The sequence below is a fragment of the Verrucosispora sp. CNZ293 genome, assembly GCF_002754655.1.
This window is the reverse complement of record NZ_PEFR01000001.1, coordinates 6367445-6423111: the sequence shown is the minus strand read 5'-3', so window position 1 is coordinate 6423111 and position 55667 is coordinate 6367445. Positions and strand designations below refer to the sequence as shown.

General features: G+C 71.8%; 56 protein-coding genes, 1 tRNA gene, 1 other RNA gene and 2 pseudogenes (2 of these 60 running past the window's edge). 30 read left to right on the top strand and 30 right to left on the bottom strand.

All coding sequences use genetic code 11. From position 1 onward, the window contains the following. The 3 genes from panB to CLT74_RS29365 form a co-directional block, all read left to right on the top strand. On the top strand, positions 1-570 hold the 3' portion of the coding sequence (gene panB / locus CLT74_RS29375; RefSeq protein WP_099853371.1) for a 3-methyl-2-oxobutanoate hydroxymethyltransferase. The gene continues 276 nt to the left of window position 1, outside the view; 570 of the gene's 846 nt are visible here — the last part of the coding sequence; its start codon lies beyond the left edge, outside the window; it ends in the stop codon at positions 568-570. Positions 571-837: 267 nt separating this feature from the next. Then, positions 838-1599, top strand: coding sequence for a hypothetical protein (locus tag CLT74_RS29370; RefSeq protein WP_099853367.1), 762 nt, complete (start codon positions 838-840; stop codon positions 1597-1599). Between the two features lie 223 nt (positions 1600-1822). Continuing rightward, positions 1823-2152: a hypothetical protein gene (locus CLT74_RS29365; RefSeq protein WP_099850785.1), complete on the top strand. Its 330-nt coding sequence runs from the start codon at positions 1823-1825 to the stop codon at positions 2150-2152. Between the two features lie 101 nt (positions 2153-2253). Here the strand turns inward: CLT74_RS29365 and CLT74_RS29360 are convergent, their stop codons facing one another. The 4 genes from CLT74_RS29360 to CLT74_RS29345 all read right to left on the bottom strand — a co-directional run bounded on the left by CLT74_RS29360 (position 2254) and on the right by CLT74_RS29345 (position 6024). Beyond that, positions 2254-3081: a hypothetical protein gene (locus CLT74_RS29360; RefSeq protein WP_099850783.1), complete on the bottom strand. Its 828-nt coding sequence runs from the start codon at positions 3079-3081 to the stop codon at positions 2254-2256. Continuing rightward, positions 3078-3653, bottom strand: coding sequence for an RNA polymerase sigma factor (locus tag CLT74_RS29355; RefSeq protein WP_099850781.1), 576 nt, complete (start codon positions 3651-3653; stop codon positions 3078-3080). The genes CLT74_RS29360 and CLT74_RS29355 overlap by 4 nt, the downstream gene beginning before the upstream one ends. Positions 3654-3716: 63 nt before the next feature. Beyond that, positions 3717-4415 (bottom strand): NADPH-dependent F420 reductase, encoded by a 699-nt coding sequence (gene npdG / locus CLT74_RS29350; protein ID WP_099853361.1) that lies wholly within the window; start codon positions 4413-4415, stop codon positions 3717-3719. Positions 4416-4590: 175 nt separating this feature from the next. Next, positions 4591-6024 carry an RNB domain-containing ribonuclease gene (locus CLT74_RS29345; protein WP_099850779.1) on the bottom strand — a complete coding sequence of 478 codons (1434 nt, stop codon included), beginning with the start codon at positions 6022-6024 and terminating at the stop codon, positions 4591-4593. An 82-nt stretch (positions 6025-6106) separates the two neighbouring features. Here CLT74_RS29345 and CLT74_RS30960 point away from each other — a divergent pair, with 82 nt between their 5' ends. The 5 genes from CLT74_RS30960 to CLT74_RS29315 all read left to right on the top strand — a co-directional run bounded on the left by CLT74_RS30960 (position 6107) and on the right by CLT74_RS29315 (position 9998). Continuing rightward, positions 6107-7435, top strand: coding sequence for a hypothetical protein (locus CLT74_RS30960; protein ID WP_199172283.1), 1329 nt, complete (start codon positions 6107-6109; stop codon positions 7433-7435). A gap of 190 nt (positions 7436-7625) precedes the next feature. Next, positions 7626-8135 (top strand): NUDIX hydrolase, encoded by a 510-nt coding sequence (locus tag CLT74_RS29330; protein WP_099850772.1) that lies wholly within the window; start codon positions 7626-7628, stop codon positions 8133-8135. Beyond that, complete coding sequence (locus CLT74_RS29325) at positions 8116-8955, top strand: nucleotidyltransferase (protein ID WP_099850770.1); 840 nt, start codon at positions 8116-8118, stop codon at positions 8953-8955. The genes CLT74_RS29330 and CLT74_RS29325 overlap by 20 nt, the downstream gene beginning before the upstream one ends. Positions 8956-9159: 204 nt before the next feature. Then, positions 9160-9531 carry a roadblock/LC7 domain-containing protein gene (locus CLT74_RS29320; protein ID WP_099850768.1) on the top strand — a complete coding sequence of 124 codons (372 nt, stop codon included), beginning with the start codon at positions 9160-9162 and terminating at the stop codon, positions 9529-9531. Next, the gene (locus CLT74_RS29315) at positions 9528-9998 is read left to right on the top strand and encodes a roadblock/LC7 domain-containing protein (RefSeq protein ID WP_099850766.1); all 471 of its coding nucleotides are present in this window, start codon (positions 9528-9530) and stop codon (positions 9996-9998) included. Before CLT74_RS29320 ends, CLT74_RS29315 begins: the two co-directional genes overlap by 4 nt. 34 nt (positions 9999-10032) lie before the next feature. On the opposite strand, the gene CLT74_RS29310 is transcribed toward CLT74_RS29315, so the two are convergent. Next, a complete protein-coding gene (locus tag CLT74_RS29310) occupies positions 10033-10518 on the bottom strand; it encodes a DinB family protein (protein ID WP_099853358.1) in 486 nt (161 codons plus the stop codon). 178 nt (positions 10519-10696) lie between these two features. On the opposite strand from CLT74_RS29310, the gene CLT74_RS29305 reads away from it, so the two are divergent. Continuing rightward, positions 10697-11068, top strand: a complete 372-nt coding sequence (locus tag CLT74_RS29305; RefSeq protein ID WP_143697220.1) for a hypothetical protein — start codon at positions 10697-10699, stop codon at positions 11066-11068. A gap of 100 nt (positions 11069-11168) precedes the next feature. Here CLT74_RS29305 and CLT74_RS29300 read toward each other — a convergent pair whose 3' ends face one another. From CLT74_RS29300 to rnpB, 3 genes are all read right to left on the bottom strand, one after another. Then, positions 11169-11753, bottom strand: coding sequence for a hypothetical protein (locus CLT74_RS29300; RefSeq protein WP_099850762.1), 585 nt, complete (start codon positions 11751-11753; stop codon positions 11169-11171). A 139-nt stretch (positions 11754-11892) separates the two neighbouring features. Beyond that, positions 11893-12231, bottom strand: coding sequence for an immunity 51 family protein (locus CLT74_RS29295; RefSeq protein WP_099850760.1), 339 nt, complete (start codon positions 12229-12231; stop codon positions 11893-11895). Positions 12232-12423: 192 nt separating this feature from the next. Beyond that, positions 12424-12833, bottom strand: an RNA gene (gene rnpB / locus CLT74_RS29290) — RNase P RNA component class A. Positions 12834-13082: 249 nt separating this feature from the next. Here rnpB and CLT74_RS29285 point away from each other — a divergent pair. Further along, the gene (locus CLT74_RS29285; protein ID WP_486582781.1) at positions 13083-13589 is read left to right on the top strand and encodes a DinB family protein; all 507 of its coding nucleotides are present in this window, start codon (positions 13083-13085) and stop codon (positions 13587-13589) included. 77 nt (positions 13590-13666) lie between these two features. Continuing rightward, a complete protein-coding gene (locus tag CLT74_RS29280) occupies positions 13667-14428 on the top strand; it encodes a sulfite exporter TauE/SafE family protein (RefSeq protein ID WP_099850756.1) in 762 nt (253 codons plus the stop codon). Positions 14429-14544: 116 nt separating this feature from the next. Here CLT74_RS29280 and CLT74_RS29275 read toward each other — a convergent pair whose 3' ends face one another. From CLT74_RS29275 to CLT74_RS29255, 5 genes are all read right to left on the bottom strand, one after another. Further along, entirely contained in the window at positions 14545-15753 is a 1209-nt protein-coding gene (locus CLT74_RS29275) for a bifunctional RNase H/acid phosphatase (protein WP_099850753.1), read from the bottom strand. Positions 15754-15756: 3 nt separating this feature from the next. After that, the gene (locus tag CLT74_RS29270) at positions 15757-16494 is read right to left on the bottom strand and encodes a CT398-like coiled coil hairpin domain-containing protein (protein WP_099850751.1); all 738 of its coding nucleotides are present in this window, start codon (positions 16492-16494) and stop codon (positions 15757-15759) included. Beyond that, complete coding sequence (locus tag CLT74_RS29265) at positions 16491-17387, bottom strand: Nif3-like dinuclear metal center hexameric protein (RefSeq protein WP_099850748.1); 897 nt, start codon at positions 17385-17387, stop codon at positions 16491-16493. The genes CLT74_RS29270 and CLT74_RS29265 overlap by 4 nt, the downstream gene beginning before the upstream one ends. A 231-nt stretch (positions 17388-17618) precedes the next feature. Beyond that, a complete protein-coding gene (locus CLT74_RS29260; RefSeq protein WP_099850746.1) occupies positions 17619-18191 on the bottom strand; it encodes a flavoprotein in 573 nt (190 codons plus the stop codon). A 13-nt stretch (positions 18192-18204) separates the two neighbouring features. After that, on the bottom strand, positions 18205-19434 hold the full coding sequence (locus tag CLT74_RS29255; RefSeq protein ID WP_099850745.1) for a helix-turn-helix domain-containing protein: 1230 nt from the start codon (positions 19432-19434) through the stop codon (positions 18205-18207). 250 nt (positions 19435-19684) lie between these two features. Between CLT74_RS29255 and CLT74_RS29250 the strand changes: the two genes are divergently transcribed. Then, a complete protein-coding gene (locus CLT74_RS29250) occupies positions 19685-20356 on the top strand; it encodes a bifunctional DNA primase/polymerase (RefSeq protein ID WP_099850743.1) in 672 nt (223 codons plus the stop codon). Positions 20357-20788: 432 nt separating this feature from the next. Here the strand turns inward: CLT74_RS29250 and CLT74_RS29245 are convergent, their stop codons facing one another. From CLT74_RS29245 to CLT74_RS29235, 3 genes are read right to left on the bottom strand one after another with little or no spacing between them, the layout of a single operon-like run. Then, on the bottom strand, positions 20789-21523 hold the full coding sequence (locus tag CLT74_RS29245; RefSeq protein WP_099853353.1) for an FAD:protein FMN transferase: 735 nt from the start codon (positions 21521-21523) through the stop codon (positions 20789-20791). Between the two features lie 47 nt (positions 21524-21570). Beyond that, a complete protein-coding gene (locus tag CLT74_RS29240; protein ID WP_099850741.1) occupies positions 21571-22116 on the bottom strand; it encodes an FMN-binding protein in 546 nt (181 codons plus the stop codon). Between the two features lie 12 nt (positions 22117-22128). After that, on the bottom strand, positions 22129-23454 hold the full coding sequence (locus tag CLT74_RS29235) for a ferredoxin reductase family protein (protein ID WP_486582675.1): 1326 nt from the start codon (positions 23452-23454) through the stop codon (positions 22129-22131). Between the two features lie 545 nt (positions 23455-23999). Here CLT74_RS29235 and CLT74_RS29230 point away from each other — a divergent pair. Next, the gene (locus CLT74_RS29230; RefSeq protein WP_099850737.1) at positions 24000-24257 is read left to right on the top strand and encodes a DUF3040 domain-containing protein; all 258 of its coding nucleotides are present in this window, start codon (positions 24000-24002) and stop codon (positions 24255-24257) included. Positions 24258-24356: 99 nt separating this feature from the next. On the opposite strand, the gene CLT74_RS29225 is transcribed toward CLT74_RS29230, so the two are convergent. From CLT74_RS29225 to CLT74_RS31645, 3 genes and pseudogenes are all read right to left on the bottom strand, one after another. Continuing rightward, positions 24357-25355 (bottom strand): SWIM zinc finger family protein, encoded by a 999-nt coding sequence (locus CLT74_RS29225; RefSeq protein WP_099850735.1) that lies wholly within the window; start codon positions 25353-25355, stop codon positions 24357-24359. Next, a pseudogene (locus CLT74_RS29220) lies at positions 25352-28009 on the bottom strand (SNF2-related protein); the annotation flags it as partial. The gene CLT74_RS29225 and the pseudogene CLT74_RS29220, both read right to left, overlap by 4 nt. Before the next feature lie 53 nt (positions 28010-28062). Next, positions 28063-28519: pseudogene (locus CLT74_RS31645) on the bottom strand (ATP-dependent helicase); the annotation flags it as partial. A 94-nt stretch (positions 28520-28613) separates the two neighbouring features. Here CLT74_RS31645 and CLT74_RS29215 point away from each other — a divergent pair. From CLT74_RS29215 to CLT74_RS29200, 4 genes are all read left to right on the top strand, one after another. Further along, positions 28614-29483 (top strand): PfkB family carbohydrate kinase, encoded by an 870-nt coding sequence (locus CLT74_RS29215; RefSeq protein WP_099850732.1) that lies wholly within the window; start codon positions 28614-28616, stop codon positions 29481-29483. Between the two features lie 80 nt (positions 29484-29563). After that, positions 29564-29887, top strand: a complete 324-nt coding sequence (locus CLT74_RS29210; protein WP_099850730.1) for a metalloregulator ArsR/SmtB family transcription factor — start codon at positions 29564-29566, stop codon at positions 29885-29887. After that, complete coding sequence (locus tag CLT74_RS29205) at positions 29884-30366, top strand: SRPBCC family protein (protein WP_099850728.1); 483 nt, start codon at positions 29884-29886, stop codon at positions 30364-30366. The genes CLT74_RS29210 and CLT74_RS29205 overlap by 4 nt, the downstream gene beginning before the upstream one ends. 57 nt (positions 30367-30423) lie before the next feature. After that, on the top strand, positions 30424-30630 hold the full coding sequence (locus CLT74_RS29200; protein WP_099850726.1) for a hypothetical protein: 207 nt from the start codon (positions 30424-30426) through the stop codon (positions 30628-30630). A gap of 19 nt (positions 30631-30649) precedes the next feature. On the opposite strand, the gene CLT74_RS29195 is transcribed toward CLT74_RS29200, so the two are convergent. After that, the gene (locus tag CLT74_RS29195) at positions 30650-31795 is read right to left on the bottom strand and encodes a polysaccharide pyruvyl transferase family protein (RefSeq protein ID WP_099850724.1); all 1146 of its coding nucleotides are present in this window, start codon (positions 31793-31795) and stop codon (positions 30650-30652) included. A 391-nt stretch (positions 31796-32186) separates the two neighbouring features. Between CLT74_RS29195 and CLT74_RS29190 the strand changes: the two genes are divergently transcribed. From CLT74_RS29190 to CLT74_RS29180, 3 genes are all read left to right on the top strand, one after another. After that, entirely contained in the window at positions 32187-32372 is a 186-nt protein-coding gene (locus tag CLT74_RS29190; RefSeq protein ID WP_099850723.1) for a hypothetical protein, read from the top strand. Further along, positions 32369-33715: a glycosyltransferase gene (locus CLT74_RS29185; RefSeq protein ID WP_099850720.1), complete on the top strand. Its 1347-nt coding sequence runs from the start codon at positions 32369-32371 to the stop codon at positions 33713-33715. Before CLT74_RS29190 ends, CLT74_RS29185 begins: the two co-directional genes overlap by 4 nt. Before the next feature lie 132 nt (positions 33716-33847). Further along, a complete protein-coding gene (locus tag CLT74_RS29180) occupies positions 33848-34846 on the top strand; it encodes a phosphotransferase (protein WP_099850719.1) in 999 nt (332 codons plus the stop codon). Here the strand turns inward: CLT74_RS29180 and CLT74_RS29175 are convergent. Further along, the gene (locus CLT74_RS29175; protein ID WP_099850717.1) at positions 34784-35581 is read right to left on the bottom strand and encodes an alpha/beta hydrolase; all 798 of its coding nucleotides are present in this window, start codon (positions 35579-35581) and stop codon (positions 34784-34786) included. The two genes, CLT74_RS29180 and CLT74_RS29175, sit on opposite strands and share 63 nt — an antisense overlap. A 143-nt stretch (positions 35582-35724) precedes the next feature. On the opposite strand from CLT74_RS29175, the gene CLT74_RS29170 reads away from it, so the two are divergent. Continuing rightward, the gene (locus CLT74_RS29170; RefSeq protein ID WP_099850715.1) at positions 35725-36081 is read left to right on the top strand and encodes a hypothetical protein; all 357 of its coding nucleotides are present in this window, start codon (positions 35725-35727) and stop codon (positions 36079-36081) included. A 103-nt stretch (positions 36082-36184) separates the two neighbouring features. On the opposite strand, the gene CLT74_RS29165 is transcribed toward CLT74_RS29170, so the two are convergent. The 6 genes from CLT74_RS29165 to CLT74_RS29140 all read right to left on the bottom strand — a co-directional run bounded on the left by CLT74_RS29165 (position 36185) and on the right by CLT74_RS29140 (position 41429). Next, a tRNA-Val gene (locus CLT74_RS29165) sits at positions 36185-36259 on the bottom strand. A gap of 84 nt (positions 36260-36343) precedes the next feature. Beyond that, the gene (locus CLT74_RS29160) at positions 36344-36808 is read right to left on the bottom strand and encodes a peroxiredoxin (RefSeq protein WP_099850713.1); all 465 of its coding nucleotides are present in this window, start codon (positions 36806-36808) and stop codon (positions 36344-36346) included. A gap of 54 nt (positions 36809-36862) precedes the next feature. Beyond that, positions 36863-37300: a DUF3052 domain-containing protein gene (locus CLT74_RS29155; protein ID WP_099850711.1), complete on the bottom strand. Its 438-nt coding sequence runs from the start codon at positions 37298-37300 to the stop codon at positions 36863-36865. A gap of 109 nt (positions 37301-37409) precedes the next feature. Continuing rightward, entirely contained in the window at positions 37410-40289 is a 2880-nt protein-coding gene (locus CLT74_RS29150) for a transketolase C-terminal domain-containing protein (protein ID WP_099850709.1), read from the bottom strand. Between the two features lie 37 nt (positions 40290-40326). Further along, the gene (locus tag CLT74_RS29145) at positions 40327-40818 is read right to left on the bottom strand and encodes a MarR family winged helix-turn-helix transcriptional regulator (protein ID WP_099853350.1); all 492 of its coding nucleotides are present in this window, start codon (positions 40816-40818) and stop codon (positions 40327-40329) included. Between the two features lie 206 nt (positions 40819-41024). Then, positions 41025-41429, bottom strand: a complete 405-nt coding sequence (locus CLT74_RS29140; protein WP_099853347.1) for a YjbQ family protein — start codon at positions 41427-41429, stop codon at positions 41025-41027. Positions 41430-41604: 175 nt separating this feature from the next. On the opposite strand from CLT74_RS29140, the gene aceE reads away from it, so the two are divergent. The 3 genes from aceE (at position 41605) to CLT74_RS29125 (ending at position 46848) form a co-directional block, all read left to right on the top strand. Continuing rightward, the gene (aceE, locus tag CLT74_RS29135) at positions 41605-44349 is read left to right on the top strand and encodes a pyruvate dehydrogenase (acetyl-transferring), homodimeric type (protein WP_099850707.1); all 2745 of its coding nucleotides are present in this window, start codon (positions 41605-41607) and stop codon (positions 44347-44349) included. Positions 44350-44626: 277 nt separating this feature from the next. Beyond that, entirely contained in the window at positions 44627-45916 is a 1290-nt protein-coding gene (locus CLT74_RS29130) for a choice-of-anchor B family protein (RefSeq protein WP_099850705.1), read from the top strand. Continuing rightward, positions 45913-46848 carry a hypothetical protein gene (locus tag CLT74_RS29125; RefSeq protein ID WP_099850703.1) on the top strand — a complete coding sequence of 312 codons (936 nt, stop codon included), beginning with the start codon at positions 45913-45915 and terminating at the stop codon, positions 46846-46848. Before CLT74_RS29130 ends, CLT74_RS29125 begins: the two co-directional genes overlap by 4 nt. A 102-nt stretch (positions 46849-46950) precedes the next feature. On the opposite strand, the gene CLT74_RS29120 is transcribed toward CLT74_RS29125, so the two are convergent. Next, positions 46951-47397 (bottom strand): SRPBCC family protein, encoded by a 447-nt coding sequence (locus tag CLT74_RS29120; RefSeq protein WP_093401307.1) that lies wholly within the window; start codon positions 47395-47397, stop codon positions 46951-46953. A 185-nt stretch (positions 47398-47582) separates the two neighbouring features. Here CLT74_RS29120 and CLT74_RS29115 point away from each other — a divergent pair, with 185 nt between their 5' ends. Genes CLT74_RS29115 through gltX form a run of 3 tightly spaced genes read left to right on the top strand, consistent with a single transcriptional unit; the run spans position 47583 to position 51660 of the window. Continuing rightward, complete coding sequence (locus tag CLT74_RS29115; RefSeq protein ID WP_486582674.1) at positions 47583-48932, top strand: beta-glucosidase; 1350 nt, start codon at positions 47583-47585, stop codon at positions 48930-48932. Then, positions 48929-50200, top strand: coding sequence for an MFS transporter (locus tag CLT74_RS29110; RefSeq protein WP_099850701.1), 1272 nt, complete (start codon positions 48929-48931; stop codon positions 50198-50200). The genes CLT74_RS29115 and CLT74_RS29110 overlap by 4 nt, the downstream gene beginning before the upstream one ends. Before the next feature lie 50 nt (positions 50201-50250). Then, positions 50251-51660 (top strand): glutamate--tRNA ligase, encoded by a 1410-nt coding sequence (gltX, locus tag CLT74_RS29105; RefSeq protein WP_099850699.1) that lies wholly within the window; start codon positions 50251-50253, stop codon positions 51658-51660. A gap of 114 nt (positions 51661-51774) precedes the next feature. Here the strand turns inward: gltX and CLT74_RS29100 are convergent, their stop codons facing one another. Continuing rightward, positions 51775-52368 (bottom strand): copper resistance CopC family protein, encoded by a 594-nt coding sequence (locus tag CLT74_RS29100; protein WP_486582673.1) that lies wholly within the window; start codon positions 52366-52368, stop codon positions 51775-51777. A 245-nt stretch (positions 52369-52613) separates the two neighbouring features. On the opposite strand from CLT74_RS29100, the gene CLT74_RS29095 reads away from it, so the two are divergent. After that, positions 52614-53261 (top strand): hypothetical protein, encoded by a 648-nt coding sequence (locus CLT74_RS29095; RefSeq protein WP_099850697.1) that lies wholly within the window; start codon positions 52614-52616, stop codon positions 53259-53261. Between the two features lie 90 nt (positions 53262-53351). Here the strand turns inward: CLT74_RS29095 and CLT74_RS31640 are convergent, their stop codons facing one another. Further along, positions 53352-53717, bottom strand: coding sequence for a hypothetical protein (locus CLT74_RS31640; protein WP_099853336.1), 366 nt, complete (start codon positions 53715-53717; stop codon positions 53352-53354). A gap of 115 nt (positions 53718-53832) precedes the next feature. Here CLT74_RS31640 and CLT74_RS29085 point away from each other — a divergent pair, with 115 nt between their 5' ends. Beyond that, positions 53833-55131: a PucR family transcriptional regulator gene (locus CLT74_RS29085; protein WP_486582672.1), complete on the top strand. Its 1299-nt coding sequence runs from the start codon at positions 53833-53835 to the stop codon at positions 55129-55131. 78 nt (positions 55132-55209) lie between these two features. Continuing rightward, positions 55210-55667 carry the 5' portion of an ACP S-malonyltransferase gene (locus tag CLT74_RS29080; RefSeq protein ID WP_099850693.1) on the top strand. Its footprint extends 538 nt past the window's final position, so 458 of the gene's 996 nt are visible here — the first part of the coding sequence; its start codon is at positions 55210-55212; its stop codon lies off the right edge, out of view.

Sequence of the window (55667 nt, the reverse complement as noted above, 5' to 3'; positions counted from 1 at the left end):
ACCCGGCAGACCCTTGTCGTCGGTGACCTGCCCTTCGGGTCGTACGAGGAGGGTCCGACCCAGGCGCTGCGGACGGCCGTCCGGTTCATGAAGGAGGGCGGTTGCCACGCGGTGAAACTGGAGGGTGGCCAGCGCTATGCCGCGCAGATCGAGGCGATCGTCGGTGCCGGCATCCCGGTGATGGCGCACATCGGTTTCACCCCGCAGCGTGAGCACACGATCGGTGGCTACCGGGTGCAGGGCCGTGGGGAGACCGCCGACGAGGTACTTGCCGACGCGCGGGCGGTCGCCGCGGCGGGTGCCTTCGCGGTGGTGCTCGAAATGGTGCCCGGCGACGTCGCCAAGCGGGTCACCGCCGAGCTGCCGATCCCCACCGTGGGCATCGGCGCCGGCCCGGAAACCGACGCCCAGGTGCTCGTCTGGCAGGACATGGCGGGCCTGCGCACCGGCAAGGCACCACGCTTCGTGAAGCGCTACGCCGCCCTGGCCGACACCCTCGGCGAGGCCACCCGCCGCTTCGCCGACGAGGTCCGCTCCGGCCAGTTCCCCGCCCCCGAACACACCTTCTGACCCTCCCGCCGGTCTGTGGCAGCCCGGCCGTCGGTGACGGCTGGGCTGCCCATCGCCCGCCACGCCCGGCCGACCGTCAGCAGCCGGTCAGCGACAACGCCACAGCGGCAGCAACGAGCTCCCGTACGGCAGGAACCACTACAGCTGGTCACCAACAAACGGCTGGACGGTCAGGGCGGGCGGGTCGACCGCACGGCTCCGACCGGCGATCCCCACGGTGGTCATCGGCTCCGGTCGGGCCTGGACGCCCGCTGCAATGATGCGACCATGATCGATGACACCTCGGCTGGTCGGCGGTGGCGCTGGTGGGCGGCGCTCCGGCTCGGCCTCGTCGCACTGTGGCTGCTCGCGGCGGGGACGGCCTGGTGGACGGCGCCTCGGCAGCAGAGTTACGACCAGGCGCAGGCGGATCTGGTTGCCGGCCGGATCGTGGCCTACCAGTGGGGTGACCGGTGGGACACCAACCGGCGAACCCCGTGGTTCGGCGCGGCTGACCTGGAGTCCGCCGGCGCTCTCGGTCCGCTATTCGGGTGGCGTACGCCCGACGGTCGGGTCTGGTGGACCGACACCGTCAACTTCGAGCAGGTCGCGACCACCGGCACCGTCCACGAGGGGTCCTACGCCGGGCCGGGGGCGGTCGGCATCGCAGAGCAGTTGCGGGCCGCGGGTCTGGAGGGTCGCCGCGGCGTTCTCCAGCCGCTCGGGAAGGTAATCGCTGGAACGGGCCTCGCCGCTGCCGTGGTCATCATCGGTGTCCTGCTGACCGGGCCCACTCCGGTGCTGGGTACACGGTGGTTCTGGTTCTGGCTGGTCTGCCTCGTACCGTTCGGGCTCGGGCTCCTGTGGTGGTTGGCCCGGGAGCACCCCTGGGCGCACAGCGGCTCCCCGCACACCGGCCCACGTGAGCGCAGCCACGGTGCACTCGGTTTCGCTCTCGGCCTCCTCGCCGCGCTCCTGAGCAGCATGCTGTTGCTGGTACTCGGCCAACTTCTCGGCGACTGGTGGGTGCCGCGCCTGGACGCCGGATAGGGCGAGCGAAATTTCCCGAAAGCCGCTACGGTTCACGCTCGTGGATCGAGTTCGTGCTTCTTTTCTTGTCCTGGCCTGCGCCTCGCTGCTGACACTTACCGCCTGCGGTGGCGAGGAGGCGGCCCCGACGGCCGGAGCCTCACCGTCGGCCGTCGTACCGTCCGCCAGTGCCCCTTCCGCGTCGCCCACCCCGGCACCGCCCACCGCTGACGCAGCGGAAACGGTGAGCGACAAGAAGCTCTGCCAGTCGGCGAAGAAGGCCAGCGAGGAAATGAAGCGGAATCTCGTCTCCGCGCTGGGTTCCGGGAGCGAGCCGTCGCCGGCACTGTTCCAGAAGATCCTGTCCGGGTTGCAGAACGAGGTGACCCGGGTGGCGGCCACCGGCGCCACCGACAGCAAGGTGGTGGCCGCGTTGGAGAAGTTCGGCGCGGAGGCCGGCAAGGCCGCCAACGCCGCGGATCCGGCGACCGCCGCGGACAACCCGGCCTTCGAGAAGGCCGGCGCTTCCCTGAGCACGGCCTGCAAGTCGGCAGGCGTCAACGTCACCTTCTGACCGCCCGGACGCCCTCACCAAGGATCAGTGGCAGTTGCGGTAGCGGACACGCCGGCCGGCCAACACCTTTTCTGCCAACGATCCGCTCCTGGTTGGTGCAGTCACCGACGGTGACGGTGCCACGGCTCGGCGGGCTGGCAGGTGGGGCCGGGGTCACCGTAGACGACCGCGCCGGCCGGGTCGACGTAGCAGCGACCGAGCTTGTCGAACGGGGTGAACAGTGGTCGCCTGTCGAGCTCGACGCCGGCCCTGTCGTAGGCGACCAGCTCCGCCCCGCCGTCCTCGCTGACGCCCGCGCCGACGAGGCCGAACGCGCCACCCGCGACCCGGGCCGGCGTGATCGTGCCGTCGGCCTGCTGCAACACCACCCGGTGCACCCGGGCGCTCACCCGCCCGATCGCCACCACCTCGCCGCCGTCGGGGTCGGTCGAGGTGAGCAGGAGCCGTTGGACGGGGCCGGGCAGCCACGCCTTCCGCCAGGTCGGATCGTCGACGGAGGTCGCCGTGCCACCGGACCACGACTGGTGGGCCGGATCCCACAGATCACATGCGACGTAATGGTCGTCGGTGAGGAACATCAACGCAACGTGGTCGCCCTGTTCCACGGCGACCGCCAGGTCGGCGACGGTCGCCGACGCCCGGGCCGGCTCGTCACCGAGGGCCAGGCACCGCTCGGCGGACTGCCGCAGCGTCGGTGACAGTTCGTCCGGCCCGAAGGCCAGAAGCTGGACCCCCCGATCCGGATCGGGCCAGGTGACCACTGCGACCGTGGCGACCATCGCGGCGGCGACGAGTGCCACGGCGATGCGGCGACGGACCGGCGCAGGGCCGGGCACCGCCCGCATCTCCGTCATGAGTCGGGCCCGCATCCGGACCGTCCGCCCGGCCGGCAGGTCACGCTCGGCGGGCGGGTCGAGCAGCTCGTTCATCGGTCCTCCGGATCGTCGAGAAGTTGGCTGGCCAACCGGGCGCGCGCCCGGCTGACCCGGGAGCGAACCGAGCCTTCGCTGATGTCAAGCGCGACCGCCGCGTCGGCGTAGGACACACCGGACCACAGGCACAGCGCGACGGCTTCACGCTCGGCACGGGGCAGCTGGCGCACCGCCGCCAGGATCAGCCGCATCCGCCGCTCGTCGTCCACCCGCCCGGCCGCGTCCTCCGCGACGTCTCGTTCCGTACCGCGCTCAAGCGGTATCCGCCGCAGCAGCGCGCGCCAACGCCGCGCCGAGCGGGTCTCACCGCGCGCGGTGTTCGTGGTGATGACGAGCAGCCAGGGCAGTATCGAGCCGTCGACCAGGCGGGCGTCGTCGCGACGGCGCCAGGCGACCAGGAAGGCCGACTGGGTGACGTCCTCGGCCAGCGACCAGGAGCCGGTGAGCCGGAACGCATGGTTGTAAACGGTCCGCGCGTACCTGTCGAACAGCTGCGCGAACCGCACCTCGTCGCCGGCCACCGTCGCCGACCACAACTCCTGGTCGGTCGGCTCCATCTGGATCGTCACATCACCCTATGGCCGGCAGGCCCGGCGGCGTTGCGTCGACGGCGACGAGCGGGGTACGCGCGCTCAGAGGTCGGTGACCCGGACTCCCGCGTGTGCCTTGTAGCGCTTGTTGATGGCGATCAGGTTCGCGGTGAACGCCTCGATCTGGTGGGCGTTGCGCAGCCGTCCGGCGTAGATCCCACGCATGCCGGGAATGTGGGCGGCGAGCGCGCCGACGATGCCGACCAGCTCCCGCTCCTCGGTGCAGATCAGCACGTCCAGCTCGATGCGGTCGATCTCGGGGTCGGCCAGCAGCGGAGCGCTTACGTGGTTGAACGCGGCGCAGACCCGGGAGTCGGGCAGCAGCGCGGCGGCCTGCTGGACGGCGCTGCCCTCCGGCACCGGCAGCGCGTACGGGCCCTGCTTGTCGAAGCCGAGCGGGTTGACGCAGTCCACGACGATCTTGCCGGTGAGAGGTTCGGCGAGCGCGGCGACGGTGGCGGCGTGCCCGTCCCACGGCACCGCGATGATCACCACGTCGCTGCGCCGGGCCACCTCGTCGTTGTCGGCGCCGGTGACGCTGCCACCGGCCGGTACGCCGGGCAGCGCGGCGATCTCGGCGGCCGACTCGGCGGCCCGCTGCGCGGAACGGGAACCGATGAGCACCGTCAGGCCCGCCCGGGCGAACCGGTAGGCGAGCCCACGGCCCTGGTCGCCGGTGCCACCGATGATGCCGATGGTGAGCCCGGAAACGTCGGGCAGGGTGCTCGGGTCGTATGCCATGGTCGTCATCCTCGCAAATCCGCTGGCCCGGCAGCAGCGCCCGACGCTGTGACAATGCCCGCTGCGGCGGTCGCCGCGCCGGCCGAACCGGCAACACCGCTCGCGGCACGACAGCCGACGCAGCTTCGCGAAGCCGGGCGAACCGGCAATACAGTTCGCGACGTGAGGCCGGGGGTCAGGCTAGTTCGAAGGCGACCGAGCGGGTGGCCGGATCGGCGGCCGCCAGTCGGACCCGGACCCGGGTGCCGAGCGGCAGTTCACCGAGACAGCGGGCGCGTACCGGCGGGTCGTCCAGGGCCACAGTGCCGCCGGGCGGGCGGCCCGGACGGGCCTTGCCATTGGACGGCGTGTCGACGTCGAGCACGGCGGCGTCGAAGGTCTCGCCCACCCGGTGGGCCAGCAGCACCGCCTCGGCCAGGTCGATGGCGCCCCGGCTCGCGGCGGACGCGGCGCGGTCGGTGGCCGCCATCACCGAGGGCAGCCGGGGCAGCGCCGCGCGGGCCCAGTCGGGTACCTCACGGCCGTCGTGCAGGGCCAGGCAGATCTCCGTGGCGTACCGGTCGGCGAGTCGTCGCAGCGGCGCCGTGACATGGGCGTACGCGGCCGCGACCCCGCCGTGCGCCGGCTGCTCGGGCGACTCGCCGTCGAACGGGGTGTACGCGGCCGACCGCATCAGCTCGGCCGCCTGGTCGATGAACGCGGCGGCCCGGGGCTGCGCCGGATCCAGCCGGAGCAGCAGCTCGCCCACGCTCACGTCGTCCGGCCAGTGCACGCCCAGCGGGGTGGCGGCGGCCCGCAACCGCTGCACCGCCTCGGGCTTCGGCGCGGGCATGGTGCGCAGCAGGCCGATCCCACCGGCCAGCATCAGGTCGGCGGCGGCCATCCCGGTGAGCAGGGAGATCTGCGCGTTGTGCTCCTCCATCGGCACCGGTGCCCGTAGGACGAGCCGCCACCCGTCACCGTCGGGCTCCACGTCCTGTTCGGGGATCGGCAGGTTCACCGCTCCCCGGCGCAGCCCTCGGGCGGTGAGCAGCGCCCCGATCTCCGGTAGCAGGGCGATCGGCTCGGGTAACCGGCCCGCGTCGGCGTCGGCCTGCACCTGCGGATATGCCAGTTGGGCCCGGCTGCGGACCAGGGCGCGCTGCACCACCAGAGCTGTGGTGCCACCGTCGGCGTCCAGGTCGATGGTCCACAGCACGGCCGCCCGGTCGACGTCGGGCAGCAGGCTGGCCGCGCCCTCGCCGAGGGAGGGCGGGTGCAGCGGCACGTTGCCGTCGGGCAGGTAGACCGTCTGCCCCCGACGCCAGGTCTCGTCTTCCAGCACCCCGCCCGGGCGTACGTGGGCGGCGACGTCGGCTATCGCGTACCGCACCCGGTAGCCGCCGCCGACGCGGCGGCTGAGGTGCATCGCCTGGTCCAGGTCCCGCGAGCCGGGCGGGTCGATCGTGACCAGCGGGACGTCCGTGTGGTCGGCGGCCGGTCGGGGCGGCGCTGCGGCTGCCTCGTCGGCCTCCCGCTGCGCCGCCTCCGGGTAGACCTCGGGCAGGCCCAGTTCTCGGCGCAGCGCCCCGAAGTCGATGCGCGGTGCCAGGATTCGTCGGATGACCATGTGCCAATCCTGACAGCGCCGGACACGCGGCGCCCTCCTCCGAGCGACGGGACGTCGGCGTACGCCGGGTCAGCCGGCCGTCTTGCGCGCGGTGCTGCCGCGCCCGCTGGACGTGGCGCGCCCGGCCTTCTTCGCGGGTGCCTTCTTCGCGGCGGTCTTCGTCGCGGGAGCCCTCTTCGCGGCTGCCTTCTTCGCGGCGGTCTTCGTCGCGGGAGCCCTCTTCGCGGCTGCCTTCTTCGCAGGTGCCTTCTTCGCGGCGGTCTTCGTCGCGGGAGCCTTCCTGGCCGGCGCTTTCTTCGCCGCCGTGCGGGTCGCCGCAGTCGTGGTCTTCCGGGCCGGTGCCTTCTTGGCGGCGACCGTCTTCGCGGGCGACTTCTTCGCCGCCGTCCTCCGTGCCGTTGTCGACGTGCTCTTGCGTGCCGTCGCCTTCTTCACCGCCGACGTCGCGGTCTTCGCCGGCGCCTTCCGCGCCGCCGACGTGCTCCGGGTACCCGTCGCCTTCTTCGCGGGCGCGGTCTTGCGCGCCGGAGCCGCCTTTCTCGCCGACGCCGCCTTCTTCGCGGGCGCCTTCGCCGCCGCGGTCCGCGCGGACGTCACCTTCCTCGCCGGCGCCGCCTTCTTCGCGGGCGCCGTCTTGCGCGCGGGAGCCACCTTCTTCGCCGCTGTGGTCCGCGCCGAGGCCGCCTTCTTGGCGGGCGCCGTCTTGCGCGCCGGGGCCGCCTTCTTCGCGGCTGCCTTCTTCGCGGTTGCCTTCGCCGCCGTGCTGCGGGCGGCGGACGTCGCAGTCTTCGCGGTGGCCCGCTTCGTCGCGCTGGTGGTCCTGCCGGGGCCGGTCGCGGTACGCGCCGACGTCGAGGTGCTCCTCGGGGCGGGCGTCTTCGTCGGTGCGGCCTTCGCCGACACCGTCTTCTTCGCGGGGGCCGCCTTCTTGGCCGCGGCGGTCTTCCGCGCCAACGAGGCCGCCCTGGTCGGGGACGCGGTGGCGGCGCTCTTCGCCGCCGGAGTCCGCCCGGTCGCCTTACGGGCAGCCGGCGCGGTGCCGGACGCGCGCCGGGTGGACGGGGTACGGGCGAGGCCCGCGGTGCGTTCCGTCGCGGCGGTCTTCCTCGCGGGAGTACGCTTCGCGGCCGGGCGGGTGGCCTGTTGCGCTTCGGCCATCTCGGTTCCCTTCATGGGGACGTGCTGCCGCCCTCGCGACGCACGCAGTGCCTCGGCGCGGGAGGCATCCCACGCCGTCTACCTGTCCTCCCCGGTCCAGCGAGCGTCCTCGGCCTCCCACGCCTCGTTGCGTTCCCGCACCTGTTGCAGGGCGTTCTCCGCGTCGGCGGCCGAGTCGTACGGTCCGAGAACGTGCCGCGCGGGGCACACGTCGGCACCGGACTCGACCCGGTGGTGTCGCGTACACCAGTAGTAACGTCCACGTCCGCTGTCGCTCATGGCATCACTGTGCACCGGGAAACGACCGACCGCCACCGGAACACGGCAAGTCACCAGGCCCTTCCACAGTAGACGTGGTCCCTGGCCTGCGGGTCTGAACTGCGAAAATCGACGTCGCCGGCCCGGGTGCCGGCTCGAATCAGCAGGTTGGCTAAGGTCACCGGATGGGCGTACCGGACTACATCCTGCGGATGCGCAAGCACGTTGGCCACGACCTGCTCTGGCTACCGAGCGTGAGCGCGATCGTCCGCAATGACGCGGGTGAGCTACTGCTCGTCCAGCGGGCCGACGACGGTCGCTGGTCGGTGGTGAGCGGCTTCGTCGAGCCAGGTGAGCAGCCGGCCACCGCAGTCGTGCGCGAGGTGCTGGAGGAGACCGGCCTGGCGGTCGAACCGCTTCGGCTCAGCAGCGCGGTGTCGCACCCGCGCACGTACCCGAACGGCGACCGATGCGAGTACCTCAACCTCGGTTTCCACTGTCGGCTTCTGGGCGGCGAGGCACGCGTCAACGACGACGAGTCGCTGGACGTCCGGTGGTTCCCGCCGGGGCAGCTCCCGCACCTCGACGAGCACGCCCGGTTGGTCATCCGGCACGCCCTCGGTGGTGAGACCCCGGCGTTCTTCCTACCGGCCGGGACGCTGTGGGGCGAGCCCGGTGAGCTGGAGTACACCTGACCCGCTGCGGCGGTACCTGGTCGACCTGGTCTCGGTCGCCGACGAGGTGCTCGGTGCCGAGTTGTGCGGCGCGTACGCGGCGGGCTCGGTGGGCCTGGCCGCGTACCAACCCGGACGCAGCGACGTCGACGTGGCGCTGATCTGCGCCGGCTCGCTGGACCACGGGGTCGCCGAGGAGTTGGTGGCCCGGCTGCGGCACGAGGCACTGCCCTGCCCGGCGCGCGGCCTGGAACTTGTCGTGTACCGACGGGAGGTGGCCCGGTCCGGCACCCCGGAGCCGGGTTTCGAGGTCGAGCTGAACACCGGCGCACGCATGGACTTCCGGGTGTCGTACGGCCCGGCGCAGCGCCCGGGCGCGGACGGTCTGTTCTGGTACGGCCTGGACCGCAGCATCCTGCATCAGAGCGGGCAGGCCCTGCTCGGTCCGCCCGCCGCCGACGCCTTCGCGGACCTGGCCCCCGACGACCTGCGCCGGCTGATCCTGGATGCGCTGCGCTGGTGGTTGGCGCGACCGGCGCCCGCCGGCGAGGTGCCCGCGCCCGGCGCGGAGGACGCCGTCCTCGGTGCCTGCCGCTCCTGGGTACGTCTGCGCACCGGGGTGTGGCTGCCCAAGGTGGCCGCCGGCCGGCGGCTGTTGGACGAGGCCGGCCCGTTGGCCGACACCGGCACCATCGAGCTGGTCGAGCTGTCGATCGCCGCTCGCCACGGCGGAGTCCCACCCACCGGGGCGGCGGCCCGCGCCTTCCAGCGACGCGTCCTCGCCGACCTCGCCGGCTCGCCCGCCATCGGTGCGGAGTCGGACGAGCATCCGCCCAGGTAGCAGACGAACTCGTGCCGCTGGCATCAGCCGCTGCGGCGATTCCCGGCCGCCCCGCTGGTCACCCACCGTGGCCCGCTCAGCCTGTTCGCGCTGCACAGGATGCGGATCTGAGGTTGCGTGTGCGAGTCTCATCCGAGATTTCTTCACTGGGCGCTCGATCCCGGGCGCGGACATACAGCTCGTCAGCAGAACCTGGAGAGGCAGATGGCAAACCTCGACACCGCCCTGAAGGACGCCATGACGATCGACGGCGCGATCGGCGCCGCGCTCGTCGACTACACAAGCGGCATGACGCTCGGCGTCGCCGGTGGCACTCCGGAGATCGACCTCACCGTCGCCGCCGCCGGCAACACCGACGTGGTACGCGCCAAGATGCGCACCATCGAGATGCTCAAGCTGAACGACGACATCGAGGACATGCTCATCACCCTCGGCGGCCAGTACCACATCATCAGGCCGCTCACCGGCCCCAACGGCAAGGGCCTGTTCCTCTACCTGATGCTCAGCAAGACCCGGTCCAACCTGGCGCTCGCCCGGCACCAGCTGCGCACCATCGAGGAGCAGCTGGAACTGTGAGCACCGGCGACACCTTCCTCCCCCGCCGTACGGCGCAGCAGCCGACCCTCCCGCCCCCGGTGCGGCTCCCACCGTCGCTGGCCGGTGACCCGTCGCTGCCGTACCCGGCGATCGGCACCGAACTGCATGAGCTGCGTCTCCAGATCCCCGGGGTGCAGGGAAGTGTCCTCGGCGGAGTCGACGGCCTGCTCATCACCCACGACGTGCCCGACGGCCTGGACCCCGACGACCTGGCCGCGATGGCGGCGGCGACCTTCGGCCTCGGCCGCCAGGTCAGCCTCCGCCTCGGCCAGGGCGAATTCCGTCAGTCCACCGTCCGCAACGAGGCCGGCTACTTCGCCGTGTACGCCGTCGGCCCGCGCGCGCTGCTCTCCGTGGTCGGCGCCGACGCGATAAACGTGGCCCGCCTGCACCTGCACGCCCCACCGGTGGCCGAACGCCTCGCCAAGCTGCTGTCCCTGGACTGAGGCGACATGTCGCCGGTCGCGGGGTGGACCTCGGTCAGATGGCGCCGGTCGAGCCGTCGGTCAGCTCGCGCAGGATGTCGGCGTGGCCCGCGTGCCGGGCCGTCTCCTCGATCAGGTGCACCAGGATCCAGCGCAACGAAACCTCCCCAAGCTGCGGGTGGGGCACCACGTGGTCGAGCTCGAACCGGCCCGCCACCTCCCGGGACCAGGCGCACTCCGCCTCGTACGCCGCCGACAACCGCTCGACGGTGTCCCCCTCGGCCAACGCGAAGCTGGCCTCCGCATCCTCCTCGGAGGTGAGAACGACATCCCCCGGGCCGGGCGCGAGCAGACACCGGAACCAGTTCCGCTCCACAATCGTCAGGTGCTTGACCAGGCCGGCAAGGGTGGTCGCCGACGGCACCAGTCGGCGGGCGGCGTCGGCGTCGGAGATGCCCCGCAGCTTCCCCAGCACCACGGCGCGATGAAAATCGAGAAACGCGTCGAGCACTGTGCGTTCGTCGCCGGTGCTCGCCATCATCGCAGTGACCACATGGTCGGGGCGGCTCTCCACCATGCCCGGACCCTATCGGCAGCCCACCCGGCACCGCTGCCCCGTGAGCCGCCACCGGCGCACCCGTCCGCCGGCTGTCATCTGCGCCGCTTGATCCGTCGGTCACATCTGGTCGACCCGAGCAGACCACACCTACCATGTGCCGATGATCGATCAGGATCGACGACGCGTTCCCGTCCCGGTCGTCGCCGCCGCGATCACTTTTCTGCTGGGCATGGTCATCCAGGCCGCCCAGGTCAAGACGAGCACCGCGCCCGGGGCCACCGAGCCGAGGGCCACAATCTTCGCCGTGGGACTGATCCTTCTCTCCCTGGCCTTCGCGTACGGCCTGTGGCACCGGGTCGGACGGGCCCGCGTCCTGACGGCCGGCTTCGCCGCTCTCAACATCGCGTACGGCCTTGTGGAACTCCCCGACATCCATCCGCTGTCGGTGGTACGGATGCTGGCCTTCGCTGCCGTTGTCGGCTTGTTGCTGCTGCCCGCGTCGTCTCGACAATGGTTCCCACCCGGCACGTGAGCCGCCCCGACAGGTGAGTCGCCCCGGCACCGGTCCCCCGCCCGCGGCGTACCGCCTGGCCTCGGTCACGAGGATGCCGACGCGGCTCAGCCGCGCCTTCTCATCTCACGGAAGTGCGCGCGCACGCCTGCTCAGCCCTGACCTGCCAGACCCCGCCCCCCAGAGCCACGGGGTAGTCGATCTCGATGACCTGGCGATCGTCGGTCTCGACCGAGAACCGCATGGGCAGGAGCCCACTGTCGAACGCGGTCGCGCATTCGAAGCGCAGCTCGACATCGATCGGGCCGGTGTCACCGGGGCCCAGCAACTGGGACTCGCCGGTGTCACGGACCTGGGCACCCGGTCCCTGCCCGGTCGCCGTACGAACCGTCATCGGCGCCAGGCCGGCATTTGTCACTGCCAGTTGCCCGTCCATCTGAAGAACACCCGAGACGTCCGAACCCCCGCCAGCGATGGACAGGGGGACCGCCACGAGCGCGACCGAAGCATGTCGCTCCCGCTCCTCCCGCGAATCCCGTAGCTCGCTCACACCCAAGCCACCAAGCACCGCGCCGACCACGAAGGCAGCTACGAGCCGGACAGTCATCTGCCGTCTGGACAGGAGGCGGCCGGGCGCAGCCCGGCCGGCCGCCGTCGGCTGCCGGTCGTGCTCATCCAGGTCGATCACTTCACGCTCCGCCGACATGCTGCCAGCCTAGGGCGTTCCGGACAGGACGGTTGTCCGTCATGCCGCCACCTGCACGAGTCGACCTGTACGCCGGATCATCAGGCTCGGGGCGTTCGGGCTCTACGGATGCGCGGCACGTCGGCTGCTGAGCTGGCTGTCAGTCGTCGAACTCGAAGCCGCTCGCCTTGGCCTCCGAGACCAGCTGCCGCAAGCGTTCGCCGTCGGTCACGACCACGTTCATCCGGGCTGCCAGATCCTCCAGCGCGCTCCGATCGGTCCCGTAGGCGCAGAACATGCCAGCCTCGGGGTCATATGCGAACCGGCCTTCGAGCGTCGGAACCTCGGTGCTCACGAGAACCTGTGCGACGCCCTCCCAGAAGTACCCGTTGGGCTCGTGACCAAGCTCCCCGATCAGATTGTCGACTGGCGTGGTCCCCGCCTCCAGCAGCAGCGAATACTGCCCCGAAGTCGTCTCGATCAGCTTGAGCAAGGTCATCTGAGAAGCCTGACACCGTACGGTGGTCGGGGCAAGATCCGGCACCCGTGGTCACGCGCGCAGCCTGATACGCCCGAGCCGGCACCCAGGGCGTCTCCAGAGCGTCAGGCGTCGAACGCACCGACCAAATTAATCGACGCCCAACACAGGGTCAGCTCAAAGCCTTGATCGGGGCTCTGAGCTGGTGGGCGACGGACGAGTCGACCTGTACGCCGGATTCTGTGCGCGGCGCGCGCCTGGGGCGCGGCCGGCGGCGGCCATCCATCTCGGCCTGCCGTTGCCGGCAGGCTCATGCGGCCTACCCGCAGACATCGGGCGGGCCGCCCTCAAGCGTCTGCGCGGGCGTCATCCTGCGATGACGGCCCTTTCTTGGCCTTGCTCCGGGTGGGGTTTACCGAGCCACCCCGGTCACCCGGGATGCTGGTGGGCTCTTACCCCACCGTTTCACCCTTACCGTCCCCGATGGGGCCGGCGGTCTGTTTTCTGTGGCACTGTCCCGCGGGTCACCCCGGGTTGCCGTTAGCAACCACCCTGCCCTGTGGAGTCCGGACGTTCCTCGGCGGCGGGCCGGAGCCCACCGACGCGACCGCCCGGTCGACTCGTCCGTCGCGCACCCATCCTAACGACACCGGGTCCGCGCCTATTGCCACGCCCGCATCAGGGCGGACACCTGGCTCGCGCGGGTCATCTGCGGGCGGCCCTGACCCCGCTGACTGGCCAGGTCGACGGGCAGCCGGTGAACCGTGGCAGTAACGGTGGTTCCTGGGCGGCGTGTCGGCCACCTGCACTGCCACGGATCGTGCGGCACACCAGGCTGGAGCGCTTCGCGGACGGATAATGGCGCGGTGACGATGCCGCCGTTTCCCGAACCTACAGCGCCGGCCGAGGGGCGGGCCGAGGTGTTTCTGCGCTATCTCGATTATTTTCGGGAAGGCGTGCTGGTGAAGGTGGCCGGGTTGGCGGAGCAGGAGCGGCGGGGCAGTTTGCTGCCGTCCGGCTGGACCCCGCTGGAGTTGCTCAAGCACCTGCGCCATGTGGAGTTGCGCTGGATCGAGTGGGGTTTCCAGGGGCGCGACGTCGCCGACCCGTGGGGCGACTGGCGGGACGGTCGGTGGTACGTCGCGCCGGAGGAGAGTTTCGCGGAGCTGACGGCCGCGCTGCGGGCGCAGGGTGCCCACACCCGGGCGGTGGTCGAGGGTGCCGACCTGGCCGCGCGGGGGGCGCCGGGGCCGCGGTGGGACGGTGCGGATCCGGCGACGCTGGAGCGGGTCATGTTCCACCTGGTGCAGGAGTACGCCCGGCATCTGGGGCACCTCGACATCGTGGCTGAGCTGGCCGGCGGCCCGGTCGGGGAATAGCTCCGACCGGCTCGGTGTGCAGGACGTCGCACGGGGGCGGACGGCGGCGCGTGTCGCGGACGGCTAGCCTGCGGATCGTGGAAATCGCCGAAGCCGCGTTGCTGCTCGCCGCCGGTCTCGCCGCCGGCACGGTGAACGCGGTGGCCGGCGGTGGTTCGCTCATCACGTTTCCCGCGTTGCTCGCGATCGGGTTGCCGCCGGTGCCGGCGAACGTCACCAACTCGCTGTCGGTCGCCCCCGGATATCTCGCCGCCGTGGCGGGCAGTCGGATGGATCTGCCCCGGTCACGGTTGCTTGCCGCGTTGGTGCCCACCACCGTGGTCGGCGCGTTGGCCGGTGCCGGGCTGCTGCTGGTCACCCCGGCGCGGGCGTTCGAGTTGGTCGTACCCTTCCTGGTGCTGGGGGCGACCGCGCTGCTGGCGTTCCAGGATCCGCTGCGCCGGCTGGTCGGCCATCCGCGTGATCTGGGGCCGCGCCGCCGGGCCGTCACGGTCCAGGTGGTGGTGGCGTTGGCCGCGGTGTACGGCGGCTACTTCGGTGCCGCCGTCGGGGTGATGCTGGTCGCCGGCCTGGCCCTGGTACTTGACGCGACACTGGCCCGGGTCAGTGCGATCAAGAATCTGCTCTCCGCCGTGATCGGCCTGACCACAGTTGTCGTCTTCGCCATCGCCGGCCCGGTGAACTGGGCCGGCGTCGCGGTGGTCGCCCCGGCCACGCTGATCGGTGGGTACGTCGGTGCCCGCCTGGTCCGCCGGCTCCCCTCGGCGGTCCTGAAGACCATCATCGTCGCCTTCGGCACCATCATCGGCACCTACCTCCTCTGGCGCGCCCTCGCCTGAACCCGCGATCTTGCACTTCCTGACCCCGCAGATCGGACAAGAGTCACTTTTCGGCGACCAGAAGTGCAAGATCGACGCGGCGAGGCGGGGCGGGGCGGGGGCGGCGAGAGAGGGGGTTAGGGGGCGGGGAGGTGGGCGGTTTCGTTTATCGAGCGGACGGCTACGCCGCCGTCGGGCCAGCGGTCCAGCACCGAGACACCGGCCGCGTCGAGGTAGAGGCGGTGCAGGAAGGCGTCGGTGGCGGCGAGCGCGTCGCGCAGCATCAGCTTGATCGGCGAGACGTGCGAGACCACCACGACGGTCTGACCGGGGTACGCGTCGAGCAGGCGCCGGACCACCCGGTCGCACCGTTCGGCGACCGCGGCGAACGACTCGCCGTCCGGCGGGGCGACCCGGGTGGAGGCGAGCCAGGCGTCGAGTTCACCGGCCCAGCCCTCGCGTACCTCGGCGAAGGTACGTCCCTCCCAGGCGCCGAAGTCGCATTCGATGAGTTCGTCGTCGCGGCGTACCGGCAGGTCACCGAGGGCGGCGGCGATCGCCTCGGCGGTCGCCGTACACCGGGACAGCGGTGAGCTGAGCACGGCCACGGCGTCCGGGGCGAGCGCGGCCACCCGCGCGGCCGTGGCCCGTACCTGGGCCTGGCCCTTGCTGCTGAGGGGGATGTCGCCGCGACCGGAGTAGCGGCCCTGCTCGGTGTACTCGGTCTCGCCGTGCCGGACCAGGATCAGCCGGGTGGCGGTGAAGGTGGGTCGGGGCTCCCAGGACACCGGCGCGCTGGTCAGGTCGGCACCCGGCGACTCGGCGCGGGCGACGACCTCGGCAGCTCCGCCACCGGCGGGCTCCGGGCCACCGAGGCGGCGCGGTGGCTCGACCACCCGGGGCGGCTCAACGGTCGGCGTGGCGACGCCGGAGACGGCCGCGGCGTCCATGGCGGCGTTGGCGAGGGCGTCGGCGTGGGTGTTGCGTTCCCGTGGGATCCAGCTGAACCGTACGGCGGTGAACCGGCCGACAAGTTTGGCGGCCTCGGCGGCCAACGGGCGCAGCCCCGGGTGCTTGATCTGCCAGCGGCCACACATCTGCTCGACGACAAGTTTGGAGTCCATCCGGACCTCGACCTCGTCGGCACCCAGCTCGGCGGCGGCGGCCAGGCCGGCGATCAGGCCCCGGTACTCGGCGACGTTGTTGGTGGCGGTGCCGATCGCCTCGCTCCGCTCGGTCAGCACCTCTCCGGTCGCCGCGTCGCGGAGCACCGCCCCGTAACCGGCCGGCCCGGGGTTGCCCCGGGAGCCACCGTCGGCCTCGACCAGGACCGTACGCGTCGCCACCGGCTACAGCCCGGACTCGTTGGTACGGACCATGATCCGGCGGCAGTCCTCGCAGCGGACCACGTCGTCCGGGTCGGTCTTGCGGATCCGGGCCAGGTCGGCGCCGGAGAGGTCCAGCCGGCACCCGCCGCAGCGGCCGGCGGTCAGCAGTGCCGCGCCGAGCCCGGTGTCGGCGCGGATCCGGTCGTAGAGCTGCACCAGGTCGGCGGGCAGGTCGTTGGCGAGGGGCTGCCGGGCGGAGCGCTTGAACTCCTCCTCGCGACCGATCTCCGCGAGGCTGTCGTCGCGCCGCTGCTCGGTGGCGGCCCGCCGTTCCCGTACCTCGGTCAGCCGCTGTTCCACGCCGTCCAGCACCGACTGGGCGGTCTCCCGCTGTTCCATCAGCTCCAGCTCGGCGTCCTCCAGGTCGCTCTGCCGGCGGTTGAGGGAGGCCAACTCGTGCTGGAGCGCCTCCAGCTCGCGGGCCGGGCCGGTGCCGGCGGCCAGCCGGTCCTCGTCCTTGGTCTTGCGTGCCCGGACCTGGTCCACGTCCCGCTCCAGCCGGGCGATGTCCCGGTCCAGGTCGTCGACCGCCACCTGGGCGCGGACCCGTTCGTCCTCCAGGGCGGACAGCTCCCGGGCTAGGGCCTCCAACTCGGTGCGCTCAGGCAACGACCGACGTTTGTGGGCGAGCTGGGCGAGGGCGGTGTCGATCGCCTGGAGATCGAGCAGGCGGCGCTGGACCTGGGGGTCAGCCTTCACGGTCGGGCTCCTTGTCGTCCGCTGCGGGGTTCGTCCGGCGCGGGTTCGTCCGGATGCGGTGAGGCGGCGTGCACGGTCCACGGGTCGGTGTCCAGGTCGGACACCACGGTCTCGACGCCGGGTGCGGCCCGCAGCAGCGCCGCGAGGTCGTCCAGCCACGGCCGTTCGGTGGCCCAGTGGGTGGCGTCGAGCAGCGCCGGCCCGCCGGTGGCGAGGTGCTCGCCGGTCGGGTGGTGGCGCAGGTCCGAGGTGAGGTAGGCGTCCACCCCGGCGGCGATGGCGTCGGCCAGGAAACTGTCCCCGGCGCCACCGCAGACCGCCAGGGTACGCACCGTGCGGTCCGGGTCGCCCGCGGCGCGCACCCCGACGGCGGTGGCCGGCAGTACGGCGGCGGCCCGGCGGGCCAGCTCGGCCAGGGTCAGCGGCTGCGGTAGCCGGCCGATCCGACCGGCCCCTCGCCCCTGCCCGGCGGCAGGGCTGTGGGGGCGGGCCGGGTGCAGTGGGCGCAGGTCGAGCAGGCCGAGCCGGGCGGCGAGGGCGTCGGAGACGCCCGGCACCGCCACGTCGGCGTTCGTGTGCGCGACGTACAGCGCGACATCGGCCTTGATCAGTTGGTGGACGATGCGGCCCTTGTAGGTCGTCGGCGCCACCGACGACACCCCACGCAGCAGCAGCGGGTGATGGGCGATGATCATGTCGGCGCCCACGTCGAGCGCCTCCGCGACCGTCTCGGGGACCACGTCCACGACGCAGAGGATCCGGCGGACGGGGGCGGACGGCTCACCGAGCACCAGGCCGACCCGGTCCCACTCCTCGGCCCAGGCCGGCGGGTAGTGCCGCGCCACCTCGGCCACCACGTCGGCGACTGTTGGTACGGCTGCGGTTGTGCTCACGGCCGGTGAGCTTACCGGCGTCAGGGCCGCTACCGGACGTCACCCGGCCACACGTGGGCGGGCCGGCGGCCCGACCCGGGAGGCGTGGACCGGCGTGGGCGGGTGCCGGTCCACGGCGTGCGGACGCCGTGGGCCCGGCCACGGACCTTCGCCGCGGCCGGGCCGTACCTGCTCCGGCTGTCGGAAACGCCTCCCGTACCCGGACCGGAGGCTTCGACTGTGGGATGCCGCTCAACCGGTCCGGCAGAGGCGGTCGCGGACGGCGGTCAGGGGCAGTGCCCACGGGAAGGCGTGCTGGTGCCGTTCTCCTGTCCCCGGTGGGTGCAGCGGGAAGACGTCATCGCCGAAGAGCACCCCCACCCCCCATTCGGAGAGTCGGGCCAGGCCGGCCCGGAAGGCAGGGTGGGCGGCCATCGCCGCATTCGTGTACGGCACGGCCACCAGCGGTATCCCCCGGCCCTGCGCCTCCACCAGCAGCCCCAGGGCTAGGGTGTCCGCGATGCCGGCCACCCACTTGTTCACCGTGTTGACAGTGGCCGGGCAGACGATCATGGCGTCGGCGGTGGGTAGCACGTCGGGGTCGCCTGGATTCTTGTAGTGCGTGCGTACCGGGTGGCCGGTCTGCCGGGCCAGCGCGGTGCGGTCGACGAACTTGGCACCGTCGGGCGTGGTGATCACGCAGACGTCCCAGCCGTCCTGTTGGGCCAGGTCGACGAGCCGGCCCACGTCTCGGGCCAGTGGCGAGCCACAGGCGATGATGTAGAGCACCTGGCGGTGCCCGTCGTGGCGGTGCGAACCGGTCATGCCGGCTCCGAGGTCATACTCCTACTCCCATGTGCTCAGCCAACTCCGCGATCGGAGAAGGCGGCGCACCACGTGTGCGACGAAGGATGTCCGACATCACCTCGTGGGCGATCGGGCGGCAGCGGATCTCGGACGGTGCCAGCCGGTCACCGCGCAACAGCATCTCGCCGGCATTTGCCACGTCACCGATCAGCGCGAAGCCCCGGGCCAGGTCGAGCAGGTGGTGCGCCCGGCGTTCGGGCAGCATCGCGTCGAACGGCGCGGGCTGGATCTTCTGCCGGTGCACCTCGACGGCCCGACCGCCGTCGCCCAGCTCGACGGCGGCCGCCGCCCGGTGCAGCTCCACGTTCGTCGGCCCGAACGAGGTCCAGTAGTGGTTGTGGTCGCCGCCCAGCTCGACGGCGGCCGCGTGGGCACCGTTGAGCAGATCCTCCACGGTGGCGGTGTCACCGATCCGGGAGGCCGCCATCGCGCCCTGAAGCAGCAGCATCCCGTAGACGGAGAGACGCTCGGGTCGGCTGTCGTTACCACCGCCCGGCGCGAGCTGGTTGGCGATCCGTACGTTCAGTTCCAGCGCCGGCCGGGGCCGGCCCATCGCCACCAGGGCGTTGCAGACCCGGGTGGTGGCGACACCGGCGAGCAGCTGGTCGTCGGCGCGTTGCGCCACGGCGATGGAACGGTCGGCGGCGAGCCAGGCGAGGTCGCACTCGCCCAGCTTGCGCAGCACCGAGGAGGCGAGCTGGTAGACCTGCCCGAGCAGGTGGGCGGCGCGCTGGGCCTGGTCGCCGCCGTACGCGGCGTCGGCCGCCTGGGCGTCGCGGAGCAGCTTCGGCAGAGCCCGGGTGAGCATCCCGTAGCGGCCGTACTGGTAGGTCAGCCAGGCGTGGGTGACCGCCTTGCCCATGTCGGCAAGCGGCGGTGGGCTCGGCGCCGCGTCGAAGTACGCGCTGATCGAGTCGTAGCGCTCCAGGGCGGCCCGGATCTCCTCGACCTCGAACTGGTCGATGCAGTTGAGCGCGTCGGTGCGTCGCTCCGGATCCTTGCCGAGCAGCAGTTGCACGTCCATCTGGAGGATGTCGGCGATCTCGTAGAGCACGGAGAACTTGTCCAGTCGCCGCACGCCCCGCTCGACCTTGTCGACCCAGCTTTTCGACTTGCCCAACCGGTCGGCGAAAACCTGCTGCGACATCTTTCGTCGGCCACGCCAGTAGGCCACCCGCCGCCCGATGGGTAGTTCGTCCATCTCCCCAGTCCTCCCCTTGCTGGAGCCCTGGCCAGGGGCCGGGGGCCGTTCCGTGGGCGCGGCGATCCGTTCGTGTCTCCAGGTTTCCGCTGGTCGCACAGGAGGTGCGTCAGCCGTCCGGCCGAACCTCGTACTTTTCGTGCAAGTTGCATCGGCCACTTTGTCAAACAAACGATGACGGGCTACGGCAGTGACGGGTTTCGACGTACGAGCTGACGCCGGTCGGGCGCGGCGAGGGGAGATGGCACCAATGTGGGGGAATGTCGGACCGCACGTGGCGCGTCTGTCGCCGTTGGAACGGGTACGACTGCGCCGGGTCGCCGTGCGCTACGCCCTGCACGGCTGGGCGGTGACCCCGGGCGCCTGCCTGGCGCGGAGCCGCTTCGTCTGCGGGCGGGCCGGCTGCCCGACTGTCGGGTGTCATCCGGCCCTGGAGGACTGGGAGCACGCGGCGAGCGCCGATCCGGCACGGGTGGCCACCTGGTGGCGGTCCCGGCCGCACGGGGTCCTGCTGCCCACCGGGCGCTCCTTCGACGTGCTGGAGATCCCCGCCCACCTGGGCCGGATGGTCCTGGACGCGGTAAGCGCCCACCCGGCCGGTCCGGGGGTACGCGGGCCGGTGCTGGTCACCCCGACCGGCAGGTGGATGTTCCTGGTCCGCCCGGGCGACCCGCTGCGACCCGAGCTGGAGCACTGTTTCGACGTGGTCCTGCACGGTCGTGGGTCGTGGGTGCCCGCGCCACCGACCCGGCTGCCCGAGGGACAGGTCCGCTGGGCCGTCGCGCCGGAGCAGGCCCGCTGGCAGTTGCCGGACTCCTACCTCGTGCAGAACACGCTCGTGGAGGCGTTGCGCGCGACCGGAGTGACCCTCACCTCGGCACTGGTCCCGGGCCATCTGCCACTGCCTCGACGGGGTCACTGACCGGGCGGCGCAAGGTACGTCGCGCCACCCCGGAGGACCGGCGCTCGTTGGACCCTTCGACGGCGCGCCCGCGCCGGGAGCGGGGATGCGATGTCCACCGACGACACCAGACACCACCCGGGCGGAGCCGAGCCTCCCCGGCGACACCGACCCGGCCACCGCTGGGCGGCCACCCGTCCCCCCGGCGCCCGGCCCGGCCGTCCCCGGCCGACCGGATCCCGCCCAGCCATCACCCACCGCCCCGCCCGCTGACCCTGACCCAAACCCCACCCTCAACCGCCACCCCGACCCCGCCGCCCGCCGGGTCGACGCGCAGCCACGATCCGTGGCACTGGAGGTGGTTCCTGGCCGGCGTGTCGGCCACCTTCGCTGCCACCGATCGGACATGTCGGCGAGGAGCGATGAGAGGCGGGGTGTGGTCAGGGGGTGTGGTCAGGGGGCGGGGTCGGGGGGCAGCGGGAGGTCGGCGGAGTGCAGGCACCGCGCGTCGTCGGTGATCACCGCGTGTCGGTGCGCGGGCAGCCGGTCCAGCCAGCCGATGCCGGCCACGCCCATGGCCACGGCCGCGGTGGCGTACGCGTCGGCCAGTCCAAGGTCGTGCCCGATCACGGTCACCGAGCGCAGCCCTCGCGCCGGTGCTCCGCGTCGGGGATCCCGCACGTGGGGGCCGCGTTCGTAGACACCTGACGTGGCGACCGCCAGGTCCGTCCCGGTGAGCACCAGGCAGACCGCCGACGGGTTCCACGGGTGCCGCACACCGATCCGCCACGGCAGCCCGGTCGACGAATGGCCACGCACCCGGACGTCACCGCCGGCGTTCAGGCAGTGGTTGTCGATGCCCGCGGCACGCAGCCGGTCGGAGGCCACCTGGACGGCCCAGCCCTTCACGTACCCGGACGGGTCCAACCCGCCGGTGGCGTACGCGTCGAAGAAGCCGTCGGTGGCGCCCCAGAGGTCGGCACAGCGTTCCAGCACCCGACGCAGGTCGACCGACGCCTCGGAGAGCAGCAGCTCGCCCCGGTCGAAGCGGCACACCTCGCTGTCCGGCCGGTACGTGCTGAACCTCGCGTCGACCTCCCGCAGCCAGGCGAACACCTCGTCGGCCCGGGCGGCCAGCACCGTCGGGGGCCGGTCGTCGGCGATGTCGAGGCTGACCGGGGTACCCATCACGTGTTCGACGCGCCGCAGACCGGGCCGGATCAACGTGTCCACGCTCATCGGACCTGGTCGATGGCGGCCTGCAACGACCCACGGTAGGAGTCGCTCGTCGCGGTCGCGCCCGTGACGGTGTCCAGGTCGGCGCTCTGCCGTTCCACCACCATCCCGACCGTACCGCTGTAGCGGCTGTCGACCTGGTCGCTGCGCTGGTCGGACTGGGCCGTCCGGCGCGGCAGTCGCAGCGCCGCGGCGTTGACGATCTGGCCGCCGACCACCGTGATGCGGACCTGCACCTCGCCGAACTCGTTGCTCACCACCGGCCCGACGACGGTGCTGGGGCTGGGTTGCGCGGCGGGTGTCTTCGGGGCAGCACTGGAACCGGACCGGCTCGCCCCGGAGGCGCTGCGCGTCGGCTTCGGCGAGCCGCTGGCCTTCGGTTTCGTCGCGCCCTTGCCGGGTGTCGGTTCCGGCCCCTGGGTGGCGGTGGGCGCTGGGGCGGGCACCTCCTGGGCGAGCTGACCGGTGCCCGGTGCGGCCTTGAACACCACAAGCGCTGTGGTGCTGGCGGCCAGGCCGGTGATCGCGAGGAGCGCGCGACGCATGCGGTGGACCTCTCAGAGTTCGAAGGTGGCGAGGTGGATCTGGCGGCGACGGACGCCGGCCTGACGGAGCACCCGGCGGCACTGCTCGACCAGACCGGGCGGGCCGCACAGGTAGACGTCGCGCCGGGCCACGTCCGGAACCAGTTGGTGTAGTCCGTCCGGGGTCATCACCTGCCGTGGCCCCGGGTCACTGCGGGAGCCGATGACGTACCAGACCCGCAGCCCACGATTACGGGCCAGCCAGTCCAGTTCCTCCTGCAACAGCACGTCGGCCGGGGTGCGGGCCCGGTAGATCAGCGCGGCGCCCGGCGGTAGTTCCTCAAGCATCGCCCGCAGCGGGGTGATGCCGCTGCCGGCAGCGATCAGCAGCGCCCGCTCGCGGGTGCGGTGGGCGGCCGTGCAGGTGCCCGACGGGCCGACCGCCCAGACCCGTACGCCCGGGTCGAGGTTGCGCAGGTCCTGGGTGTGCCGACCGACCACCTTGACGGTCAGTCGCAGCCAGCGGTCGTTGCCGGCGGCGGAGACCGAGAACGGGTGCGACTGCCACCAGCAGCCCCGGGTCAGGAAACGCCAGCGGAAGAACTGCCCACCCAACAACTCCAGCCGATCGAGGCGTACCCCGGTCAGGTAGATCGAGACGGCGTCGGGACTTTCGGTGACCAGGTCGCTGACCCGCAACCGGTGCCGCAGGTTGAACCGCAGTGGAGTGATCACCCGGCCCCACAGCCACGCGGCGATCACCAGTACGTACAGGGCGATCCATCCGGTACGCGCCGGGCCGGGCCGGAACAGCTGGCTGCCGTTGCTGAACTGGTGGGCGAAGCCGAGCAGCAGCACGGCGTACGCGGCCAGGTGGGTGGCGTGCCACAGCTCGTACGGCAGCACCCGGCGGACCGCCCGCACACTCACCAGCCCGACCAGCACCAGCAGACCGGCGGCGGCGAACGCGGACACCATGTCCTGGTACTCGCGCAGCATCACGCCCGCCTGGCGCAGCGGCGAACGGCCCTCCAGCCCGGCGTAGCCGACCAGGATCAGGGCCGTGTGGGCGAGCACCGCGACCAGCAGGGTGGCGGCCACGTCGCGATGCCACCGGGCGATCCGCTCTCCGCCGGCCCACAGCTCCAGCACCGGCAGGCGGCTCATCATCAGCACCTGGACCAGCAGCAGATAGCCGGCGACCAGGCCGGTGATCTGCCCGGCGGCGGTGGTCATCGCGGTGCCGTCGGTCAACGAGCCGGTCGGGGTGTCCAGCCACCACGGCAGCACACTGGCGACCAGACCACCGAGGAAGAGCACGACGAGCAGTCGCCGGCCACCGGCACCGCGCCGCGGCACGGCCGGCGCCGGCGCGTGCGACCCCGCCCGAAGATGCGGTCGGGGACCGGCGGCCGGACGGGGGTAGGTCGTCACGCCCGGCCGCCGCGCTCGTCGAGCTGATCGACCATGCACCGTTTCCGAATCCTGCCGGGCGTCGCCCCAGGGGGTGGCAGGTCTCCCGAGGTACGACGACTGATGCCTGAGAGGTTTGCCCGGGCAAGGTAGTCAACCGTCGTCCGCCTCGACAAGGCCCGACGGGGACACTTAAGGCGCGCTCTCACCAGGAGCGAACCTCGGTCGATCGGCGGCCAATCGGGTACGCACGTCGCAAGCAGGGCGTTCGTCGGGCCCCGGTGATCAGTGGGCGACATTCCCACGCACGACTCCCGGCGCGGCGGCACCCAGACGAGGATGAAACTTAAGGTTCGGATAAGCGGTCGCTCAGCTGTCGCCGGCCCCTGCTCCTCGTCTGCTGGGCCAAAGTAGCAACAGGGAGAGCGCGTGAGCCGTCACCCCAGCGGGTATTCCGCCGAACCGTTGCTGAACGCGTGAGGGGAAGGCACATGCTCAGCAAAGAGGATCAACGCAGATTCGAACAGATCACCCGCCAACTGCGGGAAAGTGACCCGGCGTTCTTCGCCCGGCTCGACAACCGGGCCCGGGGCCGGCACGGCCGCTGGCTGCTGCTGCTGACAGTCGTGCTCTGGGCGGCGCTGCCAGCGACCACCGTGCTCGCCGGTCGGCTGGCCGGGGCGATCTTCGCGGTGGTGCTGTTGACAAACGCGGCGCTGATGTGGCGGTTTCGCCAACGTTGGCTGTGAGCGTCGGGGTCGCGTTCCGTCCAGGATCGAGTGACCGCACGACGAGGCGGACCTCACTCGATCCAGGACCGAGCGTGACCCCGACGACGAATCGACACCCTATTCGCCGAGCTGGCGGTAGGCGTGCCGCAGACGTTCGACGAGTCCCGGTCCACCGATGGCCGGCGCGGGTGCGCCCAGCTGTCGTAACAGCAGGTCGGACCGGGCGGTCAGGCTCGGTGGGCGGTCCGGCAGTGGCACCGGCGGCAGCCAGAACCTGTCGACCGTCTCGGCCAGCGGCGTGACGGGCAGGTCGGCCAGCGCCCGGGCGGCACCGGCGGCGGGCACGTCAGCCTGGTGATCGGGCGACCCGCCGACGGCCTCCCGGCCGCTGCCCGCCGGCCCGGTGTCCCGGGTACGGGAGCCACCACGTCGACGGGTCGGCTCCGGTGCCGCGCCGTCGGCACCGGCCGCCGGTTCGCCGTCCCCGGTCTGCGGTGTCGTTGCCGGGCGCGCTTCGGCACGACGTTGCCGCAGTCGGGCGAGCAGATCGGCCCGGCTACGGCCACGCCAGTGCAGCAGGGTGAACGGGTCCGCGTCGAACGCCTCGGCGAGCAGGTAGAAGGTGGCCGCCAGGTGTTTGCAGGGCACCGCGACGTCCGGACACGTACAACGCTGGTCCAGGTCGGTGATCGCCACCGGGAACAGCGGTGCCCCGGCCGCGACGAACAGCTGCTCCAACTCGGCCGGCAGGTCGCCGGCGAGCAGCCGGGCGCTGAAGAACGCCTGGGCGGCGAGTTCCCCCTCGATCCGGGCCCACAGCGGTGCCGGGAAGGGTGGCAGCGCGACGCTCACCTGGTACGGCTTGGGCCGGGAGCCCTGCACCACCGCGGTCACCGCGCCCGGAGCGACGTCGAGGCGGAGCACCTGGCCGGCGCGGGCGTACGACCGTCCCCGGGTCAGCCGGGTGCCGAGCGCGAAGGACTCCAGCACCTCCAGGAACCGGCGGGACCACCAGGAGACCCCTATCGCGCCGCGGGTGCTGCGGGCCCGTAGGCCGCCGTCCACCCGGCGCGGCGGGCCGTAGTCGGCGAACCGGCCGCCACTGTCGACGCTCACTCGGCCACCGCCCCCGCCTCCAGCGCGAACAACTCCCGCAGCTGGGCGGTGGACAGCTCGGTGACCCACTGTTCACCGGTGCCGACCACCGAGGCGGCCAGGCCCCGCTTGTCGGCGATCAGCGCGGCCACCTTCTCCTCCACCGTGCCGGCGCAGACGAACTTGCGGACCTGCACCCGGCGACGCTGTCCGATCCGGAACGCCCGGTCGGTGGCCTGGTCCTCCACCGCCGGATTCCACCACCTGTCGACGTGCACCACATGGTTGGCGGCGGTGAGCGTCAGACCGGTCCCGCCGGCCTTGAGGGAGAGGACGAACAGCGCCGGCCCACCGTCGGACTGGAAGCGGGCCACCATCGCGTCACGGTCTGCCTTGCCGACCCCGCCGTGCAGGAACAGCACCTCCCGGCCGAACCGGGCCGACAGGTGCCCACGCAGCATCCCGCCGAACTCCGCGTACTGGGTGAACAGCAGGGCCTTCTCCCCCGCCGCGAGGACCTCGTCGAGGATCTCCTCCAGCCGGGCCAGTTTGCCCGACCGGCCGTCCAGTGGTGAACCGTCGCGCAGTAGCTGCGCGGGATGGTTGCAGACCTGCTTGAGGCGGGTCATCGTGGCCAGCACCAGCCCGCGCCGCTCGATGCCGTCGCTGGACTCGATCCGGGCCAGCATGTCGTCGACGACCACCCGGTAGAGCGCCGCCTGCTCGGCGGTGAGGTTGCAGAAGACCTCCATCTCCAGCTTCTCCGGCAGGTCCGAGATGATCGACGAGTCGGTCTTGAGCCGGCGCAGCACGAACGGGCCGGTGATCCGGCGAAGCCGTTCGGCGGTCTCGGTGTCCCCGTGCCGCTCGATCGGCTCGGCGAACCGCTTACGGAACGTCGCCGCCGGACCGAGCAGGCCCGGGTTGGCGAACTGCATGATGGACCACAGGTCCGCCAGCCGGTTCTCCACGGGCGTGCCGGTGACCGCGATGCGGTGTCGCGCGGGCAGTGCCCGTACCGCTTCGGCCTGCCGGGTGGCGGCGTTCTTGATGGCCTGGGCCTCGTCGACCACCACCCGGTGCCAGTCGACGCCGGCCAGCTCCGCGGCGTCCCGGGCGGCCACCGAGTACGTGGTGAGGACCAGGTCCGCGTCGTGCACGGTGGCGGTGAATTCCGCGCCCCGGGCCCGCTGGGCGCCATGGTGCACGTGTACGCGCTTGTCCGGGGTGAACCGGGCGGCCTCCCGCTGCCAGTTGCCGACAAGCGACATCGGACAGATCAGCAGGGTCGGACCGGCCTGCGGCGGGTCGGCGGCCAGCAGTGCCAGCAGCTGCACCGTCTTGCCCAGCCCCATGTCGTCGGCGAGGACCCCGCCGAGCCCCAGCGACTGGAGGAACGCCAGCCAGGCCAGCCCCCGCCGCTGGTACGGCCGCAGCGTGCCGTGGAAGGACGGCGGCTCGTCGAGCGGGGCGAGCCGCCGCTCCACGGCCCCGGCGAGCAGCTCACCGAGCGCGCCGTCGGCGGTCACCTCGAGCACCGGCAACGCGTCCGGTTGCTCGGCGTCGGACAGGCCGAGCCGCAGCAGGTCGGCCACTGTCAGTTCGCCGCTGGACCGGAGCAGTCGCAGGCCGGCGGCGAGCCGTTTCGGGTCCAGTTCGACCCAGCGCCCGCGCAGCCGGACCAGCGGGGTCTTCAGCTCCGCCAGGCGGGTCAACTCGTCGGAGGTCAACGGCTCGTCGCCCAGGGCCAGCTCCCAGCGGTAGTCGACAAGGGCGTCCAGTCCCACCCGGTCCGCCGGGCCGCTCACCGCACCGGGGGCGCTGCGGGAGCGGGCCCGCAGCCGGGCGCCGAGCCGCGACGCGGGTCGCCGCCACCACGACGGCAGCAGCACCGTGAAACCCGCCGCGTGCAGCGTCGGCGCGCCCTCGCGCAGGAACCGGTGCGCGCCTTCGGTGTCCAGCTCCAGCGCCTCCGGCCGGGCGGTACGCAGCGCCTCGTCCAGCTCCGGCCACAGGCGGCTGGCCCGGCCGAGCTCGGCCAGCAGGATCTCCTGCGGATGGTCACCGGCGACGGTGTCGCCGTCGCCGCGCCACACCTGTGCGGCGTCGAGGTGCAGGCCCGGTCCGTCGGCGGCGCGCAGCCCGAACTCGACCCGCCACCGGCCGTCGGTGGCGACGACGGCGTCGGGGTCGGCCGGCACCACTGTGACCGGTTCGGTCAGCTCGTCGGCCGACGGCTCGACCAGCCGGAAGCTGGCCCGCACCGTGCCGCCGGCGGCGTCGCGCTGCCACTGGTCCAGTTCGGAGCGCAGCGTACGCAGCGCCGCCGGATCGGCGGTGAAGCCACGACGTGGCCCGGTCAACGCGCCCAGCCAGGCCGCCACGGCGCCGTTCGGTCGCGCTCCCCGGGCCAGCGTCACCGGCGGCAGCGCGGCGCGTACGGCCGCGTCGGTGAGCGCGTCGAGCGCCTCGGCGACAAGCAGCCCGGGCGCGTCGACCGAGATGTCGGACGGACTCGACCGCCGGGGCTGCCGGCCGGGCACGCCGGGTGCCGTCCCGGGCAGTTCCGCCTCGACGACGGCCCGGGTGGCGGGGGGCAGGGCCAGCGCCAGCGACCGGGCCCAGGCGGCGTCGGTGCCGGTCAGCAACGGCCGCCACACCGCCCGGGCGGGCGACTCTTCGGCCGGATCGGCCTGCTCCCGCTCGGTGGCGTGGGGCGGGTCGGCGAGGCTGGGTAGGACCCGGCCGCGGGCGGCCAGGTCGGTGGCGAAGTCGGCCAGCTCAGCCAGGTGTCGCAGGCTCGCGCCGGGTGCCACGGCCAGTCCGGCGACGGCACGCAGCAGCGACAGCGCGGCGTCCGGCGCGTACGCCAGGACCGGGACCTGCCACCCGGCGAGGGTGACCGGGCCACGGACCGGTGCCACGACGGCGGTACGCACCAGTTCCGGCGAGTCCAGCGGCGAGCCGGACCGGGTGGGCAGGCGCAGCAGCGCGGTGCCGAGGTCGTCCGGTTCGGCGGCGTCGGCAAGTGACGCGACAAGTGTGGCGTGCCCGGCGGCGAACGGGTGCGGGCGGGCTCGCGGTGCCCGGCCGGGACGGCGCGGGGCCAGGGATGGCAGGGTACTGTCCTCGGCCCACACCGCCAGCCCCCGACCGGGCAGCCACATCCCATGGACGACCAGCACGAACTCCCCCTCGGACCGGGCAGGCCCACTCGACCCGGGCCCCTGTCGGCACCCGGGCCAGGATAGGCGGCGCCGACCGGCTAGCGTCGCCGCCATGTGCGACCTCCTGGTGATCGGCGGCCTCGGTGTCGATGTGCGGGTGCGGGTGCCCCGGCTGCCGCTGCCGGTGGTCGACTCCGTCACCGTCGACCCGATCGAGTTGCGGGTCGGCAACACCGGAGCCGGTGTGGTGCTCGCCGCACACGCGCTCGGGCTGCGGGTGACGGTGGTCGACACGGTGGGCGTGGACCCGGCCGGTGCCGTCGTCCGGGCCGCGCTGGCTCGTACCGGTGTGCGGACGGTCCTGACCGACGACCCGGCGGGTACCCGACGGTCGGTGAACCTGGTCGACCCGGACGGTCGCCGGATGTCGCTGTACGACCCCCGGGCATCGGACGGTCCGCCGCCGTTCGCGGCGGCGCAGGTGGCGGAGCTGGCCCGGGACGCCACCCACGTGCACCTGTCGATCATGGGGTGGGTGCGGGAGCTGCTGCCCGACCTCGGTGCCGTGCTGGGCGAGGGGGTGGGTACCTCGACCGACCTGCACGACTGGGACGGGCACAACCCGTACCACCGCCCCTTCGCCGACGTCGCCGAGCTGGTGCTGGTCAGCGGCGCGACGCTCGGCGACCGGGCGGCGGCCGTGGCCGGCACGCTGGCACCGCGCCCGGTCCTGGTGACCCGGGGCGCGGACGGCGCCGATCTGTACCTGGGCGGCGGCGTCCAGCGGATCCCGGCGGCCGTGCCGCCCGGTCCGGTGATCGACACCAACGGCGCCGGGGACGCCTTCGCGGCGGGGGTCATCGCGGCCCGGTCGCGCGGCGCGACCTGGGCGGAGGCGGCCGGGTACGCGGCCCGGGTCGCCGCCGCGGCCTGCACCCACGACGGCATGGAGTACCCGCCGGGGCTGCTGCCCCGCGATTGACCGATCGGGGTGCACCGCTGCCGGCTCGGGCTGCCGAGTCACGCTTGACAGGCACATCGGTAAGTCGTAACTTACCGTTCGTGGCTACTTACCAGACCGACGAGGGCTGGGACGCCCTTGGCGATCCCACCCGTCGCGCCATCGTCGCCTGCCTCGCGGAACAGCCACGTGCCGTCGGCGAACTCGCCCAGGAACTACCGATCAGCCGACCCGCGGTATCCCAGCACCTGAGGGTGCTCAAGGACGCCGGGCTGGTCCTTGACCAGCAGGCCGGCGCCCGACGGATCTACCGGCTCAACCCGGCAGGCGTGGCCGCCCTACGCGACCAGTTGGACACGTTCTGGAACCGCGCGCTGGACGGCTACCAGGACGTCGTTGACCAGACCACCGAGGAGGACTCATGACCCAGGCAGCCGATGTGGTGGTTCGCCGCCAGATCGTGGTGAACGCACCGATCGAACGGGCGTTCACCACGTTCACCGAGCGCTTCGGCGACTTCAAGCCACGAGAACACAACCTGCTGGGTGTCGCGATCGCCGAAACCGTGTTCGAACCGAGGGTCGGTGGCCACATCTACGACCGCGGCGTCGACGGCACCGAGTGCCGCTGGGCGCGGGTGCTCGCCTACGACCCGCCGGACCGGGTCGTGTTCAGCTGGGACATCAACCCCCAGTGGAGGGTCGAGACCGAGCCCGACAACACCAGCGAGGTCGAGGTCCGCTTCGTCGCCGAGGCTCCGCACCGCACCCGGGTGGAGTTGGAACACCGCCACCTCGACCGGCACGGGCCAGGCTGGGAATCCGTCCGGGACGGCGTCGCCGATGACGGTGGATGGCCGCTCTACCTGGACCGCTACGCCGCCCTGTGCGCCGCGCACGAATGACGGCGGGATCATCCCGCTTCGCCCTGCGGGTCACCGATGGTCAGGCAGGATGGGCGCATGGCATCCACGGTTGAGATCCCACTGGTGGGCGGCACGGCCGACGGTGAGCACGTCACCGTCGAGCTGGACCCGAACAGTCGGCCCCCACTGACCCACCATCACCTGGGGCCGGAAGGGCTGGCGGCAGCCGAGATCTACGAGCTGGAGTCCGTCGACGCCGACCGCCAGCAGTGGCGCTACTGCTGGCGGGGGCCGGCGGTCTGACCCCTGGCGACCGCCTCGATCAGGCGCCGACCTCGACGAGCGACCGGTTGCGCAGGCTCTCCAGCACCGCCCGGGTGACCTGCGAGGTACCCCTGGCCTCGTCGCACACCCGGGCCACCCGCTGAGCGGTGACCTCGGCCCGCTGTTCGCGTTCATCCCACAACTGGTCCACCTCGGCCAGCAGGGGACCTTCCACCTCGCGCTCCACCCCCCGCAACGCCGGCACCCCGAGTCGCTGGGCGAGGTCGAAAACCTTGCCGGCGTACGGCAGGGGCAGGAACGGCGTACCCATCATCGCGGCGAAGATCAGGAAGTGCAGGCGCATACCGACCGCCAGGTCGAAGTGCCGCATCAACCCGAGCACCTGCTGCGGGGAGTAGGTGCCGTGCAGGATCCGCCCCCGCTCGGCGGCGATCATGTGCGACAGCACGCCGTGGGAGTGCCGGATGTCGTCGCGTTCCATCGGCACGAACAGCACGTGCGCGTCGATCCGGTGCACCAGGAAGTCACCGATCTGCGCCAGCAGCCGGTGATATCCGTCCACGTCGAGCCGTTCCGCAGCCCGACCCGGCTCCCGCACACTCATCCCGACCAGCCGCTTGCCGGCCGGCACGCCCTCCTCGCGGAGGAACTGCGCGGGAAAGTCCTCAGGTTCCAGCAGGAACGCCGGGTCGCCGGTGACCGTGATCGGATTGAGCAGGCCCGCCTCCTCCAGCACCATCCGCGACTCCTGGTCGCGTACGGTCACCTGGACCGCGCCGGCAAGCGTCTCCCGGACCATTCCGGTGTCCACCATCTCGCTGAGCGGCCCGACGCCGACGGCGTACGTCAGCAGCGGCAGACCCCGCTCCTGCGCCACCCGAACGACCCGCAGGTACCGGCGTGCCTCCTTGTCGTACAGGATGCCCCCGCCGCCCAGAATGAGCAGGTCGAGTTGGGACAGCACGAGGGCGGAGTCGGTTCGGCTGACCCCCTCCCACGGCACCGCCTCCACGTCCGGGTGGGCGACCGCGGTGTGCGCTGGGTTCCGCGAGAACACGATGATCCGCGCGTGCGGCTCCTGCTGACGCAGATCGGTCAGCAGTCCGGTGAGGATCGCCTCGTCGCCCAGGTTTCGCCCACCGTACGAGCCGAGCACGCCGATGGTCAGTCCGGCACGCGTCATCCGTCGCTCCTCCCCAGGTGCGTCCGCTCCGCCGTTTCCCCGCTGCGCTTATGAACAGTCCTCGCAGGTCCCTCGGCTACGCGATCAGACGATGCGGCTGGCGGATGTGGTGCGACCGATGCCAGCGGCCGACCGCACAGACTGAGGCATCTCGAGCGGGACCGCTGTCGACAAGCCGACTTTCCCGGCACCCGCCAACTTCCACACGCCCCAGGCGGTCACACATTAGCCCGATGGGGTGACAGAGCGTGGTTGACCCTGGTTGACGGCTTTGCGAGGGTGTCGACCGGATCCCCTCACCCCGAGCGGCTGATCCATGCGGCGGCCGGGGGACGACTGAGGCTGCACCCTGCCCGCCGATACAGCCCCGCAGCCTCGAGCGGAGAAATCAATGTCGTCAGGTAGCACCCTGCCCCGTACCGGAGTCGACGTGATCACCATCGGCGGCACAGCAGGAGTCGGCGTCGTGCAACTGTCGTTGCCGCTCGCCATCGCCGCTGTCGGTGTGCTGATCGTGATCGCCGGTGCCTGCATGATCCGGTTGACGTTCCGACGCGGACGGTCGATCAACGGATGAGCGCGCGCATCGGACCCCGGCGAGTTTTGCTCACGGCGGCGGTCGTGCTGGCCGCCGCGGCAGTATGGGCAATGCACCATGTGTTCGCGGTTTCTGGTGCTCTCGACGGTGCCGGACACCGCTTCACCTACGTGTACGCGGGCATGTTCCTGCTGCTGTTGTGGCAGATCGGCAGCGCCTACCTGGAGCGCCCGGCCACGGCGACCGGCCGGGCTCGTGAGCACCTGGACGCGTTGCGCGTAGTGGCGATCGTGCCCGTCTACAACGAGGACCCGGCGGCGCTACGTGCCTGCCTCGAATCCATGGTCAGGCAGACGCGCACCCCTGATGTCATCTCCGTGGTGGATGACGGTTCGACCGATGTCGGCGGGTACGAGGCCGTGAAGCGGTGGTTTCTCGACACTGCCCCCACTTACGGGATCACGGTGGCATGGCATGTCCAGGAGAACGCCGGCAAGCGGCACGCGCAGGCCGTGGCCGTGCGGACCACTGGCGACGCGGACATCTACTGGACAGTCGACTCCGACACGGTTTCCGACCCGCGGGCGCTCGATGAGCTGCTACTGCCGTTCAATGATCCTCGTGTGCAGTCGGTGGCGGGCGTGGTGATGGCCGCGAACGTGCGGTCATCGTTCCTCGCGCGGATCACTGATTTGTGGTTCGTCACGGGTCAGCTCACCGACCGGTCGTCGTTGTCGGTGTTCGGGGCGGTGTGGGTCAATTCCGGGCCGATCGCCGCCTATCGGGCCGCTGTCGTCCGGGACAACCTTGACGGCTACCTGACGGAGAGGTTTTTCGGCCGGAACGTACATTTCTCGGACGATTCGCTGCTGACGTTGTTCGCGATGGTCAGGGGGCGCACCGTACAGCAGCCGACAGCGTTCGCGTTCGCGTTGATGCCGAACCGGTTCGGGCACCTGTGCCGCATGTATCTGCGGTGGATGCGTGGCAGTTTCATCCGCTCCTGGTGGCGGGTGCGGTACCTGCCGCTGAGGTCGTACGCCTGGTGGGCACATCTCTTGCGATGGGCGTCGATGGTGGTCGCCACTGTGGTGTTCGTGACCGTTGTGTTCGTGTCACCGGTGGTTGAACCGACGCTTACGGCGGTGCCGTGGTTGCTGTCGGTGACGTTCATCGTGGGGTGGGCGCACACGTTGCGCTATCTGGCCGTTCGCCGGTCTGACGAATCGACTGGCCGCCGTGTGTGGACGTGGTTGTTGGCGCCGGCTGCTGTGGTGTTGGCGGTGGTGGTGTTGCGGATGATCCGCTGGTACGGCGTGGCGACGTGTTGGCGGACTGGTTGGGGCACCCGACAGCAGGTGGAGGTCGTGCTGACTCACTGACCGCTGAGCTACGCACCCGGAACGTCGTACGGCGGGCCGGCGGTTGGCAACCTACCCTGCCACCCGCCGGCCCGGACGGACGCGCGGGAAACGGCTTGCCCGCCCAGGTCTCCGACGGGCACCGTCAACGGCATGCAGGCGAGTACGAGGAATCGGCTACGGTGGCGGGATCTGCCAACTGATGTCCGTTCCGCCGTCGAGAAGATCCTCGGCGACCGGGTGGTCGAAGCGGTGTCGCAGGCGGGCGGCTACTCCCCCGGCACCGCCGACCGGGTGCTCACCGCCAACGGGCGTCGCGCCTTCGTCAAGGCGGCCAGCCCGATGCAGAACCCGGACACCCCCGACATGCACCGGGCCGAGGCGCGGATCACCGCCGCGCTGCCCGCGTACGCTCCGACGCCCCGACTGCTCGGCTGTCATGACGACGGCCACTGGGTGGCGCTGGTGCTCAGCGACGTCGACGGGCGGCACCCGGTCACTCCGTGGCAGGCCGAGGAACTCGACGCGGTGCTGGGCGCCCTGGAACGGATGGCCGCAGCGCTCACGCCCAGCCCGGTGGCAGCGGTACCGGTCATCGCCGACCGGCTGGCCGACGAGTTCGCCGGCTGGCAGCGGGTCGTCGACGACCCGCCGCCGGAGCTGAACCCGTGGGCCCGGACGCACCTCGACCAACTCTGTTCCTGGTCGGCTCATGGCCTCGCGTCGCTGGCCGGCGACACCCTGTGTCACGTGGACGTCCGCGCGGACAACCTGCTCGTCGACCGGGCCGGCCGGGTCACGGTGGTCGACTGGCCCTGGGCGGCGCGCGGCCCGGCCTGGCTGGACACCGCGATGCTGCTGCTCGACGTACGCCTGCAGGGCGGACACGACACCGAGGCCCTGCTGCGCCGGCTGCCGCTCACCACCACTGTCGACCCCGACGTGGTGACCGGCCTCTACGCCGGTCTGGCCGGTTTCTTCACCGACCGGGCCCGCCTGCCTCCGCCGCCGGGCATCCCCACCCTCCGGGCGTTCCAGCATGCCCAGGCCGAAGTCCTGCTCACCTGGCTGGCCGAACGCCTCGGGGTGTCAGGTGGGCGGGGTGGACGGGTGGGTGATGAAGGGCAGGAGCGTCGCGGGGAGGGCGGGTGAGTCGACGATGTCGTAGTGGGTGAGTCCAGGGAGGACAGCCAGCCGGGCCGCCGGACGATCGGTGCCGTCCCACCCGGCGTCCCAATGACCGCCACCGAGCAGGCCGAAGAACGCCACCATGTGTGCCGGGCGGACCGAGTCGGCGTCGGCGAAGACAAGCATCGTCGGCGTGGTGATCGCGGCGACCTCCGATGACCAGTCGTAGTCGCGACGCAGCAGCTCACCGGTCCTGACCCAGAGCCGGGGCCAGTCCTGCGGGCGGGGCGCGACGCGCCGGTAGAGCTGCTCGGGCGGAGTGCCGCGCATCTGCTCGGCAGCCGCCTCGTCGGGCTCGGGCATGCCGGCGAGCACCTCGGGAAACCAACCCTGCCGACGACACGGCGCGGAGACCACCACCAACCGGCGGAGCAACTGTCGGTGCTGAACCGCCAACCGCAGGGCGACCCCACCGCCGAGGGAGAAGCCGAGCACCTCGGCCTCGGCCAGACCGAGGTGAACGATCAACGCCGCCACGTCGTCGGCCATGGACTCGTACCGCAGCGGGCGGCCGGCGTCGGCGGTGCGGCCGTGACCTGGCAGGTCGACGCTCACCACCAGGCGACGCCGCGCCAGCGCCGGCCGGATCGCGGCGAAGGTCTCCACCGCACCGAACCCGCCGTGCAACAGCACCAGCGGTCGACCTTCGCCGTGCGTCTCGTACCAGAATCGGACGCCGTCGAGTTGCGCGTAGCCCATCTGATTCCCTCCTTCGCCGACCCGGCCCGACCATGCCGCCCGCCTCCCAGTCCGCGCGCAGCAGTGCCGACGTTGCCGACACCGATACGATCAGCGGGTCTCGATGCCCTCGGTGGGTACCCGTTCGGGTGAGGTGAGGTGCGGTGGCCGCCGTCGTCGACCTGCTCAACATCACGATCATCCTGCACGGGCTGCTGAAGGTGACCGCGATCACGAACGCGATCCGCTGGATCAGCGAACGTGGCCGGGACTACCGGCTCGCGTACGACCGGACGCCACCCGCCGACGACGAGGCCAAGCTGCGCCTGCTGATCGAGTGTGGCGGCACCTTCTTCCCGTTCGGAGCCAAAGATCACCGAATCCGGCGACGGTACCTGCGGTGGCAGCGACGGTCCCGGCGGTGGCGGGCGGCGGCCGTGGCACTGCGATTCTGGGCCACTGTCTGCTTCACCGCTTCCTCGCGGCGTCGATGGTGCTGGCCAACTCGGTGGGCAGTCTGATCGGCGTGCTCGACCTCGGGTCGGGCGTGATGCTGATCCTGTTCGGGTTGACCCTGCTGCCCGCGATACTCAACCTCAGCGGACGAAACGAGTAGATGGTGCGTGGTGGGCGCGGCAGGTTTCGAACCTGCGACCCCTCGCTTGTAAGGCGAGTGCTCTCCCACTGAGCTACGCGCCCGGAACGCCGTACGGCGGGCCGGCGGTTGGCAAGCTTACCCTGCCACCCGCCGGCCCGGGCGGACGCCTCGCACCGGTCGACCGGTCAGGCCACGGCCTCCGCCAGGGCCTTGCGCCAACCCTGCTGGTCACGGGCCTCACCGGGCATGTTCATCTCGGCAAAGCGGACCACGCCGTCCCGGTCGATGACGAACGTTCCCCGGTTGGCGATGCCGGCCACCTCGTTGAAGACGCCGTACGCCTGAGCGACGGCGCCGTGCGGCCAGAAGTCGGACAGCAGCGGGAACGTGTATTCCTCCCGGTCCGCCCAGACCTTGTGGGCGAAGACCGAGTCGACGCTGACGGTCAGCACCTGGATCTCGTCGTTGACGTACTCGTCGAGGTTGTCCCGTACCTCGGTCAGCTCACCCTGGCAGACCCCGGTGAACGCCAGCGGGTAGAAGACCAGCAGGACGGTGCGCCGGCCTCGGAAGTCGGAGAGTCGGACCGGCTGGTTGTTCTGGTCGTTCAGCACGAAGTCGGGTGCCTCGGCACCAACCTCGACGGGCATGCGGACTCCTCGGATCGGTTCGGGGACGGCCTCGATCGCTCGCCGTGGGTCGGGTTACTTCTTGCCCTTGGCGCCGCGACGCAGCACGAGTCGGGCACCGCTCCAGTCCTTGCCGGCGTTGATCGTGGAAGTCTGCTGGAGGCCGGCGGTGGGTGCCGACTCGGCGACCTCGCTCGGCTCGACGTGGCCCTCGCGGCCGGCCTTGGGCGTCAGCAGCCACACGACCCCGTTGTCGGCCAGTGGGCCGAGGGCGTCGACGAGCAGCTCGAAGAGATCACCGTCGCCGTCCCGGTACCAGACCAGCACCGCGTCGACGACCTCGTCGGTGTCCTCCTCGACAAGATCCCCACAACGGTCGGTCAGGGCGTCCCGGAGATCGGAGTCGACGTCGTCGTCGTAGCCCATCTCCATGACGACCATCCCCGGCTCGATGCCGAACCGGTCCGCCAGGCTGCGTACCCCGTCAGCAGCCTGACCAGCGGTCGCGCTCACTGTCGCGTGCCTCCTCATCTCGTCCGAGCCGGCGTCTGCTCGACGCCGTCAGGCAAAGTCCACACAGTTGTGCCCTCCTGCGCAAGTGGCGCACCGGGTGGAACGAAATTTACCGTGCCAGCAGCGTACGGGCACCCTGGGTGATGGCCTCCTCGGACACCAGCACCTGCCGGGCAGCCGGACCCAGCGGCACGAAGGAGTCAACAGCCGCCACCCGGCGTGCCGCACCGACATATCCGGCATCCACCAGCGCGGCGATCACTCCCTCGCCCACTCCACCGGACCGACGGGTCTCGTCCACCACGAGCACCCGGCCGGTCGCGGCGGCCTCCCGGATGAGGTCGGCCACCGGCAGCGGCGCGAGCCAACGCAGGTCCACCACCCGGGTTCCGATCCCCTCGTCGGCAAGTGCCGACGCGGCCCGCAGCGACATCCGGACACCGTTGCCGAAGGTGATGATCGTGACGTCCTGGGCCGAACCGACCCCGTACACCCGGGCCCGTCCCACCGGCACGTGGCCGGCGGCCCAGGCACCCGGCTCGGCATAACCGGCAAGCCACTCACCGTCGCCGTCGGTGTAGAGGTCACGGGTGTGGTAGAGCGCGATCGGCTCCAGGAACACGCAGACGCTGCCGTCCACGGCCGCGCTCGCCAGGCAGGTCCGCAGCATCGCCGCCGCGTCGTCGGGCCGGGCCGGCACGGCGATCACCAGACCCGGTACGTCCCGCAGCACAGCCACCGAGTTGTCGTTGTGGAAGTGGCCCCCGAAGCCCTCCTGGTACGCCAGCCCGGCCACCCGCACCACCATCGGGTTGCGCCACGCGCCCTGCGAGAAGAACCGCATGGTCGCCGCCTCGCCGCGCAGCTGGTCCTCGGCGTTGTGCAGGTACGCCAGATACTGGATCTCCGGCACCGGCAGCATCCCGGCCAGGCCCGCGCCGAGACCGAGGCCGAGGATCGAGGTCTCGTCGAGCAGTGTGTCGAACACCCGGGCGGCGCCGAACCGGTCGCGCAGCCCCTTGGTCACCCCGTAGACCCCGCCCTTGACGGCGACGTCCTCGCCGAAGACCGCCATCTGCGGGTGGTTGAGCAGCCCGTCGGTGAGTGCCGCGTTGATGCTCTGCGCGAGGGTGAGCGGGCCGGCCAGTTCCGGCGGTTTGCCGCCGAACGCCTCGGCCCGCGCTCCGGCGTCCGGGCCGGCGGCGCGGGCGCCCGCGTCGGCGACCGCCAGGGCGACCCGGACCGGTCGACGCGGTGCCAGCGGGGCGATCACCTCGGCGGCATCGGCCAGCTTCGGCTCGTCGAGCACCTCCTCGGCGATCCGGCGGACCTGCCAGCCGATCTCGTCGTAGCGGTCCAGCAGCTCCGGGCCGCCGGCCAGACCCGCGTCCACCAGCCGCCGCGCGGTGGCGACCACCGGATCGCGGGCCACGTCGGCGGCGATCTCCGAGGCGGGGCGGTACGCGCTCTCGGCGTCCGCGCCAGCGTGACCCATCAGCCGGACCGTGGTCAGGTGCAGCACCGCCGGGCGTCGGTGCCGGCGTACCCAGGCTGCCGCCTCGACCGCCACCTCGTACGTGCCGACCAGGTCGGCGCCGTCGGCGGCGAAGTACCGGATGCCGGGCTTGGACCGCAGGGCCGTGGCCACCCACCCCTGCGGCGACCGGACACTGATGCCCAGCCCGTTGTCCTCGCAGACGAAGAGCACCGGGATGCGCAGGCCGGTGTGGTCGTACCAGCCGGCGGTGTTGAACGCGGCCGTGGCGCTGGCATGGTTGATCGAGGCGTCCCCGAACGAACAGACCACGATGGCGTCGGCGACCCCGGGCGCCGGTTCGGGTTCCGCGCCGGGTCGGTTCACCTCCCCTCGGGCGTCCAGCCGGCGCAGTCGCTCCAGGGCGAGGCCCATCCCGACGGCCCGGGGCAGGTGTGAGGCGATGGTGGAGGTTGTCGGAACCACCGCGAGGTCGGCCCGGCCGAACACCTTGTGCCGGCCACCGGCGATCGGTTCCTGGCTGGAGGCCACCATGCCGCGCAGCACGTCCCGAGCCGCGTCGGTGTACGCCCGGGGCACCGGCCGCTTGACCCCCGTCAGCCGAATCCCGCCGTCACCGGTGGCCGGCGCGGTCACGGTGGCCGGCGCGGTCACGGTGGCCGGTCGTGTACCGGCAAGTGGTACCGCCGCCGGCTGCTCGCCGACCACGGGCACCTCCGCCGCCGGACGGACGCCGGGTTCGACGACATCGGCACCGGCGGCGGCTCCGTCGGCCCGGTCGACGGCCGTCCCGTCGGGTTGGCCCGCACCGTCGGTCGAGTCGCGTCCCGCCGTGACCGCACTGATCGCCAACTGGTCCGACCCGACGGAGGTATCCCCTTCGGTGGTCCCCACCCGGTCCGGGACGACGGACGACCCGCTGACGGACCGGCCGACCGGCCCGGCCTCGACGGAAGGACCGGCTTCGACGGAAGGACCGGCCTCGGCGGAACGGCCGGCCTCGGCGGCGTCGGTAGCCTCGCCGGCCCGGGCAACCTGAGCGGCACGGCCGTCCGGCGGCGTGGACGGCACAGCCGGCGCGGACGATTGAGCCGACCCAACCGGCGGCGATGACGCAGCGGACGGCGGCACAGGGGACGGCGCGGACGGGTCGGCCTGGGCGGCGCGGACGCAGTAGAAGGCGCCGGAGCGGTAGTGCAGCAGGGCCGGGTCGGTGGGCCGCAGGGCCGCCGCCACCGCCGCGTTGCCCTCGTGACCGGCGGAGCCGATTGTGTAGTAGCCCTCGCCGAAGCTGCGCAGCCAGCGGCCGGCCAGGTCGAGTTGCCGGCTGGTGACCTGGGCGTCGAAGAGGTCCAGCAGTTGGGCACCGGTCAGCGCACTGCCCTCGGTCAACTGCCGCGTTGGGTCGGTACGGTGCGGCGGTGTCGCGAGGGCGGCCAGGGACTCGCGGAACCGGTCGTCGAGATCCTGCGGGGTGGTCACGTCCGACAGCATTACCGACCGGCGCACGCCTCGCACAGTCGAGGACGTTTCACGCCGGCCCGGTGGGGCCGCAGTCCTCCGGGCAGCCGCCGTCGGAGACCTTCCACACGAGGTCACGCAGCGCGGCGAGTTCCTCGTTGTTGAGCGGGGTGAGCAGCCGGGGGTCGGAGAGCACGAGATGGACCTGCTCGCGCATCCGCCGGCCGGCGTCGGTCACCACAAGCGTCTTCTGCCGTCGGTCGGTCGGCGCGACCCGGCGCTCGACCAGCCCGGCCTGCTCCAGCTTGTCGACGAGGGCCGTGACGTTGGACCTGTCACAGCGCAGTTGGTCGGCCAGCTCGCGGGCGAGAAGCGGTCGGTCCGGGTCGAGCTGGTACAGCGCACGGGCCACGGCCGGCGTCAGGCCGAGCGCGGCGATGTCGAGATCCTGATGGTGTCGCAGGGCGGAGGCGACGTGCATGATCCGGCGGACCGCGTCACCGGCCAGCCCGGTGCGGTCGGCCGGTTCCGGGCCGACCGGGGCGATGATCGGCCGTGACATGGTCACATCCTAGGCTCGCGGACCACCGTCGGCCCCGTCTGCGAGGGCGGCGGGGGCAACGGACCGTCGTCCGATCCGCCCGGCTCGATAGCTGTTCGGACAACGGCAGCGGGACTGGGCGGGTTCAGCCGCTCCTCGGACCGTTGGGACCTTCTCACCAGCGCGGCAGGCGAACCGGTGGCGCCAGCCGGAACGGCCTGGCGGATTCAGCCCGCCAGGAAGGAGAAGCGGACCTGCCGGGTCGGGTTGTCACAGTTGGTGTCGACCAGGCAGACCGACTGCCAGGTGCCCAGGGCCAGTCGCCCACCGAGCACGGGCAGCGTCGCGTACGGGGCGACGAAGGCCGGCAGCACGTGATCGCGACCGTGTCCGGGCGAGCCGTGCCGGTGCCGCCACCGCTCGTCGGTGGGCAGTACCGCGTCCAGCGCGGTGAGCAGGTCGTCGTCCGAGCCGGACCCGGTCTCGATGATGGCCACCCCGGCGGTGGCGTGGGGCACGAAGACATGCAGCAGCCCGTCGCCGGAACCGGCGACGAACTGCTCGGCCTCGGCCGTGATGTCCCGGACGGTGGGTCGGGAACCGGTCCGGATGGTGATCAGCTCACTGCGCACCCTCGCATTCTTCCGCACCCGGCCGTGGTCCGCCGCGACCGCCGTCGACCGACATAGTTACTGGTGGGTACGTGTGTCGCGCGTCGCCCTTCGGCCGGGTGGACGTGACGCCGAGTGCCGCGACGGGGCAGGATGGCGCTAGAGACCTATCCCACACACAACCGAGGGAACGCCTGTGGCTACGGAACGCAAGCGCCCGGTGATCACGGCCGGCCTGCCGAGCCAGCTTCCGGACATCGACCCCGAAGAAACCAGCGAGTGGGTCGAGTCGCTCGACGGTGTCATCGACGACCGTGGCACCAAGCGAGCCCGCTACGTCATGCTGCGGCTGCTGGAGCGCGCCCGGGAGCGTCAGGTCGGCGTGCCGTCGCTGACCACCACCGACTACATCAACACCATCCCGCCGGAGCGTGAACCGTGGTTCCCCGGCGACGAGCACGTCGAGCGCCGCATCCGGGCGTACGTGCGGTGGAACGCGGCGATGCTCGTGCACCGCGCGCAGCGGCCGGAGATCGGCGTCGGTGGCCACATCTCGACCTTCGCCAGCTCGGCGTCGCTCTACGAGGTCGGCTTCAACCACTTCTTCCGGGGCAAGGAACACCCGGGTGGCGGCGATCACATCTTCTACCAGGGGCACGCCTCGCCCGGCATGTACGCGCGGGCGTTCCTGGAGGGCCGGCTCAGCGAGAACCAGCTCGACGGTTTCCGGCAGGAGCTGTCCCACCCCGGCGGCGGTCTTCCCTCGTACCCGCACCCCCGGCTCATGCCGGACTTCTGGGAGTTCCCCACGGTCTCCATGGGTCTGGGTGGCCTGAACGCCATCTACCAGGCCCGGTTCAACAGGTACCTGCAGCACCGGGGCATCAAGGACACCTCCGACCAGCACGTCTGGGCGTTCCTGGGCGACGGCGAGATGGACGAGCCGGAGACCCTCGGCGCGATCGGGGTGGCCGCCCGCGAGGAGCTGGACAACCTCACCTTCGTGATCAACTGCAACCTGCAACGGCTGGACGGGCCGGTACGCGGCAACGGCAAGGTCATGCAGGAGCTGGAGGCGTTCTTCCGGGGCGCCGGGTGGAACGTCATAAAGGTGGTCTGGGGACGGGAGTGGGACCCACTGCTCGCCGCGGACACCGATGGCGCGCTGGTCAACCTGATGAACACCACGCCCGACGGCGACTACCAGACCTACAAGGCGGAGTCCGGGGCGTACGTGCGGGAGCACTTCTTCGGCCGTGACCCGCGCACCCGCAAGATGGTCGAGGGGCTCACCGACGACGAGATCTGGAACCTCAAGCGCGGTGGGCACGACTACCGCAAGCTGTACGCGGCCTACAAGGCGGCGACCGAGCACACCGGCCAGCCGACGGTGATCCTGGCCAAGACGATCAAGGGCTGGACGCTCGGCTCGCACTTCGAGGGCCGCAACGCCACGCACCAGATGAAGAAGCTGACGCTTGAGGACCTGAAGACCTTCCGCGACCGGCTCTACCTGGACATCCCGGACTCGGCGCTGGAGGAGAACCCTTACCTGCCGCCGTACCTGCGGCCGGACGAGAAGTCCGACGAGATGCAGTACCTGCACGAGCGGCGCAAGCAGCTCGGCGGTTACCTGCCGACCCGGCGGACCAGCGCCAAGAAGTTGGGCATCCCCGGCGCGGAGCGCTTCGCCGACGTCAAGCGCGGCTCGGGCAAGCAGAAGGTGGCCACCACGATGGCCTTCGTCCGGCTGCTCAAGGACCTGATGAAGGACAAGGAGTTCGGCAAGCGCTGGGTGCCGATCATCCCCGACGAGGCGCGCACCTTCGGCCTGGACTCCATCTTCCCGACCGCCAAGATCTACTCGCCGCACGGTCAGCGGTACACCTCTGTCGACCGGGAGCTGTTCCTGTCGTACAAGGAGTCGACAGTCGGCCAGATCCTGCACGAGGGGATCAACGAGGCCGGCTCCGTCGCCTCGTTCACCGCGGCCGGCACGTCGTACGCCACCCACGACGAGCCGATGATCCCGATGTACATCTTCTACTCGATGTTCGGGTTCCAGCGCACCGGCGACGGCTTCTGGGCTGCCGCCGACCAGATGACCCGGGGCTTCGTGCTCGGCGCCACCGCCGGACGCACCACGCTCAACGGTGAGGGACTCCAGCACGAGGACGGGCACTCCCTGCTGCTGGCCGCCACCAACCCGGCGGTCGTCGCGTACGATCCGGCGTTCGCGTTCGAGATCGCGCACATCATGGAGAACGGCCTGCACCGCATGTACGGCGAGAAGCAGGAGAACGTCTTCTACTACCTCACCGTCTACAACGAGCCGATCCACCAGCCGGCGGAGCCGGAGGGCGTGGACGTCGAGGGCATCGTCAAGGGCATCCACCGCTACTCCCCCGCCCCCTCGGTGGAGGGGGACGCTCCCCGGGCGAACCTGTTGGCCTCCGGCACCGGGATGCAGTGGGCGCTCAAGGCGCAGCAGTTGCTGGCGCAGGACTGGGGGGTGGCCGCCGACGTCTGGTCGGTGACCTCCTGGACGGAGCTGCGCCGCGACGCGGTGGAGTGCGAGCAGTACAACCTCCTGCATCCGGGCGCCGAGCAGCGGGTTCCGTACATCCAGCACAAGCTGGCCGACGCGGACGGCCCGAAGGTCGCGGTCAGCGACTGGATGCGCGCGGTGCCGGACCTGATCTCCCGGTGGGTGCCGGGTGACTGGACCTCGCTGGGCACCGACGGGTTCGGCCTGTCCGACACCCGCCACGCCCTGCGCCGGCACTTCCACGTCGACGCCGAGTCGGTGGCGGTCGCCACCCTGCGTCAGCTCGCGCTGCGCGGCACGGTACCGGCCCACGTGCCGGCCGAGGCCGCCAAGAAGTACGCCATCGACGACGTCAACGCCGCCCCGGTCGGCGAAACCGGCGGCGACAGCTGAACCTGGGACGACGTCCCCGGTCGAGGGGCCCGGCGCGGTACGACACCGCCGCCGGGCCCCTTCGCGTGCGGCGTTCGTCTCCAGCCAAGCCGCAGGTATGACTCTTCTGGTATCGACACACGTCTTTTTCGTGTAACACAGCGCATCCACAATTGCCGATAGGTGTTTCAGCTCGACCCCGGGACACCAGGCCGGCCGGTGGATCCACCCCGTCGCGCCCGTCCGCCGCCGGCCGGGACGTCACCGCCGCCTCGGCGCGCGACGGGAGGGAGCCTTCATGCGAATCGTCCGGATCGGTCTCGCCCTGGCCGTCGGCGTCCTGGTGGTGTCGATGTTCCCGGCGGGCTCGCCCTCGGTGGCGCACGACCCGGCCACCCCGGCCGGGCGCGCGTCGGCACAGGAGTTCATGGCTCAACGCGAACCCACCCAGCAGCTTGTCGCAGCCGCCGCCGCGACCTGCACCAACGGCCAGGCGGCGGGTTATCCCTGCCGCAACGTGGACCTGCTGTCGTTCATGCCGCTGTCCAGCATCGGCGGCAGCCAGGCCAACGACATCTGGGGTTGGACCGACCCGCAGACCGGCAAGGAGTACGCGCTCGTCGGACGCCGCAACGGCACCTCGTTCGTGGACGTCTCCAACCCGACCGCGCCGGTCTACCTGGGCAACCTGCCCGCGTACCAGAACCGCACCGCGATCTGGCGCGACATCAAGGTCTACCGGGACCACGCGTACGTGGTGGCGGACGTCTCCGGGCACGGCATGCAGGTGTTCGACCTGACCCGGTTGCGCGGCGTCACCGCGCAGCAGACCTGGACGGCGAACGTGCACTACAGCCAGTTCGGCAACTCACACAACATCGCCATCAACGAGCAGACCGGGTACGCGTACGCGGTCGGCACCAACACGTGCAGCGGCGGCCTGCACATGGTCGACATCCGCACCCCGAAGTCCCCGGTGTACGCCGGCTGTGTCAGCAACGACGGCTACACCCACGACACCCAGTGCGTGGTCTACCGGGGTCCGGACACCACCTACACCGGGCGGGAGATCTGCGTCAGCTCCAACGAGGACACGGTGACGGTGGTCGACGTGACCACCAAGTCGGCTCCCCGGCAGCTGTCCCGCATCGGCTACAGCGGGCGGGCGTACACCCACCAGGGCTGGTTCACCGACAACCAGCGGTACTTCCTGCTCGACGACGAGCTGGACGAGACCCGGCGCGGGGTACGGACGCAGACCTACATCTGGGACCTGGCCGACCTGGACGCGCCTCGGCACATCGGCACCTACAGCGCCCCGTCCGGGGTGCAGGCCACCGACCACAACCAGTACGTCAAGGGCAACTACAGCTACCAGGCCAACTACCGGGCCGGGTTGCGCATCCTGGACCTGCGCAACGTGGCCAGCGGGCAGGCCACCGAGGCCGGCTTCTTCGACATCTACCCGTCGAGCAACAGCGCCTCGATGAACGGGGCGTGGAGCACCTACCCGTACTACCCGAGCGGCATCGTGGTGGTCAGCGGCATCGAGCAGGGGCTGTTCGTGCTCCAGCCCCGCTTGTCATGACCACCATCGACCGTCGGGCGGCAACGTCCGCCAGCCAGGTCGAGGGGGCGTCCCAGCCGGGGCGCCCCCGCCCCGACCCGGTGCTGCCGCCACCGGCCGGCGGCACGGTGTGGCGGTACGCCGCCGCCGCGCTGGTGCTCGGCCTGACCCTCACCGTCGGGTTCTTCGCCGGGCGCGCCGGTGCCCCCGCGCCCGCTCCGGCCCGACCGGCGACCGCCGGCCCACATGCCGACCACGGCCCGGGTGGGCTGGAGGTGTCCCGCGACGGCTGGACGTTGGTCCTGGACACCCCGGAGCTGGCCGCCGGCCGGCCCGGCGAACTGGCCTTCCGGATCACCGACCCGACCGGGGCCGCGCTCACCACTTTCCAGGAGAACCACGAGCGCCGGATGCACCTGATCCTGGTCGGCCGGGACCTCTCCGGTTACCAGCACGTGCACCCGGAGATGTCGGCCGACGGCACCTGGCGGGTCACGGTCACGCCGACCTCACCCGGCCCGCTACGGGCCATCGCGGACTTCTGGCCGCAGGGGGCGCCGGCCGGCGTCACGCTCGGCGTCGACGTGCCGGTTCCCGGCCGGTACGCCGCCGGTCCGCTCGCGCCACCCGAGGAGACGATCCTGGTGGACGGCTACACGGTGACCCTCGACGGCGGGCTGCGCGCGGGCGAGTCCAACCAGGTGCTCGTCTGGCTCGGCCACGACGGGCAGCCGGTGAACGACCTGCAACGCCACCTGGGCGCGTACGGGCACCTGGTGGCGCTGCGCCAGGGTGACCTGGCGTACCTGCACGTGCATCCGGCGGCGGCCAGCCAGCCCAGCTCGGTGGTGGCGTTCGGCGTCACCGTGCCGACGGCCGGCACCTACCGGCTGTTCTTCGAGTTCCGGCACCTCGACGAGGTACGCGTCGCCGCGTTCACCGTGACCGTGTGAGCCGACGCCCGCGCCAGGGCGCGACGAGCGGTGGCGGCCCGGGTGCCTCTGGAAGGGACACCGGGGCCGCCACCTTCGCGGGTGACGCCGGGACGCGGCCCGTCAGCCGACGGCGGCCAGATCGGTCAACCGGGCCAGCGAGTCCTCCAGGTCGGCGCCGACCCGACGCAGGCCGAGCCGGAGCAGGGCGGCCTTGACCGGGCCGGCCGGCCAGCGTACGACGATGAGCCGTACGACCGTCCCGCCCTCCTGTTCGTCGGGCGTGAGCTGGACGTATATCTCGGTGCGCGCCTCCGCTCGGGCACCGGCGCCCTTGGCGCGTTCGCGCCAGCCGATAAGTGTCGGTTCCTGATAGGCGATCACCTCGGCCTCATGCGCGGCGCCGCGTCCAGCCTGGACCAGTTGCCGCCGACCGAAGCCCTCCCCCGAGAGGACCTCGGCCGCACGGACTCCGGCCAGCCAGGCCGGCAACTGCTCGGCCCGCTGCACCACGTCCCAGACCGCTTCCACCGGCGCCGCCACGTGCGCGCTGCGTTCCACGAGGATCATTTCCGTCTTCCTCCAGTGAGGACATCCCACGATATCGGCACTCTATGCGCAAAAACGGACGTATATGGACGGGTTCGTAAAAGACACGCCGAAAGGTATTGCTCTTCGCGGACCGGCAGCCTATGGCGTCCGACCGCCGCGCCCCCTAAAGTTCCGAACACATTTCGCGTTCACCGGGAGGGCGCATGCCGACCGCTCCGATGCCCGAGTTCCCCACCGGCTTCCGCTGGGGCGTCTCCACCTCCGCGTACCAGATCGAGGGCGCCACCGGCACCGACGGACGCGGACCGTCCATCTGGGACACCTTCGCCCACACCCCCGGCCGGATCATCGACGGCAGCAGCGGCGACGTGGCCTGCGACCACTACCACAGGTACGCCGAGGACGTCGCCCTGATGGCCGGCCTGGGCGTCACCGCGTACCGGTTCTCGATCTCCTGGCCCCGGGTGCTGCCCAGCGGCACCGGCCAGGTCAACCCCGCCGGGCTGGACTTCTACGAACGGCTCGTCGACGAACTGCTCACGCACGGCATCGACCCGGTCGCCACCCTCTTCCACTGGGACCTGCCGCAGCCGCTGGAGGACGCCGGCGGCTGGCTGAACCGGGACACCGCGCACCGCTTCGCCGAGTACGCCGACCTGGTCGCCGCCCGCCTCGGCGACCGGGTCCGGCTCTGGATCACCCTCAACGAACCGTTCATCCACCTGAGCCTCGGGCACGCCACAGGCGTCCACGCCCCCGGCCGGATGCTGCTCTTCGACGCCTTCCCGGTGGCCCACCACCAGTTGCTCGGCCACGGTCTCGCGGTCGCCGCGCTCCGCGCCCGCAGCACCAGCCCGGTGGCCATCGCCAACAACTACTCCCCGGTACGCGTCGCTGGTGGCAGCGGGGCCGACGTCGCCGCGGCAGCGACCTACGAGGCGCTGCACAACCGGCTCTTCACCGACCCGCTGTTCGGTCGCGGGTACCCGACCGAGCTGGGCTTCGACACCACTGCGGTGCGCGACGGCGACCTGGACGTGATCGCCGCACCGATCGACGTGCTCGGCGTCAACTACTACAACCCCACAGCGGTACGCGCGCCCGAGGAAGGCTCACCACTGCCCTTCGATCTGGTGCCACTCACCGGCTACCCGCGAACCGCCTTCGACTGGCCGGTGGATCCGGCCGGACTGCGTGAGCTGCTCGGCTGGCTGCACGACCGCTACCGGCCGACGCTGCCCCCGATCCAGATCACCGAGAGCGGGTGCGCCTACGACGACGCGCCCGACGCCGACGGGTGGGTGCCCGACCCGGACCGGATCGCCTACCTGGACGGCCACCTGCGGGCGGTACGCGCCGCGATCGACGACGGGGTGGACGTCACCGGTTACTTCGTCTGGTCACTGCTGGACAACTGGGAGTGGGCCGAGGGCTTCACCAAACGCTTCGGCCTGGTGCACGTCGACTTCGGGACCGGGCAACGCACGCCCAAGTCGTCGTACGCCTGGCTGCGCGAGGTGATCGCGACCACCCGGCGGGAACCACGGCGGTGACCACCGTCGACCCCACCCCGACCTCGCTGCCGGCCGCGCTCGCCGAACCGACGGTGCCGGTACGCCGAGGGTGGATCGCGCTGCTGTTCGCCGCCAACCTCGGCGTCTGGATGGCCTTCTTCACCCCGATCCAGGTGCTGCTGCCCCAGCAGCTCGGGCAGATCGCGCCAGCAAACAAGGAGACCATGCTGGCGGTGGTCACCGGGTTCGGCGCCCTGGCCGCGGTGATCGCCAACCCGCTGGCCGGGGCGCTGTCCGACCGGACCTGCCTGCGGATCGGCCGACGGGAGTTCGGCCGGCGGCACGTCTGGACCCTCGGTGGCGCGGTGCTCGCCGCGCTGGCCCTGGTGCTGCTTGCCCAGGCCCAGACCGTGCTCGGGGTGGCGGTCGGCTGGGTCGCCGCGCAGGTCTGCCTCAACGCGATGCTGGCCAGCCTCACCGCCGCCGTACCGGACCGGGTGCCGGTCGTCCAGCGTGGCGGCGTCTCCGGCTGGGTCGGCATTCCGCAGGCGCTGGGGTTGGTGCTCGGGGTGGTCCTGGTCACCGCCGTGTTCACCGGCACCACCGCCGGTTACCTGGCGATCGCCGGGGCCATCCTGCTGCTGGCGGTGCCGTTCGCCCTGCGGACGACTGACGACCCGCTGCCCCGCTCGCACCGGCTGACCCTCCGTGGCCTGCTCCGCTCGATGTGGGTGTCGCCGCGGCAGCACCCTGACTTCGGCTGGGCCTGGATCACCCGGTTCCTGGTCCAGCTCGGCAACGCCCTGGGCACCCTGTACCTGCTCTACTTCCTCACCGACGAGGTCCAGGTGGCCGACCCCGAGGGTGGCCTGCTGGTGCTGATCCTGCTCTACACCGCAGGGCTGATGGCCACCACTGTGGTCGCCGGCCGGCTGTCCGACAGGTCGGGCCGGCGGAAGGTTTACGTGATCACGTCCGGGATGGTGATCGCGCTGGCGGCGCTGCTGCTCGCCGTCGCGCCCACCTGGCCGATGGCGATGGCCGCCGCGCTGCTGCTCGGTGCCGGTTACGGGGTGTACCTGTCGGTGGACGCCGCCCTGATCACCCAGGTGCTGCCCAAGGCCACCGACCGGGCCAAGGACCTCGGCGTGATCAACATCGCGAACTCCGCGCCGCAGGTGCTCGGCCCGGCCATCTCCGCGCCGATCGTGGTGTACCTCGGTGGCTACCCGGCGTTGTACGCCACCACCGCGGCGGTGACCGTACTCGGCAGCGTGCTGGTGCTGAAGATCCGCTCGGTGCCGTGAGCCGCACCCCTTGGCCGATTGCGGTCGCGCGCCGCCGTAGGCTGGGGGCCGTGACGGTACGTGTGCGCTTCGCCCCTTCCCCGACCGGTATGTTCCACGTCGGCGGTGCCCGCTCGGCACTCCAGAACTGGATCTACGCCAGGCAGCAGGGCGGTGTGTTCGTGCTGCGCATCGAGGACACCGACGCGGCCCGCAACAAGCCGGAGTGGACCGAGGGCATCCTGTCGGCGCTCGACTGGATCGGCATCGAGCGGGGCAGCTACGAGGGCCCCTACTTCCAGTCCTCGTACGCCGCTGAGCACCGGGCCGCCGCGCAGCGGCTGCACGAGGCCGGCCGGGCGTACTACTGCGACTGCACCCGCGAGGCGGTACAGGCCCGCACCGGTAACCAGTACACCGGCTACGACGGCTTCTGCCGCGACCGGGGGCTGCCGCCCGGCGAGGGCCGCGCGCTGCGCTTCCGCACCCCGGACGAGGGCGTCACGGTGGTGACCGACCTGATCCGGGGCGAGCCGACCTTCGAGAACAAGCTGATCGAGGACTTCGTCATCGCCCGGGGCGACGGCTCGCCGGTCTTCCTGCTGGCAAACGTCGTGGACGACATGACGATGGGCATCACCCACGTGATCCGCGCCGAGGAGCACCTGCCCAACACCCCGAAGCAGCAACTGCTCTGGGACGCGCTCGGGGTCAAGCCGCCGATCTGGGCGCACGTGCCGGTGGTGGTCAACGAGAAGCGACAGAAGCTCTCCAAGCGCCGCGACAAGGTCGCCCTGGAGGCGTACCGGGACGAGGGATACCTCGCCGAGGCGATGCGCAACTACCTGATGCTGCTCGGCTGGGCGCCCTCCGGCGACCGGGAGATCGTGCCCTGGTCGGTCATCGAGGACGAGTTCCGACTGGATGAGGTCAACCCGTCACCGGCGTTCTTCGACGAGAAGAAGCTGCGCGCGTTCAACGGCGAGTACATCCGGGCGCTGCCCGTGGCCGAGTTCGTCGAGGCGTGCCAGCCCTGGCTGACCGGCACCGGCACGATCGCGCCGCCGCCCTGGCAGCCGGCGGAGTACGACCCGGCCGTGTTCGCCGCGGTGGCCCCGCTGGCGCAGACCCGGATCGCGGTGCTCAGCGAGATCGTGCCGAACGTCGACTTCCTCTTCGTCGACTCCCCGCTCATCGACGAGGCGGCCTGGAACAAGGCGATGAAGGAGGGGTCGGCGGAGCTGCTCGACGCCGCCATCGCCGCCTTCGAGGCTGTCGATTCGTGGGACGCGGAGACGCTCAAGGCCACCCTGGAGACGGTCGGCGCGGAGCGCGGCCTCAAGCTCGGCAAGGCACAGGCGCCGGTACGCGTCGCGGTCACCGGCCGTAGCGTCGGTCTGCCGCTGTTCGAGTCGCTGGAGGTGCTCGGTCGCGAGCGCGCCCTGACCCGGATGCGCGCCGCCCGGGTCCGCCTGGTCTGACCCGCCGCGCGGGCCGCCCGGCGACGCTCAGCCGCGACGCTCGGCGCGGCGGCGGATCAGCCGCGACGCTCGGCGCGGCGGCGGATCAGCCGCGACGCTCGGCGCGGCGGCGGATCAGCCGCGACGCTCGGCGCGGCGGCGGATCAGCCGGGCCGCGACCAGGATGGCCAGCAACGGCACCGCGGCGACGGCCGCCCACCACCAGCCATTCCCACCGGACGACTCGTCCGACCGGGGTACCGGGGTGACGGCCTCGGCGGTGGTCGGTGCCGGGGTGGTCTCGGCCGCACCGGTGGCGGTCGGTTCGGCGACGGTGGGCTCCGGGGTCGGGTCGGCGGGCGTGTCGGTGGTCAGCGTGAACCGCACCTCGCCGGAGATCGGATGACCGTCGTCCGACACCAGCCGGTAGCCGACGATGTACAGCCCCGCCGCGCCGGGCGTGAACGGCACACTGACCCGGTTACCGGCGAACCGCGGTTGCCCACCAGCGGCGTCGACATTGTCGGGCCCGGTGATCGTGATGGTCGTCGTCTCCTCGTCGAGCCGGGCCAGAAACCGCAGCTCGACGCGCTCGGGCGCGTCGGCCACCCGGGCACCCGCACGCGGCGTGCTGCCGGTCAGCTGGTTGTGCGCGGCGGCTGGCGCGGCGGGCATCAGCAGCGACACGCCGAACGCCACGCCGATCACCGCTGTCCAGGAACGCGCCATTCGCGCTATCCTGCCCCCCATCATGGCCTCCGCAAAGGTAAGATCCGCCCGCTGCTTCGCGGCTGGTCGTTTGTCGAGTCGCGATTGCGCATAGTTCCAATTAGTGTTCCATCAGCTGCAACCGATCGGCGTTCCGCGGAGTCTTTTGAGTGGGTACCTGTCCTGTGGACACGGTCACCACCGTCGGCCTTCCAACGTGTGACCCCTGCAGCACAGCCACCCATCGAACGGGGCGAGGAGGCGGCATGGTCCGACGGATGAGGCGACTGGCCGCGGTGACGGCAGGTGCGGTAGCGGCGGTGCTGTTGTCGTTCAGCTCCGCCGAGGTGGCCCGGGCGGCGCCGAAGACGCCGCCGGCCGGCGTGGACATCACCGGGCACGGGCTGACCGAGCCGTTGCGGCTGCGTTCCGACACCCACCCCGCGCATGTCGTCGCCGTCATCGAGCAGGTCAACCACCGGGGTCTGGTCCGTCAGTCCGGCGGCCCGAAGAAGGCCGACCTCGGTCCGAAGTACACGGTCGTGGTGCTGGCCGGTGACGCTCCGAAGCAGACCTACGACCTGTACCCGAAGGCGGTAGGTGGTCCCCGCGTCTTCCGCCCCGCCAAGCAGCCCGACCGTAAGGTCAGCGCCTCCTGGTACCTCGGACGGGTGAGCATGTCCGAGACGCTGCGGACCGCCGGTGTCCCGCTCGAACGGACCTACGAGGCGGTGAGCGGAGGCGTCGGCGGAGGCGAGCGCATCATCCCGGAAGAGGCGCTCAACCCCGCTCAGGACATCAACGAGGCGTTCAGCGATCTGCAGCGGCTACTCCTGCTGAACGTCGCGGTGGTGCTGGTGATCACCGTCGGGCTCGCCGGGATCGCGCTCCTGATCCGCCGCCGTACCCACTGAACTCCGACCCGCTCGCGGGCCAGCGCCCGGCGAGCGGGTCCAGGATTCGGGCGAGCGGGTCCAGGATTCGACTGGACCGTCCCGGTCCGTTCAGCACCAGCGACCCGGCGGGCGCTGCCGCCGTGGATTGCGATGAGCCGGACGGACCGGGCCGTGCCGGTGTGCCCCGGCCCACCCGGGCAGGTCACTGCGGCAGGCACCGGTAGTCGGTTCGACCTGCCCCGGGGTGGACGGCTCGACGGCCCGCTGACGGGGCACCGCGGGCTCGCCACCGCGCGGCCGGACGGACGTGGGGTCGTCCTCAGGGCGCTCCGGCACCCGACCCGTGGCCGGCTCGACCGGATGCGCCAGGCCGGGCGGCCGGCGGTGGTGCTTGGCGAGGGCCGGCTGCTCGTGCGGGCCCGGTCGGCACGGCTCCCCCTGGGCACAGCCGTGGTCGGCCTCCCCGTACGCCATCGGCGTCTCCTCACGCTCGCCCTCACCCGCCGGTGCCCACCCGACGTGCCCTGTCACCGTACTGGCCGGATCTGACCGGCCGCGCAGCGCGTACCGGTTCCCGGTCAACGGTGCGGTGCCGACGCCTGCCGTCAAGGTCCAGGTCAGGGCATGTCAGGCTAGGCGGGTGAGCGAGTCGGGCAGCACGGACCTGTCAGCCACGCTGCGCCGGATCGAGCGGGCGGCCGGTGCGCTGGCCACCGCGAGCGTGGTCCGGATGGACGAGACCCTGCCGTGGTTCCGGGAGTTGCCCGCCGACCAGCGCTCCTGGGTGATGCTCGTGGCCCAGGCCGGCGCCCGCTCCCTGGTCCAGTGGTTGCGGGCGGGCGGTGGGGCCGGCGAGGGCACCCAGGAGGTCTCCGACGAGGTCTTCGCCGCCGCGCCACAGGCGCTGGCCCGCTCGATCACCCTCCAGCAGACCGTCGCGCTGATCAAGGTGACCATCGACGTGGTCGAGGAGCAGGTCGGCGAACTGGCCGCTCCCGGTGAGGAGCCGCAGCTCCGGGAGGCGGTCCTCCGGTACTCCCGGGAGATCGCCTTCGCCGCCGCCCGGGTCTACGCCCGGGCCGCCGAGTCACGCGGCTCCTGGGACGCCCGGCTACAGGCCCTGCTGGTGGACGCGCTGCTGCGCGGCGACTCGCCGGACGTGCTGGCCAGCCGGGCCGCCGCGCTCGGTTGGACGGACGCGCCGCCGGTCGCGGTGGCGGTCGGCCCCTCCCCCGGCGGCGAGGTCGCCGCCGTTCTGCACACCGTCTACCGGCAGGCCCGGCGGATCGGGGTCGAGGTGATCGGCGGCGTGCACGGCGACCGCCTGGTGATCGTGCTGGGTGGGGCGGCGGACCCGGTCGCGGCCACCGGCAAGCTGCTCACCGCCTTCGGTGACGGGCCGGTGGTGGTCGGTCCGGCGGTGCCGAGTCTGGACGAGGCGACCGAGTCGGCCCGGGCGGCGCTGGCCGGATACCGGGCCGCCCCGGCCTGGCCGGCGGCGCCGCGCCCGGTGCACGCCGGTGACCTGCTGCCCGAGCGGGCCCTCGCGGGTGACACCGAGGCCCGCCGTCGGCTGCGCCATGACGTGTACGCGGTGCTGGTCCGTGCCGGCGGTGAGTTGCTGGAGACGTTGGACGCCTTCTTCGCCGCGGGCGGCACACTGGAGAGCGCCGCGCGGGCGCTGTACGTGCACCCGAACACCGTGCGCTACCGACTGCGTCGCATCTCCGAGGTGACCGGATTCAGCCCGCTGGCGCCCCGGGACGCGTTCGCGCTGCGGGTCGCGCTGACCGTCGGCCGGCTCGATCCGGTGGTGCCGACCCAGACATTGGCCCCACCGGTCAGTAAAAGATCACAGCATGGTGATGACCAGCGTCAGTCTTTGTAGGATCCCTCCAACTGTCCTAGTGCGGTTTGGTGCCAGCCGGCACAGCGCAACCCATGGGTATCCAGGAGAGTCATAGACGTGCTCGCCGTACTCTGCCCCGGCCAGGGGTCCCAGAAACCTGGCTTTCTGACCCCCTGGCTCGCCCTGCCCGACGCCGAGGCCCGACTGCGCTCGTGGTCCGAGCTGGCCGGCGTCGACCTGGTGCACCTGGGCACCACAGCCGACGCCGACGAGATCCGGGACACCGCTCGCACCCAGCCGCTGCTGGTCGCCGCGGCGCTGCTCGCCGCCGAGCACCTGCCGATGCCGGAGGTCACGCTGACCGCGGGGCACAGTGTCGGAGAGCTCGGCGCGGCGGCGCTGGCCGGGGCGCTGTCGGCCGAGGCGGCGATCACCCTCGCCGGCGTACGCGGCCGGGAGATGGCCGCCGCCTGCGCGCTGGAGCCGACCGGCATGGCCGCGGTGCTCGGTGGCGACCCGGACGAGGTGACCGCCGCGATAAGCGCCCACGGGCTGCACGCCGCCAACCGCAACGG

Bases quoted from the DNA above. Each gene is read 5' to 3' on its own strand.
- CLT74_RS29145 (WP_099853350.1), bottom strand. From the start codon at position 40,818: ATGTCACGGCCGATCATCGCCCCGGTCGGCCCGGAACCGGCCGACCGC.
- CLT74_RS29200 (WP_099850726.1), top strand. From the start codon at position 30,424: ATGGCATCCACGGTTGAGATCCCACTGGTGGGCGGCACGGCCGACGGT.
- CLT74_RS29300 (WP_099850762.1), bottom strand. From the start codon at position 11,753: ATGTCGGCGGAGCGTGAAGTGATCGACCTGGATGAGCACGACCGGCAG.
- CLT74_RS29310 (WP_099853358.1), bottom strand. From the start codon at position 10,518: ATGATGGCGAGCACCGGCGACGAACGCACAGTGCTCGACGCGTTTCTC.
- CLT74_RS29130 (WP_099850705.1), top strand. From the start codon at position 44,627: ATGCGAATCGTCCGGATCGGTCTCGCCCTGGCCGTCGGCGTCCTGGTG.
- CLT74_RS29305 (WP_143697220.1), top strand. From the start codon at position 10,697: ATGATCGATCAGGATCGACGACGCGTTCCCGTCCCGGTCGTCGCCGCC.
- CLT74_RS29190 (WP_099850723.1), top strand. From the start codon at position 32,187: ATGTCGTCAGGTAGCACCCTGCCCCGTACCGGAGTCGACGTGATCACC.
- CLT74_RS29260 (WP_099850746.1), bottom strand. From the start codon at position 18,191: ATGACCGGTTCGCACCGCCACGACGGGCACCGCCAGGTGCTCTACATC.
- npdG (WP_099853361.1), bottom strand. From the start codon at position 4,415: ATGGCATACGACCCGAGCACCCTGCCCGACGTTTCCGGGCTCACCATC.
- CLT74_RS29100 (WP_486582673.1), bottom strand. From the start codon at position 52,368: ATGGCGCGTTCCTGGACAGCGGTGATCGGCGTGGCGTTCGGCGTGTCG.
- CLT74_RS29245 (WP_099853353.1), bottom strand. From the start codon at position 21,523: ATGGGTACCCCGGTCAGCCTCGACATCGCCGACGACCGGCCCCCGACG.
- CLT74_RS31640 (WP_099853336.1), bottom strand. From the start codon at position 53,717: ATGGCGTACGGGGAGGCCGACCACGGCTGTGCCCAGGGGGAGCCGTGC.
- CLT74_RS29250 (WP_099850743.1), top strand. From the start codon at position 19,685: ATGTGGGGGAATGTCGGACCGCACGTGGCGCGTCTGTCGCCGTTGGAA.
- CLT74_RS29345 (WP_099850779.1), bottom strand. From the start codon at position 6,024: ATGGTCATCCGACGAATCCTGGCACCGCGCATCGACTTCGGGGCGCTG.
- CLT74_RS29255 (WP_099850745.1), bottom strand. From the start codon at position 19,434: ATGGACGAACTACCCATCGGGCGGCGGGTGGCCTACTGGCGTGGCCGA.
- CLT74_RS29120 (WP_093401307.1), bottom strand. From the start codon at position 47,397: ATGATCCTCGTGGAACGCAGCGCGCACGTGGCGGCGCCGGTGGAAGCG.
- CLT74_RS29095 (WP_099850697.1), top strand. From the start codon at position 52,614: ATGGTCCGACGGATGAGGCGACTGGCCGCGGTGACGGCAGGTGCGGTA.
- CLT74_RS29205 (WP_099850728.1), top strand. From the start codon at position 29,884: ATGACCCAGGCAGCCGATGTGGTGGTTCGCCGCCAGATCGTGGTGAAC.
- CLT74_RS29175 (WP_099850717.1), bottom strand. From the start codon at position 35,581: ATGGGCTACGCGCAACTCGACGGCGTCCGATTCTGGTACGAGACGCAC.
- CLT74_RS29125 (WP_099850703.1), top strand. From the start codon at position 45,913: ATGACCACCATCGACCGTCGGGCGGCAACGTCCGCCAGCCAGGTCGAG.
- CLT74_RS29230 (WP_099850737.1), top strand. From the start codon at position 24,000: ATGCTCAGCAAAGAGGATCAACGCAGATTCGAACAGATCACCCGCCAA.
- CLT74_RS29330 (WP_099850772.1), top strand. From the start codon at position 7,626: ATGGGCGTACCGGACTACATCCTGCGGATGCGCAAGCACGTTGGCCAC.
- CLT74_RS29215 (WP_099850732.1), top strand. From the start codon at position 28,614: ATGTGCGACCTCCTGGTGATCGGCGGCCTCGGTGTCGATGTGCGGGTG.
- CLT74_RS29160 (WP_099850713.1), bottom strand. From the start codon at position 36,808: ATGCCCGTCGAGGTTGGTGCCGAGGCACCCGACTTCGTGCTGAACGAC.
- CLT74_RS29195 (WP_099850724.1), bottom strand. From the start codon at position 31,795: ATGACGCGTGCCGGACTGACCATCGGCGTGCTCGGCTCGTACGGTGGG.
- CLT74_RS29150 (WP_099850709.1), bottom strand. From the start codon at position 40,289: ATGCTGTCGGACGTGACCACCCCGCAGGATCTCGACGACCGGTTCCGC.
- CLT74_RS29295 (WP_099850760.1), bottom strand. From the start codon at position 12,231: ATGACCTTGCTCAAGCTGATCGAGACGACTTCGGGGCAGTATTCGCTG.
- CLT74_RS29185 (WP_099850720.1), top strand. From the start codon at position 32,369: ATGAGCGCGCGCATCGGACCCCGGCGAGTTTTGCTCACGGCGGCGGTC.
- CLT74_RS29115 (WP_486582674.1), top strand. From the start codon at position 47,583: ATGCCGACCGCTCCGATGCCCGAGTTCCCCACCGGCTTCCGCTGGGGC.
- CLT74_RS29285 (WP_486582781.1), top strand. From the start codon at position 13,083: ATGCCGCCGTTTCCCGAACCTACAGCGCCGGCCGAGGGGCGGGCCGAG.
- CLT74_RS29240 (WP_099850741.1), bottom strand. From the start codon at position 22,116: ATGCGTCGCGCGCTCCTCGCGATCACCGGCCTGGCCGCCAGCACCACA.
- CLT74_RS29370 (WP_099853367.1), top strand. From the start codon at position 838: ATGATCGATGACACCTCGGCTGGTCGGCGGTGGCGCTGGTGGGCGGCG.
- CLT74_RS29320 (WP_099850768.1), top strand. From the start codon at position 9,160: ATGGCAAACCTCGACACCGCCCTGAAGGACGCCATGACGATCGACGGC.
- CLT74_RS29180 (WP_099850719.1), top strand. From the start codon at position 33,848: ATGCAGGCGAGTACGAGGAATCGGCTACGGTGGCGGGATCTGCCAACT.
- CLT74_RS29360 (WP_099850783.1), bottom strand. From the start codon at position 3,081: ATGAACGAGCTGCTCGACCCGCCCGCCGAGCGTGACCTGCCGGCCGGG.